The organism is Paracoccus sigandri, assembly GCF_003709565.1.
GTDB lineage: Bacteria > Pseudomonadota > Alphaproteobacteria > Rhodobacterales > Rhodobacteraceae > Paracoccus > Paracoccus siganidrum.
Map to the genome: position 1 here is coordinate 53,168 of NZ_QNRC01000013.1, position 55,486 is coordinate 108,653.

57 protein-coding genes (2 of these 57 cut by a window edge) are annotated in these 55,486 nt (G+C 66.4%); 35 read left to right on the forward strand and 22 right to left on the reverse strand.

The annotated features are described in order from the left end of the window. From C9E82_RS13280 to C9E82_RS13330, 11 genes are all read left to right on the forward strand, one after another. Positions 1-718: the 3' portion of a hypothetical protein gene (locus C9E82_RS13280; RefSeq protein WP_240643550.1), read on the forward strand. It extends 59 nt beyond the left edge of the window; the window shows 718 of its 777 coding nt (coding positions 60-777); its start codon lies beyond the left edge, outside the window; the stop codon is at positions 716-718. 117 nt (positions 719-835) lie between these two features. Further along, positions 836-1,510, forward strand: a complete 675-nt coding sequence (locus C9E82_RS13285) for a terminase small subunit (protein ID WP_119898380.1) — start codon at positions 836-838, stop codon at positions 1,508-1,510. A gap of 2 nt (positions 1,511-1,512) precedes the next feature. Beyond that, on the forward strand, positions 1,513-3,693 hold the full coding sequence (locus tag C9E82_RS13290) for a phage terminase large subunit family protein (RefSeq protein ID WP_119898379.1): 2,181 nt from the start codon (positions 1,513-1,515) through the stop codon (positions 3,691-3,693). After that, positions 3,693-3,887: a phage head-tail joining protein gene (locus C9E82_RS13295; protein ID WP_119898378.1), complete on the forward strand. Its 195-nt coding sequence runs from the start codon at positions 3,693-3,695 to the stop codon at positions 3,885-3,887. Before C9E82_RS13290 ends, C9E82_RS13295 begins: the two co-directional genes overlap by 1 nt. A 1-nt stretch (position 3,888) precedes the next feature. Then, a complete protein-coding gene (locus C9E82_RS13300) occupies positions 3,889-5,382 on the forward strand; it encodes a phage portal protein (RefSeq protein ID WP_119898377.1) in 1,494 nt (497 codons plus the stop codon). Next, positions 5,375-7,477, forward strand: coding sequence for a head maturation protease, ClpP-related (locus tag C9E82_RS13305; RefSeq protein ID WP_119898376.1), 2,103 nt, complete (start codon positions 5,375-5,377; stop codon positions 7,475-7,477). The genes C9E82_RS13300 and C9E82_RS13305 overlap by 8 nt, the downstream gene beginning before the upstream one ends. Positions 7,478-7,559: 82 nt before the next feature. Next, a complete protein-coding gene (locus tag C9E82_RS13310) occupies positions 7,560-7,910 on the forward strand; it encodes a DUF2190 family protein (protein WP_119898375.1) in 351 nt (116 codons plus the stop codon). Then, entirely contained in the window at positions 7,910-8,239 is a 330-nt protein-coding gene (locus C9E82_RS13315; protein WP_119898374.1) for a head-tail joining protein, read from the forward strand. The genes C9E82_RS13310 and C9E82_RS13315 overlap by 1 nt, the downstream gene beginning before the upstream one ends. Before the next feature lies 1 nt (position 8,240). Then, positions 8,241-8,663: a hypothetical protein gene (locus C9E82_RS13320; RefSeq protein WP_119898373.1), complete on the forward strand. Its 423-nt coding sequence runs from the start codon at positions 8,241-8,243 to the stop codon at positions 8,661-8,663. 24 nt (positions 8,664-8,687) lie between these two features. Continuing rightward, positions 8,688-9,101 (forward strand): phage tail tube protein, encoded by a 414-nt coding sequence (locus C9E82_RS13325; protein ID WP_147393093.1) that lies wholly within the window; start codon positions 8,688-8,690, stop codon positions 9,099-9,101. Positions 9,102-9,103: 2 nt separating this feature from the next. Next, positions 9,104-9,445, forward strand: coding sequence for a hypothetical protein (locus C9E82_RS13330; protein ID WP_119898371.1), 342 nt, complete (start codon positions 9,104-9,106; stop codon positions 9,443-9,445). Positions 9,446-9,718: 273 nt separating this feature from the next. Here the strand turns inward: C9E82_RS13330 and C9E82_RS24105 are convergent, their stop codons facing one another. Next, the gene (locus tag C9E82_RS24105; RefSeq protein ID WP_147393092.1) at positions 9,719-10,081 is read right to left on the reverse strand and encodes a hypothetical protein; all 363 of its coding nucleotides are present in this window, start codon (positions 10,079-10,081) and stop codon (positions 9,719-9,721) included. A 24-nt stretch (positions 10,082-10,105) separates the two neighbouring features. On the opposite strand from C9E82_RS24105, the gene C9E82_RS13335 reads away from it, so the two are divergent. The 8 genes from C9E82_RS13335 to C9E82_RS13370 all read left to right on the forward strand — a co-directional run bounded on the left by C9E82_RS13335 (position 10,106) and on the right by C9E82_RS13370 (position 20,635). Next, positions 10,106-12,412 (forward strand): hypothetical protein, encoded by a 2,307-nt coding sequence (locus C9E82_RS13335; protein WP_147393091.1) that lies wholly within the window; start codon positions 10,106-10,108, stop codon positions 12,410-12,412. Beyond that, positions 12,412-13,197 (forward strand): hypothetical protein, encoded by a 786-nt coding sequence (locus C9E82_RS13340; RefSeq protein WP_119898369.1) that lies wholly within the window; start codon positions 12,412-12,414, stop codon positions 13,195-13,197. The genes C9E82_RS13335 and C9E82_RS13340 overlap by 1 nt, the downstream gene beginning before the upstream one ends. Beyond that, the gene (locus C9E82_RS13345; RefSeq protein ID WP_119898368.1) at positions 13,188-13,781 is read left to right on the forward strand and encodes a hypothetical protein; all 594 of its coding nucleotides are present in this window, start codon (positions 13,188-13,190) and stop codon (positions 13,779-13,781) included. The genes C9E82_RS13340 and C9E82_RS13345 overlap by 10 nt, the downstream gene beginning before the upstream one ends. Next, positions 13,778-14,194 (forward strand): DUF6950 family protein, encoded by a 417-nt coding sequence (locus C9E82_RS13350; protein ID WP_147393090.1) that lies wholly within the window; start codon positions 13,778-13,780, stop codon positions 14,192-14,194. The genes C9E82_RS13345 and C9E82_RS13350 overlap by 4 nt, the downstream gene beginning before the upstream one ends. Then, positions 14,187-16,382 (forward strand): phage tail protein, encoded by a 2,196-nt coding sequence (locus C9E82_RS13355; RefSeq protein ID WP_119898366.1) that lies wholly within the window; start codon positions 14,187-14,189, stop codon positions 16,380-16,382. Before C9E82_RS13350 ends, C9E82_RS13355 begins: the two co-directional genes overlap by 8 nt. Positions 16,383-16,397: 15 nt before the next feature. Continuing rightward, positions 16,398-19,046, forward strand: coding sequence for a hypothetical protein (locus tag C9E82_RS13360; protein WP_119898365.1), 2,649 nt, complete (start codon positions 16,398-16,400; stop codon positions 19,044-19,046). A 16-nt stretch (positions 19,047-19,062) separates the two neighbouring features. Continuing rightward, entirely contained in the window at positions 19,063-19,965 is a 903-nt protein-coding gene (locus tag C9E82_RS13365) for a hypothetical protein (RefSeq protein WP_119898364.1), read from the forward strand. 298 nt (positions 19,966-20,263) lie between these two features. Continuing rightward, positions 20,264-20,635 carry a hypothetical protein gene (locus C9E82_RS13370; protein ID WP_119898363.1) on the forward strand — a complete coding sequence of 124 codons (372 nt, stop codon included), beginning with the start codon at positions 20,264-20,266 and terminating at the stop codon, positions 20,633-20,635. A gap of 87 nt (positions 20,636-20,722) precedes the next feature. Here C9E82_RS13370 and C9E82_RS13375 read toward each other — a convergent pair whose 3' ends face one another. Further along, positions 20,723-20,923, reverse strand: coding sequence for a hypothetical protein (locus tag C9E82_RS13375; protein ID WP_119898362.1), 201 nt, complete (start codon positions 20,921-20,923; stop codon positions 20,723-20,725). Between the two features lie 107 nt (positions 20,924-21,030). Here C9E82_RS13375 and C9E82_RS25030 point away from each other — a divergent pair, with 107 nt between their 5' ends. Both C9E82_RS25030 and C9E82_RS13385 read left to right on the forward strand, forming a co-directional pair. Then, positions 21,031-21,690, forward strand: a complete 660-nt coding sequence (locus C9E82_RS25030; protein ID WP_119898361.1) for a peptidoglycan recognition protein family protein — start codon at positions 21,031-21,033, stop codon at positions 21,688-21,690. Positions 21,691-21,715: 25 nt separating this feature from the next. Next, complete coding sequence (locus tag C9E82_RS13385; protein WP_119898360.1) at positions 21,716-22,069, forward strand: hypothetical protein; 354 nt, start codon at positions 21,716-21,718, stop codon at positions 22,067-22,069. A 229-nt stretch (positions 22,070-22,298) separates the two neighbouring features. Here the strand turns inward: C9E82_RS13385 and C9E82_RS24520 are convergent, their stop codons facing one another. Next, positions 22,299-22,586, reverse strand: a complete 288-nt coding sequence (locus C9E82_RS24520) for a hypothetical protein (RefSeq protein ID WP_170162085.1) — start codon at positions 22,584-22,586, stop codon at positions 22,299-22,301. Between C9E82_RS24520 and C9E82_RS13395 the strand changes: the two genes are divergently transcribed. The 3 genes from C9E82_RS13395 to C9E82_RS13405 all read left to right on the forward strand — a co-directional run bounded on the left by C9E82_RS13395 (position 22,572) and on the right by C9E82_RS13405 (position 25,296). Beyond that, positions 22,572-24,227 carry a BCCT family transporter gene (locus C9E82_RS13395; protein WP_240643553.1) on the forward strand — a complete coding sequence of 552 codons (1,656 nt, stop codon included), beginning with the start codon at positions 22,572-22,574 and terminating at the stop codon, positions 24,225-24,227. The genes C9E82_RS24520 and C9E82_RS13395 overlap by 15 nt on opposite strands. A 135-nt stretch (positions 24,228-24,362) precedes the next feature. After that, positions 24,363-24,665 carry a carbon starvation CstA family protein gene (locus C9E82_RS13400; RefSeq protein WP_119898357.1) on the forward strand — a complete coding sequence of 101 codons (303 nt, stop codon included), beginning with the start codon at positions 24,363-24,365 and terminating at the stop codon, positions 24,663-24,665. A gap of 391 nt (positions 24,666-25,056) precedes the next feature. Continuing rightward, entirely contained in the window at positions 25,057-25,296 is a 240-nt protein-coding gene (locus C9E82_RS13405; RefSeq protein WP_119898382.1) for a hypothetical protein, read from the forward strand. Positions 25,297-25,371: 75 nt separating this feature from the next. Here the strand turns inward: C9E82_RS13405 and C9E82_RS13410 are convergent, their stop codons facing one another. The 7 genes from C9E82_RS13410 to phhA form a co-directional block, all read right to left on the reverse strand. Continuing rightward, positions 25,372-26,598, reverse strand: coding sequence for a saccharopine dehydrogenase family protein (locus C9E82_RS13410; protein ID WP_119898356.1), 1,227 nt, complete (start codon positions 26,596-26,598; stop codon positions 25,372-25,374). A 36-nt stretch (positions 26,599-26,634) separates the two neighbouring features. Further along, on the reverse strand, positions 26,635-27,735 hold the full coding sequence (locus tag C9E82_RS13415; protein ID WP_119898355.1) for a carboxynorspermidine decarboxylase: 1,101 nt from the start codon (positions 27,733-27,735) through the stop codon (positions 26,635-26,637). A 100-nt stretch (positions 27,736-27,835) separates the two neighbouring features. Further along, positions 27,836-28,219 (reverse strand): hypothetical protein, encoded by a 384-nt coding sequence (locus C9E82_RS13420; RefSeq protein WP_119898354.1) that lies wholly within the window; start codon positions 28,217-28,219, stop codon positions 27,836-27,838. A 23-nt stretch (positions 28,220-28,242) separates the two neighbouring features. Further along, positions 28,243-29,019 (reverse strand): DUF6478 family protein, encoded by a 777-nt coding sequence (locus C9E82_RS13425; RefSeq protein ID WP_240643552.1) that lies wholly within the window; start codon positions 29,017-29,019, stop codon positions 28,243-28,245. A 16-nt stretch (positions 29,020-29,035) separates the two neighbouring features. Continuing rightward, positions 29,036-30,769: a dihydroxy-acid dehydratase gene (gene ilvD / locus C9E82_RS13430; RefSeq protein WP_119898352.1), complete on the reverse strand. Its 1,734-nt coding sequence runs from the start codon at positions 30,767-30,769 to the stop codon at positions 29,036-29,038. Positions 30,770-30,828: 59 nt separating this feature from the next. Next, the gene (locus C9E82_RS13435; RefSeq protein WP_119898351.1) at positions 30,829-31,164 is read right to left on the reverse strand and encodes a 4a-hydroxytetrahydrobiopterin dehydratase; all 336 of its coding nucleotides are present in this window, start codon (positions 31,162-31,164) and stop codon (positions 30,829-30,831) included. 10 nt (positions 31,165-31,174) lie between these two features. Beyond that, the gene (gene phhA / locus C9E82_RS13440) at positions 31,175-31,966 is read right to left on the reverse strand and encodes a phenylalanine 4-monooxygenase (protein WP_119898350.1); all 792 of its coding nucleotides are present in this window, start codon (positions 31,964-31,966) and stop codon (positions 31,175-31,177) included. A 126-nt stretch (positions 31,967-32,092) separates the two neighbouring features. On the opposite strand from phhA, the gene C9E82_RS13445 reads away from it, so the two are divergent. Further along, positions 32,093-32,554: an Lrp/AsnC family transcriptional regulator gene (locus C9E82_RS13445; RefSeq protein WP_119898349.1), complete on the forward strand. Its 462-nt coding sequence runs from the start codon at positions 32,093-32,095 to the stop codon at positions 32,552-32,554. An 18-nt stretch (positions 32,555-32,572) separates the two neighbouring features. On the opposite strand, the gene cls is transcribed toward C9E82_RS13445, so the two are convergent. Beyond that, on the reverse strand, positions 32,573-34,000 hold the full coding sequence (cls, locus tag C9E82_RS13450) for a cardiolipin synthase (protein ID WP_119898348.1): 1,428 nt from the start codon (positions 33,998-34,000) through the stop codon (positions 32,573-32,575). Between the two features lie 88 nt (positions 34,001-34,088). On the opposite strand from cls, the gene accD reads away from it, so the two are divergent. Then, positions 34,089-35,039, forward strand: a complete 951-nt coding sequence (accD, locus tag C9E82_RS13455; RefSeq protein ID WP_122449303.1) for an acetyl-CoA carboxylase, carboxyltransferase subunit beta — start codon at positions 34,089-34,091, stop codon at positions 35,037-35,039. A 100-nt stretch (positions 35,040-35,139) separates the two neighbouring features. Beyond that, a complete protein-coding gene (locus C9E82_RS13460; RefSeq protein WP_119898303.1) occupies positions 35,140-36,435 on the forward strand; it encodes a bifunctional folylpolyglutamate synthase/dihydrofolate synthase in 1,296 nt (431 codons plus the stop codon). Between the two features lie 150 nt (positions 36,436-36,585). Here the strand turns inward: C9E82_RS13460 and zapE are convergent, their stop codons facing one another. Beyond that, a complete protein-coding gene (gene zapE, locus C9E82_RS13465; protein WP_119898302.1) occupies positions 36,586-37,689 on the reverse strand; it encodes a cell division protein ZapE in 1,104 nt (367 codons plus the stop codon). Between the two features lie 126 nt (positions 37,690-37,815). Between zapE and C9E82_RS13470 the strand changes: the two genes are divergently transcribed. Together C9E82_RS13470 and C9E82_RS13475 are read left to right on the forward strand one after the other, a co-directional pair. Beyond that, a complete protein-coding gene (locus tag C9E82_RS13470; RefSeq protein ID WP_119898301.1) occupies positions 37,816-38,448 on the forward strand; it encodes a 5'-methylthioadenosine/S-adenosylhomocysteine nucleosidase in 633 nt (210 codons plus the stop codon). A gap of 81 nt (positions 38,449-38,529) precedes the next feature. Then, positions 38,530-40,335 (forward strand): ABC transporter transmembrane domain-containing protein, encoded by a 1,806-nt coding sequence (locus tag C9E82_RS13475; protein ID WP_119898300.1) that lies wholly within the window; start codon positions 38,530-38,532, stop codon positions 40,333-40,335. Between the two features lie 9 nt (positions 40,336-40,344). Here the strand turns inward: C9E82_RS13475 and C9E82_RS13480 are convergent, their stop codons facing one another. Next, positions 40,345-40,908, reverse strand: coding sequence for a CAP domain-containing protein (locus tag C9E82_RS13480; RefSeq protein ID WP_240643547.1), 564 nt, complete (start codon positions 40,906-40,908; stop codon positions 40,345-40,347). Positions 40,909-41,098: 190 nt separating this feature from the next. On the opposite strand from C9E82_RS13480, the gene lysM reads away from it, so the two are divergent. The 3 genes from lysM to C9E82_RS13495 all read left to right on the forward strand — a co-directional run bounded on the left by lysM (position 41,099) and on the right by C9E82_RS13495 (position 44,854). Next, positions 41,099-41,584, forward strand: a complete 486-nt coding sequence (lysM, locus tag C9E82_RS13485; RefSeq protein WP_119898299.1) for a peptidoglycan-binding protein LysM — start codon at positions 41,099-41,101, stop codon at positions 41,582-41,584. Between the two features lie 149 nt (positions 41,585-41,733). After that, positions 41,734-43,617 carry an acyl-CoA synthetase gene (locus C9E82_RS13490; RefSeq protein ID WP_119898298.1) on the forward strand — a complete coding sequence of 628 codons (1,884 nt, stop codon included), beginning with the start codon at positions 41,734-41,736 and terminating at the stop codon, positions 43,615-43,617. Positions 43,618-43,744: 127 nt separating this feature from the next. Then, on the forward strand, positions 43,745-44,854 hold the full coding sequence (locus C9E82_RS13495) for a glycosyltransferase family 61 protein (protein ID WP_183154078.1): 1,110 nt from the start codon (positions 43,745-43,747) through the stop codon (positions 44,852-44,854). Here the strand turns inward: C9E82_RS13495 and C9E82_RS13500 are convergent. Together C9E82_RS13500 and C9E82_RS13505 are read right to left on the reverse strand one after the other, a co-directional pair. Beyond that, positions 44,845-46,251, reverse strand: a complete 1,407-nt coding sequence (locus C9E82_RS13500; protein ID WP_119898296.1) for a glycosyltransferase family 61 protein — start codon at positions 46,249-46,251, stop codon at positions 44,845-44,847. The genes C9E82_RS13495 and C9E82_RS13500 overlap by 10 nt on opposite strands. An 84-nt stretch (positions 46,252-46,335) precedes the next feature. Continuing rightward, positions 46,336-46,965 carry a DsbA family protein gene (locus tag C9E82_RS13505; RefSeq protein ID WP_119898295.1) on the reverse strand — a complete coding sequence of 210 codons (630 nt, stop codon included), beginning with the start codon at positions 46,963-46,965 and terminating at the stop codon, positions 46,336-46,338. A 329-nt stretch (positions 46,966-47,294) separates the two neighbouring features. On the opposite strand from C9E82_RS13505, the gene C9E82_RS13510 reads away from it, so the two are divergent. After that, positions 47,295-47,483: a hypothetical protein gene (locus C9E82_RS13510; RefSeq protein WP_119898294.1), complete on the forward strand. Its 189-nt coding sequence runs from the start codon at positions 47,295-47,297 to the stop codon at positions 47,481-47,483. A gap of 112 nt (positions 47,484-47,595) precedes the next feature. Here C9E82_RS13510 and ettA read toward each other — a convergent pair whose 3' ends face one another. Both ettA and C9E82_RS13520 read right to left on the reverse strand, forming a co-directional pair. Next, the gene (gene ettA, locus C9E82_RS13515) at positions 47,596-49,251 is read right to left on the reverse strand and encodes an energy-dependent translational throttle protein EttA (protein WP_119898293.1); all 1,656 of its coding nucleotides are present in this window, start codon (positions 49,249-49,251) and stop codon (positions 47,596-47,598) included. Positions 49,252-49,308: 57 nt separating this feature from the next. Continuing rightward, positions 49,309-50,163: a sulfotransferase family protein gene (locus C9E82_RS13520; RefSeq protein ID WP_119898292.1), complete on the reverse strand. Its 855-nt coding sequence runs from the start codon at positions 50,161-50,163 to the stop codon at positions 49,309-49,311. 181 nt (positions 50,164-50,344) lie between these two features. Between C9E82_RS13520 and C9E82_RS13525 the strand changes: the two genes are divergently transcribed. Then, positions 50,345-51,214 (forward strand): hypothetical protein, encoded by an 870-nt coding sequence (locus C9E82_RS13525; RefSeq protein WP_119898291.1) that lies wholly within the window; start codon positions 50,345-50,347, stop codon positions 51,212-51,214. A 3-nt stretch (positions 51,215-51,217) separates the two neighbouring features. Here C9E82_RS13525 and rimO read toward each other — a convergent pair whose 3' ends face one another. Next, a complete protein-coding gene (gene rimO / locus C9E82_RS13530; protein WP_119898290.1) occupies positions 51,218-52,594 on the reverse strand; it encodes a 30S ribosomal protein S12 methylthiotransferase RimO in 1,377 nt (458 codons plus the stop codon). 133 nt (positions 52,595-52,727) lie between these two features. Here rimO and C9E82_RS13535 point away from each other — a divergent pair, with 133 nt between their 5' ends. Continuing rightward, positions 52,728-53,189 (forward strand): hypothetical protein, encoded by a 462-nt coding sequence (locus C9E82_RS13535; protein ID WP_119898289.1) that lies wholly within the window; start codon positions 52,728-52,730, stop codon positions 53,187-53,189. Positions 53,190-53,272: 83 nt separating this feature from the next. On the opposite strand, the gene C9E82_RS13540 is transcribed toward C9E82_RS13535, so the two are convergent. The 4 genes from C9E82_RS13540 to C9E82_RS13555 all read right to left on the reverse strand — a co-directional run. After that, positions 53,273-53,569 carry a putative quinol monooxygenase gene (locus C9E82_RS13540; RefSeq protein ID WP_119898288.1) on the reverse strand — a complete coding sequence of 99 codons (297 nt, stop codon included), beginning with the start codon at positions 53,567-53,569 and terminating at the stop codon, positions 53,273-53,275. A 141-nt stretch (positions 53,570-53,710) separates the two neighbouring features. Continuing rightward, positions 53,711-54,481, reverse strand: coding sequence for an ABC transporter permease (locus tag C9E82_RS13545; protein WP_119898287.1), 771 nt, complete (start codon positions 54,479-54,481; stop codon positions 53,711-53,713). Continuing rightward, complete coding sequence (locus C9E82_RS13550; protein ID WP_119898286.1) at positions 54,478-55,419, reverse strand: ABC transporter ATP-binding protein; 942 nt, start codon at positions 55,417-55,419, stop codon at positions 54,478-54,480. Before C9E82_RS13550 ends, C9E82_RS13545 begins: the two co-directional genes overlap by 4 nt. A gap of 31 nt (positions 55,420-55,450) precedes the next feature. Continuing rightward, on the reverse strand, positions 55,451-55,486 hold the end of the coding sequence (locus C9E82_RS13555) for an MFS transporter (RefSeq protein WP_221035987.1). Its footprint extends 1,167 nt past the window's final position; only the last 36 of its 1,203 coding nucleotides appear in the window; its start codon lies off the right edge, out of view; it ends in the stop codon at positions 55,451-55,453.

Here is a 55,486-nt window from a genome sequence, read left to right on the forward strand (position 1 = left end):
GAAGATCACGGTCGAGGATCAGGCGTTGCAGGACAGCCTGCGGCACCTTGCCGAACGCGATATCCGTGTGGCCGCGACCTGGGCGCTGAACGATACCGCCTCGGATGTGCTTCAGCATGTCCAGGATCGCATGGATGAGGTTTTCGACCGTCCGACGCGGTTTGCGAAGAACGCCTTCACCGTTCGCGGCGCGCGCCCGACCAAGCTGGAAGCCGAGGTGATCGAGCGGCCATCGGTCGGTCGGCGCCATTTCCTGAAGGTTCAGGAATTCGGCGGGCAGCGCGGCCAGACCGGGCTTGAAGGTCTTCTGTCTGCGCGCCTGGCTTATGATGGCCATATTCAGGCCGCCGTTCCGGCAGCCGGGGCCAAGCTCGACGCCTATGGCAACTGGTCCAGCGGGGAACGCAACCAGGCGCTGTCGGCGGTGCAGGCGCAACGGGACCGGACGGCGAACACCACGGATCGTTCGCGCCGCAGAAACCGCAAGCGGGCCGGGTTCTTCGTTCCGCGCGAGGGCTCGAAACTTTCGCCGGGCATCTGGAAGCGCAACCCGGACGGGTCGATCCAGAAGATCCTGCACTTCACCACCGTCGCGCCGGTTTACGAGGAACGGCTCGGCTTCTTCGATGGCGCGGCCGAGGTCTACGCGGACCGCCTGCCGTTCCACCTGAAACGGACCCTCGCCAAGATGGTCAGCCGCCGGGCGTCGGGGGCATAACGATTTGGCGCGGGTCCTTCCTCGATGAAACCTGTCGGGGGTCATTCGCGCCCCGACAATCGCAACTAACTTGGGAAATTTCTGCGCTGGGAGATGGGGTTGTTGTTGGGGTCTGGCATGACGGATCAGGATCAGCCGCCGCAGCTTCTGCCGGTCGAGGTTGACGACGAACTGGCGCAGCAGTTGCGCCGCTTCCCGCTGCCCGAGACGATTCTCGACGCCGACATGAACCAGGAGGAGATCGCGCGGGCCTTCGATACCACGGTCAACACCGTGTCGAAATGGATCCGCGACGGCATGCCGGTCGCGCAGATCGGCGGCAATGGCCGTGCCTATGTGCTGCGCCTGTCGCATTGCTGGGCATGGCGCATGGCGCGCGAGGCCGAGGCGGATCAGCGCAACCGCCACAACGAGAACCAGATCAGCCTGCTGCGGGCCGAGTTCCTGGGCGTCGAGGTCGGCGACCAGGCCGCGCAGCTGAGCGCCAAGGAACGGCGCGAGCTGGCCGAGGCGGACATGCGCTGGTCGGAAGCCCAGTTGCGCCGTCGCCGGTTGGTGCAGCGGACCGACATGGTCGATCTGCTGGAGAGCATCGGCAAGATCGTCCGGGACGGATTGGAGGGCATGCCCGATCGGCTGGAGCGCGAGCTTGACCTCACGCCCGCCCAGGTCGCCGTTGTCGACAGGATCGGCAAGGACATCCTGACCGCGATCGCCGACCGGATCGAGGAAGAAGAACTTACCGGCCGGGACATCGATGATTCCGACCTGGGCGCGCGCCTGCTGATCTGACCATGGGCGCACATCAACGGTTCGAACCGCTGCCGCCCTATGCTGATCCAAGGGCGGCGCTGAAACAGGCATTGCCGGCATGGCGGCCCGCGCAGCGGATCACCGTGACCGAGGCGGCCGAGCGGTATATGCGGGTCAACGTGTCGGGCCAGTGGCAGCCGTTCCGGCGGGACGTGACGCCCTACATGGTCGAGCCGACCGACATGATCGCATCGCGGTCCTATCGTGGCATGGCCTTCTGCGGGCCGTCGCAGTCGGGAAAGACCCAGATGCTGCAATCGGCCATCGCCTATATGATCACCTCGGACCCGGGCCGGGTCGCGCTGTTTCAGATGACGCGCGAAGCGGCGGCGGAATTCGAGCGCAACAAGATCGCGCCGATGGTGCGCAACAGCCCCGAGCTTCGGTCGCGCCAGGCGCATGGCCGTGGTTCGGACAACATCTACCACAAGCTCTTCACGGGCGGGACGCAGCTGACGCTGGACTGGCCGACGATCACCAAGCTGAGTTCGGCGACGATGCGGCTGGTGCTGGGGACGGATTACGATCACTTCCCCGACAGCATCGACGGGGAAGGCGATGCCTATTCGCTGATGCGCGCCCGCGCCCGGACTTACCTGTCCCGCGGCATGGTGGTTGTCGAAAGCAGCCCGGGCGCCCCCTTGAAGGACGAAAGCTGGCGTCCGGTCACGCCGCATGATTGCCCGCCCGTCGAGTATGGCGTGCTGTCGCTCTATCCGCACGGCACGCGCGGCCGCTGGTATTGGCCCTGCCCCCATTGCGAGGCGGAGCTGGAGCCGACCTTCAAGCGGTTGCGCTATCCGGACAGCGCCGATCCGATGGAGGCCGGCGAGGCCGCCGAAATGATCTGCCCGCATTGCGGGTTCGGGTTCGGTCACGACCTGAAGCGTGAACTGAACGCCGTGGGGCGCTGGCTGCATGAGAGCCGCGAACTGGATGACCGGGGGCTGCCGACGCTGGTCCCGATCGACAGCGGCATCGCCCGCAAGACCGACATGCTCAGCTACTGGCTGGACGGGGCCGCCGCGGCCTTCGCGTCCTGGCGGGAGCTGGTCACGTCCTACCGGCAGGCCGTCGAAACCTTCGAGGCCACCGGCGATGAGGAGAAGCTGAAAACCGCCATGAACACCGGTCAGGCCCAGCCCTATTTCCCGCGCTCGGCGGCGTCGGAACTGGAAGTCACCGTGCAGGGGCTGCGCGACAAGGCGCGCGGTCTCGACCTGCCCAAGGGCATCGCGCCGACATGGGCGCGCTATCTGACGATCTCGGTGGACGTGCAGGCCACCCGCTTCGATGTCGGCGTGACGGCGTGGGGCGAGAACGGCCAGCACCAGCCGATCGACCGGTTCGACATCTTCACGCTGCCGGGGGGCGATCCCGATCGGCTGCTGAAGCCATTCGAGGCCGCCGAGGATTGGGAAGCCCTCTCGCCCCTGGCGGAACGCAGCTGGCCGGTCGATCGCTCCGACGCTCGGCTGCGCGCGGTCGCCATCGGCGTGGATCTTCATGGCGGCGGCGCCACGACCGACAATGCCTATCGTTTCTATCGCGGCCGTCGCCGTGCGGGCCAGCGCGACCTGTGGCACCTGACGCGGGGCGAAGGCGGGTTGAAGCACAAGGATCGGGTCTGGAAGAAGGCGCCCGAAAGCGCCAGCCAGCGCAGCCGCCGCCGTCGCGTCGCCAAGGATGTCGAGATCCTGTTCATGGCGACGGATCGGTTGAAGGACGCCGTGATGGCCTCGCTTCGCGCCGAAGCAGGCATGGTGAACTCCTGCCTTATCCCGGAATGGATGGGCGACGATCACCTGACCGAGTTCACGGCGGAACGGCGCCAGCCGGGCGGATGGCAGAAGCGCCCGGGCATGGTGCGCAACGAAAGCCTTGATCACCTGGTCCAGGCGCGCGCCATGCACATCCAAAAGGGCGGCGAGAAGATAGATTGGTCCGATCCGGTCACCTGGGCCAGCTGGAGCAGCAAGAACCCATATCTGTCGCTGGCGCAGAAGGATGATCCCGCGCCCGATGATCTTGAAGCCGCCGAGGATGGGGTTGCCGATGCCCCAGCCGCGGCGCCCGCTCGCCCGCCGTCCGCGCCGGCACAAACCCCGCTATCGGCGCCTGGTCGGGGCGGATGGATCCAGAAACGAGGAAGGTGGCTCTGATGGCCTATACCGTTGAAGACCTTGCGGCGCTGAAGGCGAACATCGCCAAGGGCGTCACCTCGTTGGAGGTCAATGGCGAGAAGGTCACGTTTCGCAGCCTCGATGAGATGCGCCGTATCGTGTCGATGATCGAGGATGAACTCTCTCCGAAGCCCGCTTCCGGCTTCCACCTGCCGACCTTCTCGCGTGGCTGACATGAACCTTCTGGATCGGGTGATCCTGGCGCTGTCGCCGCAAAGGGCGGCGGCGAGGGAGAAGGCGCGCACCATCGCCATGCACTATCGGGCTGCCCGCCTCGGGCATCGCAACGATGGTATCCGCCCCAGCGGGTCCGACGCCGACCTGGCGAGTCGAGACCGACGCCGGATATCCTTCTATGTCCGCGACATGATCCGCAACGCGCCCTTCGCGTCGCGGGTGCAGCAGGTGATCTGCGGGCATGTCGTCGGCGACGGGATCATTCCCAAGGTCCAGGTATCGAAGGGGTTGCGGGATGAGGTCAGGGATCGGATCCGGGATCGCGGTCTGGAACTGATCGAGGATCACCTGGACACGACCGATATCGACCGCCATGGCTTGCTGAACTTCTACGGGCTCCAGGCGGTGGCGATGAACACGGTCGTAGAGGCGGGGGAGGTCCTGATCCGCCGCCACCGGCCCACGAATTCGGGTTTGGCGATCCCCCTGCAGATCGAGGTGCTGGAACCGGACTATATCGATGACAGCCGCTGGGGACGGTCGCCCGATGGCAACGAGATCCGCGAAGGCATCGAATACGATGCCGACAACAGCCGTGTCGCATATTGGCTCTTTACCCAGCATCCGGGCGGCGAGTGGCGGCCCGGCACGTCGCCCTACATTTCCGAGCGAGTCCCGGCCGATGAGATCATCCATATCTTCCGGGTGGATCGACCGGACCAGACGCGGGGCGTCAGCTGGTTCACGCCTATCGCGGAAAAGCTGCTGAACCTGGACGATTCCGAAGACGCCCACCTGATGCGGCAGAAGATCGCAGCCTGTTTCGCGGCCTTCCACCACACCGGCGCGGACGGCAAACCCCGCCCCGAGCTTGGCAAGATGCTTGAGCCGGGCGTCATCATGCAGATCGCCGACGATGAGGATCTGACGTTCTCCGACCCTCCCGAGGTCGGTGATTTCGATGTGTTCCAGAAGGGGGTGCTGCGTTCCGTGGCGATGGGGGCAGGCATCACCTATGAGGCGCTGACAGGCGACCTGTCCGGCGTCAACTTCAGTTCGGCCCGGATCGGTCGGCTCGAAATGGACCGGAACGTCTCGCGCTGGCAGTGGACGATGATGGTGCCGATGTTCCTGCAGCCCTTCGGCAAATGGTTCATCGAGGCCTGGGCCGAGGTCGAGCAGGACGAGGCCTTCCAGCTGATGGTCTGGGAGGATCGCAAGGCCGTCCGCCTGACCTGGGTTCCGCCGCATCGGATCCTCGTTGACCCGGCGCGGGAGTTCTCGGCGCTGCGCGAAGCGGTGCGCTCAGGCTTCCAGTCCCGGCAAGGCGTCGTGCGCCAGCTGGGCGTCGATCCCGAACGCCTTCTGCAGGAGCAGGTCCAGGACAAGGAAGAGGCCGACAAGCTGCAATTGCCCTTCGACAGCGATCCGCGCGCGGACGTGTCGAGGAAAAACGCGACCTTCGACGACAAGGACAGCAACGATGAATGAAATCTTCCTGACAGGCACGGTCGGTTCGTCCTTCTGGGAGGAGGAATGTTTCACGGCCAAAACCGTGCGCGAGGAGATTGCCGGCATGACGGGCCCGCTGACGGTCCGCATCAATTCCGGCGGCGGAATCGCGACCGAGGGACAGGCGATCTACACCGCCCTGAAGAACTATGCCGGGGAGGTCACCGTCATCATCGAGGGGATCGCCGCCTCGGCCGCCTCGCTGATCGCCATGGCCGGCGACAAGATCGTCATGCCGCTCGGTGCGATCATGATGGTGCACGATCCGGCACAGTGGTGGACGCAGGGGCGCGGGACCGAGGACGATCACCTGCACGCGGCCAAGGCGATATCCGTCCTGGCGAACGCATATGCCGCGATCTATGCCGCCCGCGCCGGCATCACCGTCGAAGAAGCGCGCGACATCATGAAGGCGGAAACCTATTTCGACGGCGCTGCCGCCGTCGAGGCGGGTTTCGCCACCGAAACCGATGAGAGCACCGATGCGGCCGCTGCGGCGCTCTTCGATTACCGGCTCTATCCGAAGGCCCCTGCGGCGCTTCGGAAGATCGGTGACGGACTGGAGCGGCGGGCCACCGGATCGATGATCGTGGCCATGATGGCCGGATCGGCTGACCTCAAGCAGAAGGAGAAGACCATGGGTAAGCGCACCAAGACGCAGCTTCGCGCGCAGATGGAAGACCAGGACAAGGATCTCATGGAAGAAGACGATCCCACCCTGGAGGAGGACGATCCCGATCTGGAGAACGACGATGATCCGGATGCCGAGATCGATGACGATCCCGACGCGGAGGATGATGACCCCGATGCCGAGGGGGAAGACGATCCCGACGCCGAGGAAGATGATGAGCCCAACGCCCATGCCACGGCCATCATGAACTTCGCCGCCTCGCGCAAGATCGGCGCGGATATCGCGATGAACTGGATCAACCGCGGGCTGACCATCAAGCAGGCGACCAAGGAGTACAAGATGAAGCACGCTCAGCGCCCGGCCAAGGCGCGCGCCGGCCTGACCCGCGGCACCATCCTGCGCGATGAGCGCAGCACCCGCCGCGCGGCCATGGCCAGCGCCCTGCATGCGCAGATCACCGGCCGCGATCCGGCCAACGGCGCCGCCCGCCAGTACATGGAAATGTCCATTGTCGATATGGCGGCGGCGTCGATCGGCCATCGCGGCAAGATCAGGACCTCGGGAGACAAGATCGATGTCCTGATGGCGGCGTCTCACTCGACCAGCGATTTTCCGGCGATCTTCGAGAACGCCCTGAACAAGGTGCTGCTGGAGCGCTACAGCGAGTTCCAGCCGACCTATCGGCTCATCGCGAAGAAGCGGAATTTCCGGGACTTCCGGCCGATGCCACTGGTCCGTTCGGGTGACTTCCCGACGCTGTTGCCTGTCGGTGAGACGGGTGAGATCAAATGGGGCACCTTCGGGGAAAGCGGGGAGAACGCTATCATCGTGCCCTATGCCCGCGGCCTCACGATCAGCCGCACGATGATGATCAACGACGAGCTTGGCGCCATCAACGACATGCTGTCGAGCTATGGCGAGACCATCGTGCATTTCGAGGAGCAGACCTTCTATGCTGCGGCCCTGAACGCGACCCTGTCGGACGGCAATCCGATCTTCCATGCCAGCCGCAACAACGTCGCGGCAGTCGGGACGGGGATCACGGCCGCCGCCCTGTCGGGAGGCCGCGCCGCGATGCGGCTGCAGACCTCGATCGACGGGTTGAAGCTGAACCTGTCGCCGTCGATCCTGCTGGTCGGTCCCGCCATGGAAACTCAGGCGGAAATGATCGTCGCGCAGATCACGCCGACCGATGCCGGGGCGGTGAACCCGTTCTCGGGCAGGCTGAAGCCGGTGGTCACGACCGAGATCGAGGACGAATCCTGGTATCTGCTGTCCGAGCGGGCGCCCTGCTGGGTCTATGGCTTCCTCGAAGGCCAGGAAGCCCCGCGCGTGCGCACCGAGGAACCCTTCGGGACCCAAGGCTTCTCGATGACGGTCGAGCATGACTTTGGTCAAGGGGCGGCCGATTTCCGCGGCGGGTTCTTCAATCCGGGCGAGTAAGCCGCCTGCACCCGCATAACCGTCGACAAAGAGCCGCCTTCTGGGCGGCTCTTGTCATTCACGATCACCTCAGGAGCTGAGCATGAAGAACTATATCCAGAAGGGCGCAGCGGTATCGATCCCCGCCCCCCATGCCGTCAATTCGGGCGGAATGGTCGTTGCCGGCGTCCTGGCCGGCGTCGCCGGTCATGATGCCGAGGTCGGCGAGGATGTCGAGGTCCACGTCGAAGGGGTCTACGATCTCGCCAAGGTCTCGGCGCAGGCCTGGACGGTCGGCCAGGCCATCCACGTCAACACGACCAGCCGGCTGTGCACCAACGTCCCGGCGGCGGGCACGCTGTTCGTGGGCGTGGCCGTCGCGGCGGCCGCGAACCCCTCGGGCCTCGGCAGGGTCCGGCTGAACGGGGCCGCCCCGGCCGCCACGGGCGAGTAATGACGGATCTGTATCTCGGCCTGACCGGGCTTCTGGCCGGGGTCTTCGGATCCCGGCCCCGGTATTTCCCGCAATCCGGCCCGGATCGCGAGATCCAGTCGATTTTCCGGGAGGCGCCCATCGAGGTCACGGCGGCCGATGGCCAGATCCTGCGCATCGACGCCCCTACCTGGCGTGTCGCGCGCAATCTCGCGCCCGAATTGCGCCGGGGCGACATGATCACGGTGCCCGATGGGCGCTCCTATCGGGTGACCGTGGTCCACAGCACCGGTTCGCCGAGCGCGGATGCGTTCCTGGTCGCCGAACTGCATCTGATCACGGGGGGCTGACGTGCCGCATTACCGTTCCGGATACCGCGCCGCCGTCCGGGCCGCCCTCGGCGCGGATCCCGGCTTCGCCGATGTCACCGTCATGAAGGTCTGGCCGGGCTCGGTCGATGTCCACACGCTTCCGGTTCTGGGCGTGGTGACGCCCAACGAGCCGACCTCGCGCGACAGCCAGAAATCCACCACCCGCCGCACGCTGTTGCAGGTGGTCTTGCGCCGGGTCGGCGGCGACGATGTCGAGGATCGCCTCGATGACGACAGCGCTGTGATCGAGGCGCTGGTCTACGGCGCCCTTCGGGGCCCAGAACTGAAATGCCAGCTGGAGGATACCAGTGTCGTTGCCCACACGCAGGCCGAAAGCATCGTCGGCACGCTGATCATGAGCTTCCGGGTGCAGTCCTGGCAGCCTGAACCCACCCTTCCCTGATATTTTTCGCGAGGAGAACAGATCATGCCTGCTGGAATGATCGGCTACGGCTCGACCGTGCGCATTGGCCGGGGCACCACCCCCACATTCGTTGAAATCGAGCTGGTCGGTGACCTCGAACTGCCCGATGAGCAGATCGATGAGGTCGAGGTGACGCATATGAAGTCGCCCGGCCGGCGCCGGCAGTTCATCGCCGGACTGATCGACAGCGGCGAGTTGTCGATCCCGATGAACTACATCCCCGGTTCGCCCACCGATACCCTGCTGCTGGAGATCAAGGCCAGCGGCGAAGAGGTAATCCTGGAGATCACCGTGGGCACGGGCGGGACGCCGGAACAGTATTCCGCATTCCTGAAGGGCTATTCGCGCACCGCTCCGATCGATGACAAGATGACCGCCGAGGCGACGTTCCGCATCTCGGCCCAGATCGAGGGCTGATCATGACGGCACAGATCACCGGCGAGATCACTGCCAGCTTCGAGGGCCGGGAATACCGGCTCATGCTCGGCCTGCGCGGCATCGCCAGGCTGCAGGAAGAATATGGCAAGGAACTCACCCCGCTGATGGAGATGAGCGAGGGCAACAGTATACCGGACATGAACGTCCTGCTGCGCGTGGTCGATATCGCCCTGATGCGCCACCATGACGATGTGGGCGAGGATGTCGCGGAAGGCCTGCTCATGCAGGACATGGACCTGCCCGGCAAGCTGCTGGCGGCGGCCTTCCCCACGGTCGAGGATGCCGGGGGAAACGGCAAGGGAAAGCGGAGGGCGGGGCGCTAGACCTCGCCCGCCTGCATACGGTCTGGCTGCGTCTCGGCCTTTGCCCGGATCGGTTCTGGCTGATCACGCCGCGACTGCTGCTTGCCGAGATCGACGCGGCGCAGGAAAGGGCGCGCGATCGCGATGATCTGGCGATCACCGCCGCCTGGATCACCGCGGCCCTGACCCGCGCGAAAAAGCTGCCGAAGCTGAAGAAGCTCCTGGAGCGTCCAGGCGACGGGAAGAAGGACCTGCGCGCCTATCTGGACGGCCTGAAGGTCGTTCTCCCGACTATTACGTTGGCGGAGTGGTCTCGGCGTCGAGGCGAGTGATTTCGTATATCAGGAGATCAACATGCGATCCCGATACCTTCACTTCGGCTTTTATGCTGACCTCGCAATCGTCTTCCCTTCGGAAAAGCTCGAACTTGCATTCGGAGATAGAGGCGAGCGTCGATCTGTCTACGGCCAATTCCACGGCATAAGCCGCACCTCCTGACCGAAGTTGCCATCCAGTTATGGTTTGCCCAATGGTCCCAGAAGCTTGGACTTCAACCCCGTCAATCGAAGACACCGTTTGTTGAAGTTCCGGCAGATTGTCATTGGCCAGGGCAACGGCGGGAAAGATCGCGATTGCCACGTTGAGAACTGTCCGCATTTTAATCCTGCTATGGAGCGTTGAATGACCAGTCGCGCGATGGTTGGCCGACTCAGGGTCGGTTTGCAACTGGACAAGGCCGAATTCCAGAAGGGAATCGACCAGGCTAAGTCCGGCATCCAGCGCTTCAGCGCCGATGTGGACAAGCGCCTGGGCGCGCTTGGCAACCTGCCCGGCGTTCGATCCCTGCAATCGGCCATGGCCTCGATCGGCAAGAATGCCGCGGCAGCCCTGGCGAAGGGAACGGCCGCCGCGACGGTGGCGCTGGCAGGCCTGTCGGTCTCGGCGATCAACACGGCCGGCGAGATCCGCAACCTGTCGCGCGTCGCCAATGCCACGCCCGAGGAGTTCCAGGGCTGGGCGGCCGGCGCGCGCTCGGTCGGCATCGAGCAGGAAAAGCTGGCGGACATCCTGAAGGACGTGAACGACCGGGTCGGCGACTTCATCTCGACCGGCGGCGGGCCGATGAAGGATTTCTTCGAGGTGGTCGCGCCGAAGGTCGGGGTCACGGCGGATCAGTTCCGCAAGCTGTCGGGCCCCCAGGCGCTGCAGCTCTATGTGGATACCCTGGAAAAGGCCAACCTGAACCAGCAGGACTTCACCTTCTACCTGGAGGCGATGGCCTCGGATACGACCGCCCTGCTGCCGCTGCTGCGCAACGGCGGCAAGCAGATGCAGGAATATGCCGATCGCGCCGCCGCCCTGGGTGGCGTGATGAGCAATCAGACCGTGAAGTCCCTGGCCTCGATGAAGACCGCGCTGTCAGAGGTCGGCACCGTCATGCGCGGGGTTCGGAACGATCTGGGCGCGGCCTTCGCGCCGATGATCGAGGCCCTGGCCAAGGCGTTCGTCTCGCTGATGACACGGGGCAGCGGCCTGCGGATGATGTTCGACGGCATTGCCGCCGCGGTTCGGGTGGTTGCCAACTTCCTGTCCTCGCTGATCACCATCATTTCCTCGGCGGTCTCAGGGATCTGGAACCTGGTCCGGTCGGCCGCGCAGGCGGTCAACGAGTTCACCGGGCTGGGAGAGACGTTCAGGACGGTGATCGCCAACTCCCCGATCGGGATGATGTACCGGATGGTGACCGGGTTTGCAGCGCTGATCAGGGCGACCGGCAGTTTCGGCGGGGCCCTGTCCGCCCTGAAAGGCGTGGCGCTTGAGGTCTGGGACCGAATGAAGATGGGCGCGGCGCTAATGTCGGAAAGCATCGGCCTTGCGGCGCTTGCCATCGAGACGGCCTTCACCAAGGCCTTCGCCTGGATCCTGCGGAAGTTCGCGGATCTGACTTCGGCCATCGCCGATGGCATCAATTCGCTCTTCGAGAAGGTGGGGATGACCTCGCCTGGCCTGACCGGGATCGGCGCTGAACTGGCCGACAGCATGGAGGAACACGCCTCCTATAGCGCGACGGTGGTCAAGGAGAATACGAAATCGATCCGTCGCAGCTGGTCAAGCGTCACGGCGCCCCTGGCCTCGGTCGCGGCGCTGAACGAACTTGTCGCCGCCAGCGCAGAGGGCGCGGCTGCCGAGTTCGGCGGCGGCTCGGGCGCTTCCGGCGAAGGTCTTTCCGGCGCCGCCGACAAGGCGGGCTCCAGCGCCTCGAAGGCCGGCGGCAAGATGTCCGAGCTGCAGAAGGTCCTGAAAAGCCTGCGCGAGGAAGCCGCGAAGCTGAAGGCCACGCTGTGGATGAATGCCACCGATGCGGCGATCTGGGAGAACCTGCAGAAGGCGGGCGTATCGGCCGGGTCCGTCGCCGGCCGGGAAATCTCGGAACTCACGCGGCAGATCGAGGGCATGAAGGAGCTGAAAAGCGCCACCGATGAGTGGAAGACCAGCCTCAGCGACGGCTTCCGGGAGTTGTCGCGCCGCGGCAGTTCGTTCCGGGATGTGCTGTCCAGCCTGATCGACAAGTTCGCGGACATGATCTGGACGCAGGGATTCGACATGGTCTGGAACGGTGGCGGCCTGGGCAGCGTGGTCGGCGGCGCCTTGTCCTGGCTCGGCATCGGGTCGAATGCCAACGGCACGAAAAGCTGGCAGGGCGGGCTGACGCGCGTCCATGAGCGCGGCGGCGAGATCCTGAACCTGCCGCGCGGGACGCAGATCATCCCGCATGAGATCTCGAAACGCATGGCCGATGAAGCGTCGGAGCGCGGCCCGGACCACATGTCGATCGGCTTTGACAAATCGGTCGGCGAGCTGACCGCGACCATGTACGACATCGCCGGCAATGTCGTCTCCTCCGCCCGCCAGTCGATCGTCGGCGATGCCGTATCCGCGACAGGCCGCGCCATGGGCAAGACCAAGACCTTCGGAAGGCAGTTCTGATGCCGATACAGGTCTTCCCCTGGCCCCCGGTCGGCGCGCTCGGCGGGGAATGGACGCAGATCGCCCCGACTGCCCGGCTGCGCTCCGGGCTCACCGGGCGCGACCAGATGCAGGCCTCCCAGCCCCGTCGCCGGATCGCGACCGTGGTGGTCTCGGCCCTGGCCGCCGGCCGCATGGGCGCCGGCTATTGCGAGACGCTGAAACAGATCCTCGACGGCGGCATCCACGCTGTTCGCCTCCAGTCCTCGCCCATCAACTGGTGGCTGGATGAGCTGCAGCGGCAAGGCGAGACGATGAACGCCAATCCGCTGGCGTGGCGGGCAGGCAGCGGCCCCAATCCGCTGGCCTATCAAGCTGGTTCAGGACCGAACCCGCTGAACTGGTATAGCGGCCTCGTGGTGCGTGGCGGGGTGCCGGTCGCCGCCGGGGCGTGGGTGCATCTGCCCGCCTGGGGCCTGCCGGGCAACGCCATCGTCGGCAGGCCGGGGGACTTCATCCGGATATACGACCTGGCCGACAGCGCGGTCAGCGAGATTGCCCGGCTGATGCGGCCTGCGGCCACGAATTCGGCCGGCGAGGTGACGCTGAAGCTCGACCGCATGCCGTCGATCAGCAACGGCCGGATCAGCATGGCGGGCCAGGATGAGGCGGTGTTCCGGGTCGAGGGTGCGCTTCCCCGCGCGGTCCAGCCGGTCAGCGGCGACTGGTCCTATACGTGGAACTTCCGCGAGGTCTTCGCCGAAGAGGTCGGCGGGTTTCAGGAAAGGCCGAACACATGGACCTGACGCGGGGCGTTCCTTCAGCGCTGCTGACGGCCATTTCCGGGCCATTCTTCTTCCCGGTGGTGCTGGCGCATATCGACTGGCCCGGCGCGCCGCTCTGGGCGCATAGCGGGCGCGGCAACATCACCTGGAACGGCCAGACCTGGCTGGGCGTCGGCAAGTTCGGCTCGGTCGATATCCCCGAGGAAGTCGCCGCCGGCATCCCGACCGAGTTCAGCATGATGCTGGTCTCTGATTTCCCGGATCTGGAGGCCTATACCAACACGGCCATCAAGGGCGCGACCGCAGCGGTCTACATGGGCGCGGTGACCGAACGGGGCGGCAACAGCCTGATCGGCGCCGTCGAAGTGTCGTCGGGCACCGCCGATGGCATGGGGATGACCGTCGAGATCGTCAGCGATGACGGCCGGGTCGAGACGATGTTCGGTCTGCGCGTGACCATCGCGACCGGCCCGTCCTATCGCTCGCTGGCCTCGATCGCGCACAGCCATGAGGACCAGTCGCGGCAGTATCCGGGCGACACGGCCGGGCGGCACCTGATGTTCTCGCAGTCGCTGGCCGAAAAGACCTGGTGGCCCGAGCCGTGACGCCGGAGACAGTGCTGGCCGAGGTCGAACGGGTGATGTCCCGCCCGTTCGAATGGGGTCCCTGTGACTGCTGCAGCGCCGCCTGCGACGTGTTTGCCGCCCTGTGGGGCTTCGATCCGATGGCCGCCCTGCGCGGCTATCACGGGCTGATGGGCGCGGTGCGCCTGCTGGATCACGGCGGCGGCCTGGAGGAGATGGCGGACCGCCATGCGCGCCGCGCCGGCCTTCGGGCGGGTCACGCGACCGGCGGTCTGGCCTTCGTCCACTTCGCCCCGGAACTGGGCCTGCTGCATGGCCCACGCCGGGTCCTGCTGGCGTCACTTCTGATCTGCATCCAACCCGGCCAGTGGGCCGGAAAATCACGAAACGGCTTCGCCATCCTGCGGAGCGCGGACAAGGGCTGGCATGCGTAAACTGCTATTGGTCACCACAGCGCTGGTCGGCTTCGCGCATGCCGAGCCGGCCGAGGCGGCGCCGGTCGGCGCATGGGTTGCGGGAACAGTGTTTGGCCTGTCTGCCGGGACGGCTGCCTTCGCGGTTGTGTCGGGAGTGGTCACCATGGCCATCTCGGTCGGCTTGAACTTGATCGCTCAGAAGCTGCGCGGCAATCCGAAACAGGAGGCTGTCCGAACCGAGCTGACACGGCCCACCTCGTTGCCTGCCTATCGTTTCGTCTATGGCAAGACATGGGCGCCCGGAACCCCGGTTGCCTGGACAGTGAAAGGCCGCGTCCTCTACATCTGCTACCTGCTCAACAGCAGGCCATCCGCCGGACCGTTTACGCCCTTGTTCGACAAGCGCGTGGTCGAGAAATCCGGCAACGAATTCGATTTCGGGGGCGGGGGTGGTGCCGTCGCCACCAACGATCCCTTCTCGGGCCATGTGCGATACTGGATCGGCAACGGCAGCCAGATCGTCTGCCCGGCCCAGATCGTCAGCGAGACGGATGGGTATTTCACCGCGTCAGACGCCTGGCAGGGACGCACGGTGCTGTGGGCGCGGCTGAATTGCGGTGATGACGAAGGACGCCAGGAGCGCTGGCCCGCAACCCCGCCGGAATTGAATGTGGATGGTAACTGGTCATTGGTCCGCGATCCGCGCACCGGAGGCACGCTGGCATTCTCGCGCAACCAGGCGTTGATCGTTCTCGATGCTCTGCGCAACAATCCGGTGCGTGCTTATAGCGACCAGTATCTGCGCCTCGATACGTTCCGGTGGGCGGCGGATGTGGCCGATGAGGCAGTGGCGGTCAAGGGCGGCGGGACGATCCCGCGCTATTGCTGCGACGGGGTCCTGGTCTTCGGCGACGGGGCGGAGCTGGAGGACCAGTTGCAGCCGCTGCTGGCGGCCGGCGCGTCGCGCTTGACGCGCATCGGCGGGCGGCTCGGGATCATCCCGGCCACGCCGCGGCCGAGCGTCAAGACGATCACCGATTATACGGATGGCCAGCCGCTGGACCTGATCCGCTGGCGGTCCTCGGATGACCTCTATACCGAGGCGGTGGCACGCTATCCGGCACCCGACCGGGCCTATGAAAGCGCGGAGACGCCCGTCTATGTGGTGCCCGGCGCCCAGGAGGCCGATGGCGGCGTGGCCAAGCGCCTCTGGCTCGATCTGGATTTCGTAACCGATTACCGGCAGGCCGAGCGGCTGGCCAAGATTGCGGCCGAGCGCAGCCGCATGCAGCGCGGGATCTCTTTCGAGCTGTTTCCCGATAGCTTCGACCTGGTCGCGGGCTCGATGTGCGATGTCGATCTGGGTTCGCCCTTCGGGGCGTGGCAGGGCAAGTACGAGGTGGACAGCATCTCCCCTTTCGCGGGGGTCAACGATGATGAGTCGATCACCATCCGCCTGCCGACCGTGCTGACCGAGAGTTCGGACGCGATCTATGCCTGGAACGCGGCGACCGAGGAACAGGACGTGCTGGCCGGGGCCTTCGACGGCAGCGTCGGGCGCGTCCAGCCGCCGCCCTCGATCGTGATGACCACCGGCACCGCCGCCGCCGAGCAGAGCGGCGACACGGTGATACCGGGCGTGATCGCCGCCTGGAACGGCTCGCCCTCGGCATCCGTCACGGGCTACGAATATGAATGGATCGTCTATGCCGGGAGCAGCGGCACGCCCGCCGTTCGGCCCGGCGGCAAGCTGTCGCTGGATGCGGCCGACGAATTCGGGGTGTTTTCCGTCACCCTGCAGTTCCCGCAGATCGGCACAGACTATCAGATCCGGGTGCGCTCCATCGGGACCTATGGTGAGTCGGAATGGCGGACCTCGGCTCCGATCACGGCGGCAGGCCCGTCCGGATCTCTGCCGGTCCCGCAGGGGATCACCGCCGTTGCCCAGGGCGCCAACCGTATCAATGTCACCGCGACGCAGGCGGCCGACCCCAATGCCCGCACGCTGCTGATCTACGGCAATGACGTGGACAGCAGCCTGACTGCCGAACTGCTCTGGACGGTTCCCGCCGGGGCGTCCGTCTCCGTCGCCCGGTCCGAGACAGGCCTGGGCAGCGGCACCACACGCTACTACTTCGCGCGCGCACGCGACCAGTGGTCGAACCTGTCCGGGTTCACCGACAGCGCCAGCGCCACCACTTCCTGACATCGAGAGGGACAGATGCCCGTACCTGTTTTTGATCTGCAGACCTTCGGGTCGGCACCGAACCAGTATACGACCGAGCAGGCGCTGGAGGCCGGGATCAACGCGGGCTTCGTGGCCCTCTGGAATGAGATCGTCGCAAAAGCCTCCCTCACCGCCCTCAACCGCCTCGGCGTCATCCCCTTGACCGATATCGGCGGCACGGCAAATGCGATCACCGCCAGCATCTCGGCATCGGTGGTTGCCGACGGCGTGACGCTCAACAACACGTCCACCATCTCCTTCACACCCTCGGCCAGCAACACCGGCAGCCCGGTCACGCTGTTCGTCGCGGGCGACCAGGCGCGGCTCCTGCGCGGCGAGGACGGCGGCGACATCCCGGTCGGCTATCTCAAGGCGAGCCGGTTCTACATCGCGCAGCGCTTCGGTGCGAACTGGAAGATCATTTCTGGCGGGGCGACGTTTGATGATCTGGTGGCGATTGGGTCGGACCTCGCAGCCCTCGGGCTGATTGTCGGCGGGAAGGCGGACCAGAACGCCCTGACCGCGGCGATCACCCAACAGCAGCAGGCCGACAACCTCGGCGACACGATCCGCCTGAACGTGGCGGAAGGGGGAACCGCGCAGGCCATCACCGCCACCATCCCGGCCGCACAATCGCATATCGCGCTCAGCGCAGGCCAACCCGTCCAGTTCCGCTGGCCGGTGACCAATACCGGGGCCGATCCGACGATCACCATCGGCGGCGTCGCCTATGCCATCAAGCGCAAGAACGGCGGGGCACTGGAGGCCGCCGACCTGATCGGGGGCAACCGCTACCGCGCCTTCGTCTTCCTCAACGATCCGGCAACTCTGCGTCTGGAAGGGGCGGCAGGCATGGGCGATATCAACGGGCTGGTCCAGGACCTGACCGCCAAACAGCTGCAGGCCGACCTGACGGAACGGGTCGCGCAGCGCGCGGACGATCGATCCCTGCCGCTCCTGTCGGATGGCGAGCCGGGCGAACTGGACTATCTCTTCTCGATCGGCGACGGCGCCGGTGGTCAGATGCTCGGCTTTCACCTCCTGCGCCGCATGATCGACCTGGGCTTCCCGCTCGCCTTCGGGCCGGGATCATCCTTTGTGGCCGGCGATAATGCACAATACCTGCTCTCGATCGAGGATGAAGGCGGCAACCCGATATTCGCCATCGGTCGTGACGGAACGGTCCATGGCGGCGCCATGTCGGGTGGCGGTTCGACCGCCGGCGTCGATGTCGAGGGTTTCGCTGCCAAGCGCGCGGCAGACGAGGTTCCCATCCTCGACGACGACGAACAGACCTCGATCAAGACCTTCACCACCGATCGCGAGATGTATGTCGGGACACCCTTCCGGGGTCAGAACTTTGCCAGCGGCGAGGCCGGGGCCGGCGTCGATGTCGGATGGCTGCCCCCGAATGGCGAGGTCAACATCGAGCTCAACCACGACGCCGCCTATATCTACTCGCGCATCGGCTTCGGCGGCACCGCACACAACACGCTGGTCCGGACGCCCGGCGTCTACACCGTGGTCCGCGTGTTCCGCATCGTCGGGCGCATCATCTATCACGTGATGACCGGCTCGGTCGTGGAATCGAGCACTGCGCCGATCCGCGCCCGCTCCATCGCCTTCGGCGGGCAGTCCCATATCGCGGGCGGTTTCGCCCAGGGCCTGGTTGCCGGGCTGCTGGACGGGATGGCCAACATGCAGTGGCGGCCGGGCGGCAACTGGATGCCCACACCGGTGCACTGGACGCCGCATTGCATCAACGGGGCGACCGGGGCCACCGCGATCACCAGCATCAGCCAGCCGTCCTGCTGGTGGATTAACGATACCCAGTCGGACGGCCCGGCCCTGACGACCTGGAAGAACCGCATCACGACCGCCGTCACCGACGGCCAGCCGGTGCCCGAGGACGTGATCTGGGCGCAGGGCGAGGGGGACACGCAGGCGCTGACCAACGGCACGCTGTCGCTCGCCGTCCACTGGGCCGACATGCAGGCCGTGTTCAACGAGATGCGGAACTTCCTCATCGGTCTCGGCGCGACCGATCCCCAGTTCTATATCGGCATGCTGGGCTGCGGCGAATCCAGCGGCCTGCGGGCCAGATCGCGCGGCTACACGGCCGTGCGCCAGAACTACCTGCGGCTGATCGCCGAGACGGCATGGGTCCACTATGCCTGCGAGCTCTACGACCTGCCGAGGGTCTACAACGACATCCACTACAATTTCCTCGGGCATTACACCCACGGTTATCGCTACAGCCGCGCGGTCAACAATGTGCGGGCCGGCCAGAACAACCGCCTCGGGCCGCAGGTCACATCGGCCACGCTGGAGGATGGCGGCCGCACCGTCCGGCTGACCATCTCCGGGGGCGATATTCGGATGCCCAGCAATCCAGCCGCGCCCTGGATCATCCCGGCAGGCGGCGACGCGCAGTCGCCGGGCGTTCCGGTCACGCGGGTGCGCACCGATGGCAACGACCTGCTGGTGACCGCGGCGCAGGACCTGACCGGCTGCCGGGTCATCTATCCCGACGGCGCCGTGCCCAACCCTCGCGGCGACAGCATCATCTACGATGTCTCGGACGTGCATGTGAAAATGCCCGGCCTGCCGCTCAGAACCTTCATCACCGACCCGCTCAGCTAAAGCCAAGGAGGCCCAGATGGCCGGATTGCAGATCATCATTCCCGGAGCCGACTTCTCGGACAGCGGCATTCCCCGCAACACCCGCTACATCCGGGGAACCGAATTGCCGGCAGCCGGCGCGCTTGGCCTGTTCCTGCTGGAGGAGGGCACGCCCGGCAGTGTCTGGTCCGGGGCGTTCGAGAACCTGGTGCCGGGAACGGCTCCTGGCCGCGTATTCCCCGGCTGGGCGGCCCCGAGGATGCGCAATTTCGGCAGCGCCCGCGGCGGCTTCGAGGTCCCGAACATCAACGGTACCCTGATCGATACCCGCATCCCGGCGCAGCGCAGCCAGTTCACCATGGCCATGGTCGTCCGGACACATGCCAGGCGCAGCAGCGTGTCGCCCTACAACCTCATCCACATGACGACCAGCGACACCGCAAACAATCTGCCTGCCAGCAACGAGGGCAACCTCAACCTGATCAACAGCGGCTCGATCTGGGGCATGGGGGCGGCATTGTCCAACCCGCCGGGCCCCTTCATCCGCTTCGGCCCGCCAATCTCCAACAGCGGCAGTTTCACCGCCATGACCAATACCCTCGGCGTTCAGGACCAATGGAACGCGATCGCGATTTCGGTCGATGGTCCTGCTGGTTCAGCCCGCTTCCAGAGCCTGACCGATTTCCGCACCATCACCGATGCGGAGCGCGGCAACACGCTGATCCAAGACGCCTTCGTGACCAATCTCAGCCAGCGCAACGGCACCTTCCTGTTCGGGGGCGCCGTCAATGGCCCGAACCGCGACAGCGAGGGACCTCTGGTCGATGTGATGTGCGCGGCCGTCTACGGCATCCCGCACGGCGCGGCGGGAATCGAGACTATCCTGCGGGGGTTGGCGCAGATTGCTGCCGGCCGGGGCGTGGCGGTGGCGGGGTATTGACGATCCGGCCCCGCCTCGCGCGAGGCCTCTCTAAGCGCGAGCAGATAGGCCCCTCGCCCGGGTAATCTGGGGTGTGGGCGAGGGGGTCGCCCCGAACTGCCAATGCCCGGAGCGGGAAGACCATAACATGGCATCCGCGCAGCATCATGACGCCTCGCCGTTTCGTGATGGGAAAACGCCCCCGGCCGGACTGATGGCGGCGACCGGGGGCTGCCCCTCGCACCAATCCCCAGGGCGATTCCCGCCATAGCACAAATCGCACCGAACGGTGCGGAAATCTTCATGCGCAGGAGGCGTGATGACTGACAACGAGCCCGGCCTGTTCCAGCAGGTCCTTTTCTATATCGCCATGATCGGGGCATGGATCGCTGGCGAAGCTGGGCGGGCGGCACTGGCCGGCGCGGCGGGCGGCTTCGTTCGCTGGCTGACCTCGGAGCGGCGCCGGATCCGCGATGGCGTCGTTTCGGTTGTCGCGGGTGCGCTGATGGCGCGCTATGCCAGCCCCGTCATGCTGGCGCTGCTGGAGCGATGGCTGGGCGAGATGAGCGGCGACGTGGCGGGCGCGGCAGGCTTCGCGGCCGGGCTGGCCGGGATGTCGCTGGCCAAGCTGATCCTCGGCGCGATCGATGCCAATGTGCGCCGGATCAGCGGAGGGAGCCCTGATGCCTGACTGGCTGCGCGCCTGGCTGCGCGAGGAGGCGCGGGCCTGGGCCTTCGCGCTGGCGCTGTTCATCACATTGGCGGTGGTGCGGGTGGTCTAGCGCATCGCTGCCAGTTCCGCCTCCAGCTTCTCCAGCGCGGCAATCGTCTCGTCATAGGCGCTGCCGGACTTGGGAAACTCCCGCTTCATCTTGCGGTAGAAGGCCAGCCATTTCGGCAGGTCCTCCAGCGGATAGGTCCCATGCCATTCCCGCTTGCGCAGCGTGAACGTGGATTCGTCATGTGTCGTCGTCGCCATGGCGGCGTGATGGACCGCGCCGCCAGGTGAGGCAAGCCCCTGGATCGCCGGCCAGCGGAATAGCCGCCAGCCGCGACCCGTTTTCCAACCACACCGAGGATACAGCCATGAGAAACGCACCCGTGCGCTATATCGTGCTGCACTACAGCGCGACCTATGCCGATCAGGATCTCGGCGTCGCCGACATACGCAAGATGCACCTCGCCCGCGGCTTCAGGGACGTGGGCTACCACTATGTCATCAAGCGCGACGGCACCGTCGAGAAGGGCCGGCCTGACAGCGTCACCGGCGCCCATGTCGCGAGCCACAACACCGGGACCATCGGCATCTGCTGCATCGGCGGGCTGGAGCGCGCCACCGGGCCCAATGTCGGCGTGGACAATCGCACCGACGCGCAGAAGGCCGCGACGATCCGGCTGGTGCGCGATCTGCTGGCCAGACATCCCGGCGCCCAGGTGGTCGGTCATCGCGACCTCGGCCCGACGCAATGCCCCGGCTTCGACGTGCGCAGCTGGTGGGCTTCGGTCGATCCCGGCAGCGCCTCGACCGTCACCACACCCGAGATCCCGCCGACCATCCGCCGTGGTTCCAGTGGCCAGCACGTCGCCAATGCCCAGCACCGCCTTCTGGCGCGCGGTTATGCCATCGCCTCTGACGGGCTGTTCGGCCCGCAGACCGAGGCGGCAGTTCGCCAATTCCAGCGCGCCAACGGCCTCGTGGCTGACGGGATCATCGGCCCCCGCAGCTGGGCCGTGCTGCTGGACTGACCATCATCATTGGAAAGGACACAACATGTTCCGCATCATCCGTGAAATCTCGGCCACGGTCCGCATGGCCAACCAGATCGCCGCTCAGGCCGGTGATGGCCCGCGCTGGTCGCTGTTCATCACCAACCGCAGCTTCATCGCCCAGGCGGTGGCCACAGGCTTCGCGCTGCTGGCAATCTTCGGGATCTTCCTGCCGGTCGGCGCCGAGGAGGTGGCCGAGATCATCGGCCTGGTCGGCTACCTGATCGCACAGGGCTGGGCACTGGCTGAACGCTTGATGGGCCGGACCCGCGTTGTCTGGTCGCGCCCGCAGGCCGTCGAGGCGGTTCAGGAAGCCGACGCCCTGTCGAAAGCCCTGCGCGATGCCGGCGCGCTGTGAGGGGCCGCAGGATCTGGCCGAGGTGGCGCAGCCTCTGGCGACGCCTGCGACGCTCGGCATCACCAAGGATGGTCTGACCATTTGGCGGGCGGGACAGCCGATCCTGCATGTCCCGTGTGAGGCGCCGCCGGGGATCGCGCTGCGGTGTCTGGTGGCGTGGCATGAGGGGTCGTGAGATTGAGCCCAAAGCCGTCATTCTTGGTGCTTTTTCAGGCTGCAGCTTATACGTTTAGTGGGCGGTGAAAATGCCGTAGGACAATATCCACTCGATGGTTGCTACTACACCCATTCGATCCATGGGGATCTCGCCGGGGTGGAGATTTTCAAGAAAATGTGAAACCTTGAAGGTATAGCCACACTCAATTGCCGCGCCGAAGCCTTCGGCGGCCGATCGATCAGCAGACTGAGAAAGGGACGCATGACACAGACACCCCCGCCCGGAAAGCCGTTTCGCAAGGATCACAAGGGCCGACCCGGCGACCCTCGGCACGAACGGAACGCGCTGACCGGTCAGCATGCTCCTGAAACCGATGCCGACGTTGAGGCCCTGCCGGTGCCCGAAGGTCCAACCGAAATCATCTCGACCGATTACGAGATTGGACAGGACAATATCGAGGGCCGCCGGCTGGTCGCCTTCGACATCCACAACCCGGTCTTCATGATCTCGGCCGTGGCGGTGGTGGTCTTCACCGTGGCCACGCTGCTGTTTCCCGCCACGCTCGGGCCGTTCTTCGCCGGGCTGCGCGATGTCGTGACCAGCCGCTTCGACTGGTTCTTCCTGATCGCCGGCAATGTCTTCGTGCTGCTGAGCCTGGGGCTGATCTTCTCGCCCCTGGGCTCGGTGCGGCTGGGCGGCCCCGAGGCCACGCCGGATTTCAGCCTGACCGGCTGGTTTTCCATGCTGTTCGCCGCCGGGATGGGCATCGGGCTGATGTTCTATGGCGTCAGCGAACCTCTGGGCCACTTCACCGCCTCGCTTGGCGGGCCGGTGGTCGAGAACGGCGTGCGCACCGACTGGGCGCCGCTGGACGGCGCGGTCGGGGACGAACTGGCCGCCCGCCGTCTGGCGATGGCCGCGACGATCTTCCACTGGGGGCTGCACCCTTGGGCGATCTATGCGGTGGTGGCGCTTGCTCTGGCGCTGTTCGCCTATAACAAGGGGTTGCCGCTGACGCTGCGTTCAGTCTTTTATCCGATCTTTGGCGAAAGGATCTGGGGCTGGCCGGGCCATGTCATCGACGTGATGGCAGTGCTGGCGACATTGTTCGGGCTGGCCACATCGCTGGGGATCGGGGCCGAGCAGGCCACAGCCGGCTTCGGCTTCCTGTTCGGCTGGACCGCAACCGATACCTCGAAGACCGTGCTAATCATCCTTATCACCGCCGTGGCCACTGGCTCTGTAGTCATGGGCGTCGAGAAGGGCGTCAAGCGGCTATCCGAGATCAATATGGTCATGGCGATCATCCTGCTGCTGTTCGTGATCCTAGTTGGGCCGACATGGCAGATCATCACCGGTTTCTTCGGCAATCTGGGCGCCTATGCGACGAATATCCTGCCGCTGTCGAACCCGTTCGGACGCGACGACGACAATTTTCGTCAGGGCTGGACGGCCTTTTACTGGGCCTGGTGGATCAGCTGGTCGCCCTTCGTCGGCATGTTCATCGCCCGCGTCAGCCGTGGCCGCACTGTGCGGCAGTTCCTGATCGCGGTGCTGATCGTGCCTTCGCTGATCTCGGTGCTGTGGATGACGACATTCGGCGGCACGGCGATCTCGCTCACGCTGGCGGGCTTTTCCGGCGTGACCGATGCGGCGCTGGAGTTGCAGTTGTTCCAGATGCTGTCGCAGCTGCCACTGACTGCGATCACCAGCTTCGTGGGCATCGTGCTGGTCATCGTCTTCTTCGTGACCTCGTCGGATTCGGGCTCGCTGGTGATCGACACCATCGCGGCAGGCGGCAAGATCAACGCGCCGGTGCCGCAGCGCATCTTCTGGTGCAGCTTCGAGGGGCTGGTCGCCATCGCGCTGCTGCTGGGCGGCGGGCTGGCCGCCTTGCAGGCGATGGCGGTGTCGACCGGGCTGCCGTTTACCATCGTGCTGCTGGGGGCATGCTTCGCGATCGTGAAGGGCCTCATCGCCGAAAAGCGCGAACTCACCTGACTGGCGCTGGCGGGCATTCGTGACGGGCGGACCGGATCCCGCCCGTTTCCGGGCACCATCTATCCGTGCGCTTCACGCTTCCGCACACCAAAAACTTTGCTAGCCTACCTCCGGTGATACAGGGAGAAGCCCGGGATGAACTCATTGGTTCTGATAGCAATCGGCTTGCTGGGGATCATGGCTGGCTGGGCGTTTCATTCACGTTTCATCGCCAACAGGATCTACCGACTCGATCCGGACTTCGTGACACCTGCGCATCAGTTCAGGGACGGGGTCGATTACGTGCCTACCAACCGATATGTGCTGTGGGGGCATCATTTCACTTCGGTCGCGGACACGGCAGCGATACGAGGCGGGCGAGAGGAAGAAGGTGAAAGAGGTGTGGCCGGATCGGTGACGACCGCCCTGCCCTATGGGGTTTGCTCTTTGGTTCACTGAACCTGCGCAGGCGCGTTCTGGCTGCACAAACCGGGAACGCGCCTGCTTTAGGGGCTGCTTATTTGCACAGATTCTCAGTATCTGCGCGGGGTGCCAGTCCCTCCTAAGGGGCAGGTTACAGGTTCGAATCCTGTCGGGGTCACCATGCCAGCCCGCACCGCCCCTGCCCCCGCGACATGCCGGCCGCAGGTATACCGAACCGGATATTGCAGCCTGCCGGCGCCGGGTCCAGAAATCCCCTGCCCGGACAATCGCTTGCCAATTCGGCCCCGCCCCCCTGTTCCGGGAAATGGACCGAAGGTCAGGATGGACTGGATAAATACAACTTTAACTTGACTCGTCTATCCTGCCGGAAAAGATCGCTGTACATATTTCCCGGAGAATCAATATGATGAGAACATGTCTTGCGCTCGCAGCACTCGCCATGGTTGCGGCCTGCTCGATCAACCCCAGGAATTACGAAACCGAGCCGGTCACGGTCGAAACCGCCGAGGGGGCCGTAACCTGCCAGCTCTACACCAAGCGGATGCTGGACTGGGACCGCGCGGTCAGCCGCCCCGCCACGATGAGCGTCGAGGCCGCCGACGAGGTCTGCCGGGAAGAGGGCAGGCGCCAGCAGGCCGAGGGCTGAGCCCGCCATCCGGCCATGAAAAAGGCGGGCCCGGTCGCAGCCGGCCCGCCTGATCCTGCCTACCCGTCGCCGGGCTCAGATCGGATGATCGCCGGTCGCGTCGATGACGCGGGTGGGCAGGCCCATCTCGCCCAGCAGTTCCAGGAAGGGCCGGGCGGGCAGTTCCTCGACATTGACCATCTTCTTCACGTCCCAGACCCCGCGCGCGATCAGGATCGCGGCGGCGACGGGCGGCACCCCGGCGGTATAGCTGATGCCCTGCGAGCCGACCTCGGTGAAGGCTTCCTTGTGGTCGGCGACGTTATAGACGAAGACCTCGCCCGGCTTGCCGTCCAGGCTGCCCTTGACCAGATCGCCGATGCAGGTCTTGCCCTCGTAGTCGGGCGCCAGGCTGGCCGGGTCGGGCAGCACCGCCTTGACCAGTTTCAGCGGCACGACCTCCAGCCCCTCGGCGGTGGTCACCGGCTGTTCGGACAAGAGGCCCAGGTTCTTCAGCACGGTGAAGACGTTGATGTAGTGATCGCCGAAGCCCATCCAGAAGCGCACATCGGCGTCGGGATAGCGCGCGGCCAGGCTGTGGACCTCGTCATGGCCGGACAGATAGGCGGTGCGCTTGCCGACCACGGGCAGGTCCCATTCGCGGCCGATCTCGAACATCGCGTTCTCTTTCCACGCGCCGCCCTGCCAGCTGTAGACCGTGCCGGTGAATTCGCGGAAATTGATCTCGGGGTCGAAATTCGTCGCGAACCAGCGGCCATGCGAGCCGGCATTGATGTCCACGATGTCGATGCTGTCGATCCTGTCGAAATACTCGTCCTCGGCGAAGCGGGCATAGGCGTTCACCACACCCGGATCGAAACCCGCGCCCAGGATCGCGGTGATGCCGGCCTTCTCGACATCCTCGCGCCGCTTCCATTCATAGTTCGCATACCAGGGCGGCGTCTCGCAGATCTTGGCCGGATCCTCGTGGATCGCGGTGTCGATATAGGCCGCGCCGGCGCGGATGCAGCCTTCCAGCACCGTCATGTTGATGAAGGCAGAGCCCACATTGACCACGATCCCGGCCTCGAGCTTGCGGATCAGCGCCTCGACCGCATCGGAATCCATCGCGTCCAGCGCATGGCTGGTGAAGGGCATCTGGTGCCCCTTCTCGCGCAGCGAGTCGATGATCGCGTCGGCCTTGGCGACGGTGCGGCTGGCGATGTGCAGATCGCCGAATTCGGCCGCCCATTGGGCAAGCTTGTGGGCCGAAACCTGCGCGACACCGCCCGCGCCGATGATCAGGACGTTCTTCTTGGCCAATTCTGTCTCCTTCAGGTGGCAGAGGTTGGGGCGCCTTCAGCCAAGGCTGCCTTTGTAGTCGTCATAGGAAAAGCTGCGCGCGATGCGGATCGTTCCATCCTCTTCGCGAATCGCGATGGACGGCATGGCGACGCCGTTGAACCAGTTCTTCTTGACCATCGTATAGCCCGCCGCGTCGGCGATGCTGATCCGGTCGCCGATGGCCAGGGGCTGCGGAAAGCGCGCCTCGCCGAAGATGTCGCCCGCCAGGCAGGTCTTGCCGGCGATCTGGTATTCGTGGGTGCCGTCCCGCGGCAGCTTGGCGGTCTCGCGATAGATCAGCAGGTCCAGCATATGCGCCTCGATGCTGCTGTCGACGATGGCCACGTCCTTGCCGTTGTTGATGATGTCCAGGACCGAGACCTCCAGCGTGGTCGAGCGGGTGATGCTGGCCTCGCCCGGTTCAAGGAACGCCTGCACGCCGAAACGGTCCTGGAAGGCGCGCAGCCGGTCGGCCAGCCTTTCCAGCGGATAACCCTCGCCGGTGAAATGGATACCGCCGCCCAAGGATACCCAGTCCAGCCGCTGCAGGATGTCGCCGAATTCGGTCTCGATCCGGGTCAGCTGGTGGTCGAACAGGTCGAAATCCGCGTTTTCGCAATTGTAGTGGATCATCACCCCGCTGATGCGGTCCATCGCCGACTCCAGCCGCGAGATGTCCCATTCGCCTAGGCGACTGAACGGCCGCGCCGGGTCGGCCAGGTCGAAGCCGCTGGTGGAAAAGCGCGGGTTCAGCCGCAACCCGCGGGTGATGCCGGCGGCCTTGTCGCCGAAGCGGTCCAGCTGCGACAGGCTGTTGAAGATGATCTTGTCGGCATAGGAAATCGCCTCGTCGATCTCGTGATCGGCCCAGGCGACGGAATAGGCATGGGTCTCCTTGCCGAATTCCTCGTGCCCCAGCCGCAGCTCGAACAGCGAGGACGAGGTGGTGCCGTCCATGTAGTCGCGCATGAAGCCGAAGACCGGCCAGGTGGCGAAGCATTTCAGCGCCAGCAGCGCCTTCGCGCCGCTGCGGTCGCGCAGAAACGCCACCTTTTCCATGTTCCGGCGCAGCGCGGCCTTGTCGATCAGGTAATAGGGCGTCTGCGGCTCGGTCATGAGGCAACCTTCGAGGGGCAAAAGCGGAAGGGCCGATATAGTCCCCTGCCCCGGTTTTCGCAAGGAAGGCTGACAGCCGCGTGACAGTCCGGCGACGGTGCTATGCGTTGCCGGCGAAGCGGCGGAATTCGCGCTTCAGCAATTCCAGCTCGGCGCGCAGATGCTCGACCTCGGCGACCAGGTCGTCGGCCAGGACCGAGCCCGCCAGCAGCGGCAGCCGCGCCAGCAGCGCCGCGCCGGGGCCGGGCGGCTCGTCGCCCTGGCCGTCATCGGCGATCAGCACCAGGCTGTGGATGCCGTCGGACAGGAACCGGGCGGGCAGGTCGGCCTCGATGCGCCAGGCGCCGTCGCCCGCCGGGGTGACGCTGGCCGTCGCCACCACCTGCGACAGATGGGTGACGACGACGCGGCCGGGCGCCTGCGGGCTTGCCAGGACGCCACTCCATCTGCCCGCCTTCAGGCCGTGATCGTCGAATTCGCTCATCTCCGGCTCCTTGCTGCGGCGGTTCAGATATCGGCGCGACTGTGGCGCGACATGACCAGGTCGGTCAGGGTCACGGCATTCATGTGCGGCGCCTCGAAGATCAGGTCCAGCCACAGCTTGTCCACCGCGCGCCGGCTCAGCTCGGCATAGCCCAGGTCGAATTCCACCACCCGTTCGGTGGTGCGGCCGGTCACGGGCTCGCCCAGCTGGCGCAGGATCACCTCGGTATTCGGCCCCTGAGAGATGTTCAGCCGCCCATAGACGGTGATCGGCCGTTCCGATTGCAGCGCCGTTCCCAGGCGCAGGATGTGATGGGCCGACAGCGCCTCGCGGGCGTCGGGGGGCAGGTCCAGCGACAGCGACAGATAGCTGCCGGCAAAGCCCATCACCTCCAGCCGCAGCCCGTAGGGCGCAAGGTCCGTCGCCCGGCGGTTGACCTGCTGGCGCAGGATCAGCGAGCGGTGCGGGCAGTCGTGCCACAGCGCGACCTCCTCGCCCAGCCGCTGGCCGTTTTCCGGGGCGGCCATGCCGGCGGGCTGCATCGGGCCGCTGAACATCATCGGCCGCCAGCGCCAGTCGGTGCCCGGCGGGAAATGCAGCGCCTCGACCGGAGTGCCGGACTGGGCGGCGGCCTCGCTGGCCTGCAGGAACAGCGACAGGTCGCGGCGCAGGTCCTGCGCCTCTTCGCGCAGGCGGCGGCCGGGGCGCTTGCTTCCCGCGCGGACCGCCGCGCCAAGGCGCCGCCATTGCTCGGCCGCGCGGCGCCTGATCCGCCTGCCAAGCCAGCTGGAAGGATCCATCGCCACCCCGCGCGTCCTATTGATCCATGTAGACATGGGTCTCGGCCGTCGCGCCGGGATGGGTCACCGCCCCCCAGCGCGCCCCGCCGACAAGCTGCGCGTATTTCCACAGCGCGCCCGAGGCATAGTCGGTCCTGCGCGGCCCGGCCCAGTCCGCCTTGCGCGCGGCCAGTTCCTCATCGCTCAGCGCCACGCTGATTTCGCCCTTCACGGCGTCCAGCGTGATCATGTCGCCGTCGCGGATCAGCGCGATGGGACCGCCATGCGCCGCCTCGGGGCCGACATGGCCGACGCAGAAGCCGCGCGTCGCGCCCGAGAACCGGCCGTCGGTGATCAGCGCCACCTTCTTGCCCATGCCCTGCCCCGACAGCGCGGCGGTGGTGGCCAGCATCTCGCGCATTCCCGGCCCGCCCGCGGGACCCTCGTTGCGGATCACGATCACCTCGCCCTCGCGATAGTCGCGGTTCTGGACGGCGGCGAAGGCGTCCTCCTCGGATTCGAAGACGCGGGCGGGGCCGGTGAAGACCTGCTCCTGGGGCGCCATGCCGGCGACCTTCACGATGGCCCCGTCGGGCGCCAGGTTGCCGCGCAGGCCCACCACGCCGCCGGTCGGGCTGAGCGGCGCGTCGACCGGATGGATCACCTTGCCGTCGATGGCGCGGTCGACCAGGTCCAGCTCCTCGCCGATGGTCCGGCCGGTGGCGGTGATGCAATCCTCGTGGATCAGTCCGGCGCGGCGCAATTCGCGCATCACGACCGGCACGCCGCCCGCCTCGAACAGGTCCTTGGCGACGTAATCCCCGCCCGGCCGCAGGTTCACGAAATAGGGCGTGTCGCGGAAGATGTCGCAGACGTCGAACAGGTCGAAGGCGATCCCGGCCTCATGCGCGATGGCCGGCAGGTGCAGCCCGCCATTCGTGGACCCGCCGGTGCAGGCCACCACCCTTGCGGCGTTTTCCAGCGACTTGCGGGTCACGATGTCGCGGGCGCGGATGTTTTGCTCGATCAGCCGCATCACCGCCTCGCCCGAGGCCAGCCCATACTGGTCGCGGCTTTCATAAGGTGCGGGGGCCCCCGAGGAATTCGGCAGCGCCAGCCCGATCGCCTCGGAGACGCAGGCCATGGTATTCGCGGTATATTGCCCGCCGCAGGCCCCGGCCGAGGGGCAGGCGACGCGCTCCAGGATCTCCAGTTCCGCATCCGACATGTTGCCGGCCTGGTGCTGGCCCACGGCCTCGAACACGTCCTGGACCACCACGTCGCGGCCGTTCAGCCGCCCCGGCAGGATCGAGCCGCCATAGATGAAGACCGAGGGCACGTTCAGCCGCACCATCGCCATCATCATGCCGGGCAGCGACTTGTCGCAGCCCGCAAGCCCGACCAGCGCGTCATAGCAATGGCCGCGCATGGTCAGCTCCACCGTGTCGGCGATGGCGTCGCGGCTGGCCAGGCTTGACCGCATCCCCTCATGCCCCATGGCGATGCCGTCGGTGACGGTGATCGTGGTGAATTCGCGCGGGCAGCCGCCGGCCTTCTTGACGCCCTGCTTGACCGACTGCGCCTGCCGGTTCAGCGCGATATTGCAGGGCGCGGCCTCGTTCCAGCAGGTGGCGACGCCGACCCAGGGGGAATGGATCTCCTCCTCGGAGATGCCCATCGCATAGAAATAGCTGCGATGGGGCGCGCGGGCCGGCCCTTCGGTGACATGGCGGCTGGGCAGCCGCGACTTGTCGAAACGCAGATTCTTCATCGTCACCCCCTGTCCACACCCTATACGGGAATAGACCGGGGCAGGCGGCGGGACAAGCCTCAGGCGACCAGAGCGTCCAGCCTTGCCGCGCAAATGAAGTCGTTCTGCGTCAGCCCCTTGGCCTCGTGCGTGGTGAAGGCCACCTCGCAATAGCCCCAGCCGAAGGCGATGTCGGGATGGTGGCCCTGCTTGTTGCCCAGCCAGGCGGCCAGGTTGGCCATCTCGACCGCCTTGGCGAAACCCTTGAATTCGAATCGGCGGCGGATCGTCGTGCCGTCATCGGACAGCACCCAGCCCTGCAGCTGCTCCATCAGCGCCTGCGCCTCGTCGCGGCTCATCGGGTCCACGCCGCCCTTGCAGGGCTCGCAGCTCTGGCTGGCTAGGTCGGTGGTCATCGCATCCTCCTTACGCGGCATCCTTGGGCGGGTATTTCGGCGCGTGCAGCCCCAGGCGGCGCGCCTCGGCAATGTCGGCCAGCAGGTCGCGCCGTGCCGCCGCGAACAATTCGTCCAGATCCTCTATCACGAAATAGACCGGCTGGTGAATGTCGATGCGATAGGGCGTGCGCAGCATGTCGATCACGTCGAAGGGCCGATGCTCGGGACCATCCGACAGCGACCAGGGCAGTTCCGTCACCGAGCTGGCCAGCCCCGATCCCAGCGCCTTCAGCGCCCCATCCTCGCGCAGCAGCCCGAATTCGATCGAGAACCAGTAGAGCCGGATCAGCCAGCTGTAATCGGCCTTGTCGCAGCGCGTCCCCGCCTCGCCGATGGCCTGGGAAAAGGCGGCGAAGGCCGGATCGGTCAGCAGCGGCGTATGGCCGAAGATCTCGTGGAAGATGTCCGGCTCCTCGATATAGTCGAAATGCTTGCGCTTGCGGATGAAGCTGGCGGCGGGGAAGGTGCGTTCGGACAGCATCCCGAAGAACCGCCCGAAGCCGATCAGCGCGGGCACCGGCTGCACCCGCCAGCCGGTCAGCGCGCCCAGCTTCGCCGAGACGTCGGGGCATTGCGGCACCCGGTCGGCGGGCAGGTCCAGAAGCTTCAGCCCGTTCAGATAGGGCCGCGCCATATGCGCGCGCACGGCCGGCAGCTGCCGGGCGACCAGATCGCGCCAGACGGCGTTTTCCTGGTCGTCATAGGCGATGAACCCCTGCGCATCGGGGGTCTTGGCTTCGTATTCGGTCGATTTGGGCATCCCGGATCCTCCTTTCCGCAGATCTTTCGATCATACCAGATTCAGCGGAAATTTCTTGCCCATCGCGGCAGGGATGCGATGATAAGGGGCAGATTTCACCTGAATTTGTCCATATGCGGGAATGCGATGCCCGAGCTTGACGATACCGACCGCCGGCTTCTGCGACTGTTGCAGCAGGACGCCACCCTGTCCACCCAGGCGCTGGCCGAGGCCGCGGGCCTGTCCAGTTCCCCGGCATGGCGGCGGGTGCGCCGGCTGATGGACGAGGGCGTGATCGCGCGGCAGGTGGCGCTGGTGCCGCCCGCCAAGGCCGGGATGCACGCGATGGCCTATGTGCAGGTCTCGCTTCTGCAACATACCGAGGACACGCTGGCCCGCTTCGACCGCTTCGTGCAGACCGAGGACCAGGTCGTCGAATGCGCGACGATCACCGGCAGCTCGGACTATCTGCTGAAGATCGTCGCCCCCGACCCCGAGGGGCTGGAGCATTTCATCATGCGCCGGCTGCTGGCGCTGGGGATCGTGCGCGGCACGCAGACGAATTTCGTGCTGCGGCAGACGAAATACTCGACCGCCATGCCGGTCTGAGCGCGCGCGCCCGCGCCGTCACAGCAGCGGCGAGGCCAGCGCCAGCAGGTTGTTGCGCAGCCGCCGAAGGAAGCTCCATTCGCGGACCTCCTGCAATGTGATCTCGCGCGAGCGGGCGATATAGCTTTCCTGCCGCCGGTCCAGGTCGGCGACCAGGTCGCCGTCGAAGACGGCCATGTTGATCTCGTAGTTCAGCTCGAAGCTGCGGCGGTCCAGGTTGGAGCTGCCGATCATCGCCATATGCCCGTCCACGGTCATGATCTTGGAATGCGGCAGTCCCGGCTGGAACAGCATCAGCCGCACCCCGGCGCTGAGCAGCCCGTAATAGAACCCCTGGCTGGTCGAGCCGACGACCAGGGAATCGTTGCGCGCGGGCAGGATCATCGTCACCTTCACCCCGCGCCGCGCCGCCGCCCGGATCGCCGCGTCCAGCGCGTTGTCGGGCACGTAATAGGGCGTGGTGATGGTCACGCTCTCGCGCGCGGCATGCAGCATTCCCGACAGGCAGTCCGACATCGTGCCGGCCCGTAGATCCGGCCCGGTCGCCACCACCTGCGCCACCATGCCGGGCGCGCCCGCGGCCCCGACCGGCACCAGCATGTCGCCCAGGTCGCGGCCGGTATAGCTCATCCAGTCGGCCAGGAAGACCGCCTGCAGCTGGCGCACCGCGGGCCCCTCGACCGAGACGAGGATGTCGATCCAGGGCGCGAAGCGCGGCTTGATCGCGAAGGCCATGTCGGCGCAGTTGCGGCTGCCGGTGATCGCCAGCCGGTTGTCCACGACCACCACCTTGCGGTGATTGCGCAGGTCCAGCCGCCGAAACAGGATGCTGATGAAGGGCAGCCCCCAGGGAAAGGCGGTCACGCATTCGGCGCCGGCCTCCTGCATCTGGCTCCACAGATGCGAACGGACCAGCGCCCGCGATCCCAGCGCATCCACGATCAACCGGCAGGCGACGCCGCGATGGGCGGCGCGCATGATCGCATCGGCCACCTTCGTGCCGCTCTCGTCGGGCAGCCAGATGTAGAACAGCAGATGGACATGATCCTGCGCGGCATTGATGGCGTCGACCATCCGCTCGATGGCCGCGTCGCTTTCCTCCAGCAGGCGGATGCGGTTGCCGCCGACCGCGTTCATGCCGCCCACGGCGAAATTGGCGGCGATCACCTGGCTGGCATGGGCGGGCGGATCGGTCAAGACATGCGGGCTGGGCTGGCGCAGCCCGGTCAGCCGGTCGCGCGCATCGGCCATGCGCTGCACCTCGGCCTGGTTCATCCGAACCTCTCCGAACAGCAGATAGGCGATCATGCCGGCCATCGGCACGGCCTCGATCACCATGATCCAGGCAAGCCGCACCGAGGGCTCCATGCGCGGGCGCAGCAGGACGCGGGCGATCAGCGCAAGCGTCGCGACGGTATGAAACAGAACGAAGCTGGATGGCCACATCCGGGCATCATTCCCGCCCGCCGCGACAATTGCAATTCCCCCCCGCCCGGCCTATCTGGGGGGCTGACACAGCAGAGGCCGCCCGCGAATGAACTGGATCACCAACTACGTCCGCCCGCGCATCAACTCGCTGTTCTCGCGCCGCGAGGTGCCCGAGAACCTGTGGACGAAATGCCCCGAATGCGGAACCATGCTGTTCCACCGCGAGCTTTCGGACAACCTGAATGTCTGCACCAGCTGCGACCACCACCTGCCGATCAGCCCCCGCGCGCGCTTCGCCGCGCTGTTCGACGGCGGCGCCTTCGTCGAGGTGAAGGTGCCCGAGCCCCTGGCCGACCCGCTGCAGTTCCGCGACCAGAAGAAATATCCCGAGCGGATGAAGGCCGCGCAGAAATCCACCGCCGAGAAGGAGGCGATGCTGGTCGCCGAGGGCGAGATGGGCCGCACCCCCGTCGTGGCGGCGGCGCAGGACTTCAGCTTCATGGGCGGCTCCATGGGCATGTATGTCGGCAATGCCATCGTCGCGGCGGCCGAACGCGCCGTGGCGCTGAAGCGCCCGCTGGTGCTGTTTTCCGCCGCCGGCGGCGCGCGGATGCAGGAAGGCATCCTGTCGCTGATGCAGATGCCCCGGTCCACCGTCGCGGTCGAGATGCTGAAGGAAGCCGGCCTGCCCTATGTGGTCGTGCTGACCCACCCGACCACCGGCGGCGTCACCGCCTCCTATGCCATGCTGGGCGACATCCATATCGCCGAACCGAACGCGCTGATCTGCTTCGCCGGGCCGCGGGTGATCGAGCAGACCATCCGCGAGAAACTGCCCGAGGGCTTCCAGCGCGCCGAATACCTGCTGGAACACGGGATGCTGGACCGGGTGACGCACCGCACCAGGCTGCGCGACGAGCTGGTCTCGATCCTGCGGATGCTGACGCTGCAACCCGCCCCGGTGGCGGGCGACCTGCCGGCCCCGCCCGCCGCCGAAGCGGCGCCCGAAGCCGAACCCGCGCCCGCCGAGGAACCCGCCCCGCAAAAGGCGGACTGACCCGCTTTCCACCCATCGGGGGGCGAAGCCCTGAAGACCCCGTCGAGGGGTCGTCAGGGCTGGGGGACAGGCCCCCGGCCCCCACCGCCATGGTGCCCTCATGACCGCCCCCACCCCTGTTCCCGCCAGCCATTCCGACGCCATCCTCGACCGGCTGATGGCGCTGCATCCCAAGATCATCGACCTGTCGCTGGACCGGATGTTTCGGCTGCTGGCGGCGCTTGGCCATCCCGAGCGCGACCTACCGCCGGTGATCCATGTCGCCGGCACCAACGGCAAGGGCAGCACGCAGGCGATGATCCGCGCCGGGCTGGAGGCCGGGGGCGCGCGCGTCCACGCCTATACCTCGCCGCATCTGGCGCGCTTCCACGAACGCATCCGGCTGGCCGGCCAGCTGATCGCCGAGCCGCATCTGGCCGCGCTGCTTCAGGAATGCGAGGCCGCGAATGCCGGCCAGCCGATCACCTTCTTCGAGATCACCACGGCCGCCGCCCTGCTGGCCTTCGCCCGCACGCCGGCGGATTACACGCTGCTCGAGGTGGGCCTCGGCGGCCGGCTGGACGCCACCAATGTCGTGGACCGGCCGCGCCTGACCGTCATCACCCCGGTCAGCATCGACCATACCCAGTATCTGGGCGAGACCCTGCCCCGGATCGCGGGTGAAAAGGCCGGGATCATCAAGCCGCGCATCCCCTGCGTGGTCGGCCCGCAGCAGGACGAGGCGCTGCGGGTGATCGAGGCCCGCGCCTCGGGGCTGACCGCGCCGCTTCTCGTGCATGGCCAGCACTGGATGGCCGCGCCCGACCGCCAGGGCATGGTCTACCAGGACGATCACGGGCTGTGGGACCTGCCGCTGCCGAACCTGGTCGGCCCGCACCAGGTCCAGAATGCCGGAACCGCGCTGGCCGCCCTGCGCCAGCTGGGCGCGACCGAGGCGCAGGCGCTGGCCGCCGTCACCCGCGCCGAATGGCCCGCCAGGATGCAGCGCCTGACCCGCGGCCCGCTGGTCGCCGCCGCCGGTGCGCAGGCGGAACTGTGGCTGGATGGCGGCCACAACCCGGCGGGCGGCGAGGCGCTGGCCGGAACACTGGCCGGCCTGCCCGACCGGCCGACGCATCTGGTCTGCGGGATGCTGAACACCAAGGATGTCGCCGGCTACATGCGGCCCCTGGCCCCCCATGCCGCCAGCCTGACCGCGATCGACATCCCCGGCGAGCCGAACACCCTGCCCGCCAGCGACACCGCCGCCTTCGCCGCGGCCGAGGGCATGACCGCGACCACCGCCGCCAGCGCCCGGGAAGCCGTCACCCGCATCGCCCAGGCCGAACCCCGCGCCCGCATCCTGATCTGCGGCTCGCTCTACCTTGCCGGCCGCGTGCTGCGCGACAACGGCTGACCCCCGCCGCCCCTTCATCTTGGCAAAAATATCCCGGGGGGTGAGGAGCGCCCGGAAAAAGGTCCGCTGGACCTTTTTCAGCGACGAACGGGGCGGAGCCCCCAAAGCGGGACGGGGGGCAGCGCCCCCCTTCTTCCCGCCTGAGCCCGCTCAGCCTCCCTGCCGACCCCAGCCGGCATCCTGCATCTCGCGCAGCCGGCTGGCGGTGCGCTCGAATTCGAAACTGCCCTCGCCCTCGTTATACAGCTGCTCGGGCTCGTCGGCGGCGCTGGCGACCAGCCGCACCCTGGCCTCGTAAAGCGCGTCGATCAGGGTGACGAAACGCTTGGCCTCGTTATAGTTCGAGATCCCCAGCCGCGGCACCGCGTCGATCAGCAGCATGTCGACCCGGCTCGCCAGCTCCAGGTAGTCCGCCGGGCCAAGCGGCTGGCCGCACAGTTCCCAGAACCCGGCCCGCGCCACCCGCCCGGCCATCGCCGCCAGCGAGAAGCTGCGCCCCTTCATGGCGATCTCGGCCGGCGCGGGGGCGGCGCCGCCGGTCGCCTCGTCCCAGATCGCGTCCAGCGCCTGATGCGCGACGGCGTCGGCGGGCACGAACCAGACCTGGCCGCCCTGCGCGCGGCCCTGCCGGTGGTCGGTCTGGCTGTCCAGGCAGACCACCGCCATCCGCTGCCGGATCAGATCGATGAAGGGCAGGAAAAGCTGGCGGTTCAGGCCGTTCTTGTACAGTTCCTCGGGCGCGCGGTTCGAGGTCGTGACCACCGTCACCCCCCGGTCGAACAGCACCTGGAACAGCCGCCCGACGATCATCGCATCGGCGATGTCGGTGATCTGCATCTCGTCGAAACACAGCAGCCGGACCTGCGCGGCCACCTCCAGCGCGACCGGGCGGACGGTATCCTGCTCGCCGCGCCTGCGCGCCGCCTCCAGCCCGGCCTGGATCTCCTGCATGAATTCATGGAAATGCACCCGGCGCGCCGGCACCGGCGCGGCCTCGGCCATCAGGTCCATCAGCATCGACTTGCCGCGCCCGACGCCGCCCCACAGATAGAGGCCCTTCGCCCCCTCGACCGGCGCCGCCTGGCCGCGCCCAAGCAGCCCGCGCCAGCCGGAACGCGGGCGCGCCGGCGCGGGCAGGACCGCCAGATCGCCGATCACGCGGTCCAGCTGCGGCAGCACGGCCTGCTGCGCGGCATCCGCGCGGATCCGCCCCTCTGCGACGCGCTGCCGATAGAGTTCTGACACCTTGCCCATGAAACGCCACCTGCCACAGGCCGAAAGCCGACCGCAAGGGGGATTGTCTGGACCGCCCGGCCATGCAAGATCTTCCCGGGCAAGATCTTCCCGGGCCAGTCGCGGCCCGTCCCAGCAGGAAATCCCATGCCCTCTGCCCGTCCCGACCTGATCGCCCGCGTCCCGGTCCTGTTCGTCATGGCGGCCGAGGCCGAATACGGCCCGCATCTGCGCGCCCGCATCAACCCGCTGATGACCGGCGTCGGCCCGGTCGAGGCGGCGGTGCAGCTGACCGCGGCGCTGGCCGGCATGACTGACCGGCCGCGACTGATCGTGTCGCTGGGATCGGCGGGCTCGGCGCGGCTGGAACAGGCCGAGGTCTACCAGGCCAGCGCGGTCGCCTATCGCGACATGGACGCCTCGGCGCTCGGCTTCGAGAAGGGCCGGACGCCGTTCCTGAACCTGCCCGCGCGGATCGAGATGGGCCATGCCATTCCCGGCGTGGCGCGGGCCAGCCTGTCCACCGGCGCCAATATCGTCAGCGGCAACGCCTATTGGTCGATCGACGAGGACATGGTCGACATGGAAACATTTTCCCACCTGCGCGTGGCCCAGCATTTCGGCATTCCGCTGATCGGGCTGCGCGGGATCTCGGACGGGGTCGAGGAATTGCAGCGCATCTCAGACTGGACGCAATATCTGCACGTGATCGACGAAAGGCTGGCCGGGGCGCTGGACCGGCTGGAAACGGCGCTGACCGATGGCGCCCTGACCCTCTGATAGCGTCGGACAGCCGGCCGCGCGCTTGTCCTTGCGGGTCCCCGCGCCTAAACCGGGGACGCAAGCAATCGGGGCAGACAGATGGCACGCCGCACGACGATCCTGGAAGACCGGCCCACCAGCAGGCGCGTCGGCGCGCTGCGGGCGCTGTGGCCCTTCGTGCGGCCCTATCGCCGGCAGGTCCTGCTGGCCTTCCTGGCGCTGGCGCTGACCTCGGGGATCAGCCTGATCCTGCCGCTGGCCGCGCGCCGGGTGGTGGACAATTTCGACGACGGCGCCGGGCTGCTGGACGAATATTTCGCCGCCGCGCTGGGGATCGTCGCGCTTCTGGCGCTGGGAACGGCGCTGCGCTACTACTTCGTCACCCGGCTGGGCGAGCGCGTCGTCGCCGACATCCGCAAGGCCGTCTTCGGCCGCGTCATCCGCCTGTCGCCCGGCTTCTTCGAGCGCATCATGACCGGCGAGATCCTGTCGCGCATCACCACCGACACGACGCTGATCCAGTCGGTGATCGGCTCCTCGCTGTCGCTGGCGCTGCGCAACGCGATGATCCTGGCGGGCGGGCTGGCGATGCTGGCCGTCACCTCGGTCAAGCTGATGGGCTTCGTGCTGCTGATCGTGCCGGTCATGCTGCTGCCGATCATCATCTTCGGGCGCAGGCTGCGGCGGCTGTCGCGGGCCAACCAGGACTGGATCGCGGCGTCCTCGGGGGCGGCCTCGGAAAGCCTGCTGGCCGCGCAGACCGTGCAGGCCTATACGCACGAGGCCCGCAGCGCCGCCCGTTTCGACGGCGTGACCGAACAGTCCTACGACGTCGCGCTGGCCCGCATCCGCACCCGCGCCATGATGACCGCCATCGTGATCTTCCTGATCTTCGCGGGGGTGATCGGCGTGCTGTGGGTGGGCGCGCGCGACGTGCAAGAAGGGGCGATGACCGCCGGCCAGCTGGTGCAGTTCGTGATCTATTCGATCCTCGTCGCCAGTTCCGCGGGCGCGCTGTCCGAGATCTGGGGAGAGTTGCAGCGCGCCGCCGGCGCGACCGAGCGGCTGGCCGAGCTGCTGACCGCCGAGGACGCGCTGAGCGATCCCGCCCAGCCCGTTGCCCTGCCCCGCCCGGCCAAGGGGCGCATCGCGCTGGAAGGCGTCACCTTCCATTATCCGACGCGACCCGATGTCTCGGCGCTGGAGGGCGTGGACCTGCTGATCCAGCCGGGCGAGACGGTGGCGCTGGTCGGGCCCTCGGGGGCGGGCAAGACCACGGTGATCCAGCTGATCCAGCGCTTCTGGGACCCGCTTTCGGGCCGCATCACCCTGGACGGGATCGACCTGCGCGACATGCGCCGCGACGATTTCCGCCAGGAACTGGCGCTGGTGCCGCAGGATCCGATGATCTTCGCCGCCTCGGCGCGGGAAAACATCCGGCTGGGCGCGCCCGAGGCCAGCGACGTGCAGATCGAGGCCGCCGCCCGCGCCGCCCATGCCCATGACTTCATCTCGGCCCTGCCGCAGGGCTATGACACGCCGCTTGGGGAACGCGGGGTGATGCTGTCGGGCGGCCAGCGCCAGCGCATCGCCATCGCCCGCGCCATCCTGCGCGACGCCCCGGTGCTGCTGCTGGACGAGGCGACCAGCGCGCTGGACGCCGAATCCGAGGCGCTGGTGCAGGCCGCCGTCAGCCGCCTGGCCGAGGGCCGCACCACCATCGTCATCGCCCACCGGCTGGCGACGGTGAAGAAGGCCGACCGGATCGTGGTCTTCGAACATGGCCGCATCGTGGCGCAGGGCACGCATCGGCAGCTGGTGGAGCAGGACGGCCTCTATGCCCGGCTGGCGCGGATGCAGTTCATGGACGGCGCGCAGCTGGACGCAGAGGCCGAGCCCGCCTGACGGGGCGCCTCAGCCGCGCGGGGCGGCATAGACGGCGGCCCAGAAGCGGGTCTTGCCATCCGCCCCGATCGCCTGGCCGATGCCATAGTCGCGGACCTGCGGGATCAGCATGTTGGCGCGATGCCCCTGCGAGCCGTTCCACTCGGCCAGCACCCGCTCGATCCCGTAGGGGCCGGCGGCGATGTTCTCGGCCGTGACCGAGGGCTGGTAGCCAAGCGCCTTCACCCGGTCCGAGGGCCCCTTCGTGCCGCTGCCGTGATGGGCCATGCGGCCGCGTTCGGCCATGTCGCAGGCGTGGCGCGCGGCGGCCCGTGCCAGGGCCGGGTTGGGCTGGACCGGCGGCAGCCCGGCGCCGCGCCGCACGGCATTGGTGGCCTGCGCCCCGGCGGCGTTCTGGGCCGCGCTGGTCGCGGTGCAGGTCGGCTTGCCCGCCGCCGTCGCCTGGATGTCGTTGTCGCTGAACCGCGTCCCCGGCTTGACCATCTCCCCCTGGGTTTCCGGCTGGGCGCAGGCGGTGACAAGCACCGCGCAGCCTAGCGCGGCAAGGGTCTTGAGCGGGGTCGGCAAAGGCATGGCTGCTCCTGAGAGGGTGACGGTCTGGTGTTGGGGGGAAGCTAGAAGCCCTTCCCGGACGATACAATCACAGGTTGCTGAAACTCTTAGTGATCGGCGGGGTTTCGCGGACCATCTTGCCGCTTGCGGAACGGAACCCGCTTCCCTTAGCCTGCATTTCAACAGCATTGGCCAGCCGAAAGGACATCACATGGCAATCTGGGATTTCGTTAAAGATGCAGGCAAATCAGTATTCGGCAAGGCGGAAGCCGCCCAGCCCGCGGCCCCGGCGGCCACCCCCGCTGATGCGCCCAAGCCCGCCGCGCAGGACGACACCCAGCGCAAGGTCGATGCGCTGAAGGCCGAATTGCGGGCGCTGGGACTGGGCGGCAAGGACGTGCATCTCACGCTGCGTGGCGATACCGTGAAGATCGAATCCCGCGGCGCCGACCGCGAGACGATGGAGAAGCTGGTCCTTGCGGTCGGCAATATCGAGGGCATCGCCAAGGTCGAGGCCGAGCTGCCCGAGGAGCCGGTCTTCCATACCGTCCAGAAGGGCGAGACGCTGTCGGCCATCGCCAAGAAGCATCTGGGCGACGCGAACAAGTACAACGCGATCTTCGAGGCGAATCGGCCGATGCTGACCCATCCCGACAAGATCTATCCCGGCCAGGTGCTGCGCATCCCCGCCGGCTGAACCGGCGCGTAAGTGACGCTGCGGGCGCGACGATCTGACGCCGCGTTTCGATCCGGGGCAAGTGCTTGGCTCTTGCCCCGTTTCCGACCTTTGTCCCATTGTGTCGAAACAGGGAGCGGGGCCGGCCAAGGCTCTGAAGGGAGAAGATCATGGCTCGATTCAACAACAGCGAAGACCTCAAGCGCGTCGAGGCCGAAATGGCCTACGAAGCGCGCGACCTGCCGAAGACGATCTACGGCTTTCTGTCTCGCACGGCGGAACGGTTTCCCGACCGCCCGGCCCTGACCTTCCAGCTGCTGTCCGGCCCGCGCGACCACGCCACCACGCTGAGCTGGCGCGAGCTGCGCGAGCGCGTGACCGAGACCGCGAACCTGCTGCGCAGCCTCGGCATCGGGCCGAAGGACACGGTGGCCTACATGCTGCCCAACAGCGTCGAGACGCCGGTGGTGCTGCTGGCCGGGGCGACGGCGGGCGTGGTCAGCCCGATCAACCCGCTGCTGGATCCCCAGCAGATCGCCGGCATCCTGCGCGAGACGAAGGCCAAGGTGCTGGTGACGCTGAAGGCCTTCCCCAAGACCGACGTCGCGCAGAAGGCCGCGCAGGCCGTCGCCATGTGCCCCGACATCACCCATGTGCTGGAGATCGACCTGAACCGCCACCTGCGCGGGCTGAAGCACTACATCGTGCCGCTGGTCCGGCCCAAGGTGACGATCGCCCATCAGGCCAAGGTGCTGGATTTCGAGGCCGCCTCCAGCGCGATGAACCACGACCGGCTGGATTTCGAGGATGTCCAGGAAGACCGCATCGCCGCCTATTTCCACACCGGCGGCACCACCGGCACGCCCAAGGTGGCGCAGCACAAGTATTCCGGCATGATCTATAACGGCTGGCTTGGGGGAACGCTGCTGTTTGACGAGACCGACGTGCTGATGTGCCCCTTGCCGATGTTCCACGTCTTCGCCGCCTATCCGATCCTGATGTCCTGCATCGCCTCGGGCGCGCGGGTGGTCATGCCGACGCCTGCCGGCTATCGCGGCGAGGGCGTGTTCGACAATTTCTGGAAGCTGATCGAACGCTGGCAATGCACCTTCCTGATCACCGTGCCGACGGCGATCTCGGCGCTGATGCAGCGGCCGGTGAACGGCGACGTCTCGACCCTGCGCACGGCGATCTCGGGCTCGGCGCCGCTGCCGATCGAGCTTTACAACCGCTTCAAGCAGGCCACCGGGGTCGAGATCGCCGAGGGCTACGGCCTGACCGAGGCGACCTGCCTGGTCAGCTGCAACCCGCCCGACGGGATGAAGAAGGTCGGCTCGGTCGGCCTGCCGCTGCCCTATACCCATGTCCGCATCCTGCGCCATGACGAGGCGGGCAATGTCCATGAATGCGCCACCGACGAGGTCGGAGAGATCTGCGTGGCCAATCCCGGCGTCTTTCCCGGCAGTACCTATACCGAGGCCGACAAGAACCACCGCCTGTTCGCCGAGGACCGCTATCTGCGCACCGGCGACCTGGGCCGGATCGACCCGGACGGCTATCTGTGGATCACCGGCCGCGCCAAGGACCTGATCATCCGCGGCGGCCACAATATCGACCCGGCCGAGATCGAGGACGGGATGCTGTCCCATCCCGCCGTCGCCTTCGCCGGCGCCATCGGCCAGCCCGACAGTTTCGCGGGCGAGCTGCCCTGCGTCTATGTGGAGCTTGTCGCCGGCGCCGAGGTCTCGGTCGAGGACCTGGCCGAACATGCCCGCAGCCATATCCACGAACGCGCGGCGATCCCGAAACATATCGAGATCCTTGCGGAACTGCCCAAGACCGCGGTCGGCAAGATCTTCAAGCCCGACCTGCGCCGGCTGGCGATCAGGCGCGTCTATGACGAGGCGCTGGAGGGCACCGGCGCCCGCGTCGCCGAGGTCTACGAGGACAAGAAACGCGGCCTCGTCGCCCGCCTCTCGCGCCAGGGCGAGGTCGACGAGGCCGCAGTCCAGCAGCGCCTGGGCGAGTTCACGCGACCGTGGGAGTGGTCGTGATTGCGGCATTTCCACCGCTTCGGTGATACCCCAGCGTGCTAATTGCCTTGCGACCGGCACGGGCAGCGATTACGAGTTCTTAAGCTTTCAAGTGTACTAGATTGCCCATATTATCCGAGGCACCATGTTGAACCTGAACGACGACACGGACGATCTTGTCCTGCTGGAAAATGCTCTCGTGGTGCCGCCGGGTCCGGAAACCAAAAGCAAATGGCAACCGTCCGGCGTTCTCGACGGCTCCGGCGCCCTCGTCGAGAATTCAATCAGCTGGTCGACCAGCCAGAGCAAGGTTAACAACCCGCCCGAGATGCCCGCGCCGAAAACCGTCAAGGATATCTCGGGAACATATATGTTCGCGGGCATTTCCTATGGGCATTTCGGGCATTTCATTACCGAAAGCCTGTCGCGTGTCTGGGCGCTTGATGAATTGCGCGACAAGATCGACGGGCTGATCTTCACCCCGAAATTCCAGATGAGGGACAATCTTCGGCCTTTCGAAGTCTATCGGGAAATCCTGGATGCGATGGGTGTCGATCTTCCGATCATCTGCCCTGACGGGCCGGTTCGCGTCTCGAAGCTCTATGTCCCGAAACAGGGTTTCGGCCTGGGCGACCTGATCGGCGGCAGCGAGAAATTCCGCAGCTATATCCAGAAATATGCCGGCAGCAGCATCCCTTCGAAAGGTGCCGAGAAGATCTACATCTCGCGCTCTCGCCTTCCCAGCGGGCGGGGCGGCCTGCTTGGGGAAAGCAAGCTGGAGGAATATCTGACGGCCGAAGGATACGAGATCTTCCACCCGCAATATGAGACGAAACAGGACCAGCTGAGCCAATACAAGGCGGCAAGGAACATCATTGCGGTGGACTGCTCGCCCCTGCATCTGGTGGGCTATGTCGGCAATTCCGATCAGCGGGTCGGGATCCTGACCCGGCGCAGCATGGATTTCGGCAAGATGTTCACCCAGCAGCTCAGCCTGTTTCGTGGCATCGATTGTCATGTCATCGACGCATTGGTGAATGACTGGCTTCCGGCCAATTCCAATCGTCCCAGCCGCAGCTCTTTCGGCGAGGTGCGGTTCAGCGAAATGTATCGGCAGTTGAAAGCCGCTGGCCTGATCGAAGGCACGACGCCATGGGAAGACCTGACACAAGAAGAACGCGACGCCGATCTGGCGCGGATCGCCGAAGCGCACAAGCTGGCATTCAAGCCGTTCAAGCCGGATGAGAGCTATGCCTGACCACCACCGGGCCTGACGACCTGGCCCGACCCCGATGAGGGGCGCCCTCGGGCGTCCTGTCTATCCTCGGCCAATCCGCAGATCAGGTCGATCGCCGCATCGCCCACCTTCACGCCGACATGACCCTCGGTGATCAACGGAACCCTGGTCGGGTCTGCGGTCGCGATATCCGCAAAGACCTTGCTGTATCGGCAGCCGGATGCATGGGCATTGCCCAGGAAATCGCCCCAGCGATGCAGTTGCGTCTGCACCGAGCCAACCTCGATCACATGGGCGTCCGGCCTTGCGAACATCATGTTGGCGAAGAATGCGCCATGCACCGATCCGATCACATCGGCAGCGTGAACGGCGGCGATCTGTTCATAAGGGCTCATGTGTTCAAAGAACATCTGCACGAAGCCCAGTTCGCGCAGCCGGGCAATCAGCCGATCCTCGCCCACCATAAGCCGCTTCTTCTGCACCACATCACTGCTGTTGTCGCGGCTGACCCAGATGCGCCTGGGCATCCGGGCAAGGTCCTCGGGGCGGATCATCGACAGCGCCCGTTCTCTCATCCGGCGCAGGGAAATATCGAAACTGTTCTTGAAGACGAATTTTCGCCGCTTGATATGCGCGCCCAAACGCTGCCAGCCGTCATCCTTGCCGGTATCGCTCAGCGGCAGGGTCAGGCGCGGATCGCCATTCGAATAGATGCAATGGCGGAAATTGAAGGGAATGATCGCACGATCATAAGAGGCGCGGCGCGACGTGAAGCTGATGCGATCCACCAGTTCGGGAAAGAAGGTGCGGATGAAACGGTCCGAAAAGCCCGATGGATCGTCGTTGCGGCAATGGATGACGATATCGGAACCTGCATCGGGATCGGCATAGGTCAGCTGCGGCAGGGTCTCGGTCATGAAGTGATAGTAATTGGTCCGGTTCCGGCACTCGATGCCAAGCGGGACCCGCGACGGATCGGCCGGGTCTACCGGCAGATCCAGCCGAACCTTTTCCTGCGCCGCGAAAAAGAACCTGTTCGTCCGCCGAAATGCCACGCCGCTTTCGTTATGCTTGAAATAGCGCGCCAGGACCCGATCCCCGGCGGCGCCGTTCAGCAGGCATTTCCCGGACAACTCGGCGACGCCGTTACGGAAAACGACATTCTCGGCCACCATGGGAACGGTGTTGATCTCGAATATGACCGGCTCGATATCCGTCCAGCGGGTTTCGATATTCTTCTGGATCACCTTCTGGATACGGGGAAACTCGCTGCAGGCATATTGCCGCACGCGGGCGCCCGGAACGCGGCGGAGAAACCAATCCGGAGCCTCCTGGAAAGCCAGCCCGTCGTCCTGGCCGGGGATGAAGAAATAGTCCTCTGGCAGGGTCTGCCATTTCTTGGGCGCAGCTTGGTTCATCTTGGCTGGGATCCAGATTGCCGGTTCGTCACCGTGATAGCATCACAGGACCGGCAGCTACAGACCAGTCGGCAAAACGCCCCCTCAGCCCGCCAGCACCGCCCGGCCGCGCGCAACCAGCCCCTGCAGGTCGGCCAGGCTCTGTTCGCCGAACAGCGCCTCGTCCCCGGCGATGAAGGTCGGCGTGCCCGCCAGCCCCATATGGTCGGCCAGCTCCAGCGAGGTGCCGATATGGCGGGTCACGCTGTCGGCCTCCATGTCGCGGCGCAGCTTCGCCTCGTCCAGCCCGACCCGGCGCGCGATGCGCATGACCGAGGCTTCCTGCGCGCGGTCCTTCATCCCCATCAATGCCGCGTGGAACTGCCAGTACTTGCCCTGCTGCAACGAGGCCAACGAGGCGCGCGCGGCAAAATCCGACCCCTCGCCGAAGACCGGCACCTCGCGATAGACCACGCGCAGCTGCGGGTCCGAGCCGATCAGCCGCTGCACCACCGGCATCATCGTCCGGCAGAAGGGGCAGTTGTAGTCGAAGAACTCGGTCAGGGTGATGTCGCCCTCGGGATTGCCCAGGACCGGTGCGGTGGGGTCGCGCTCCAGCGCCTCGCGCAGCTCTTCCGGCATCGGGTTGGGACGGTCCACGCCCTGGGCGAAAGCCGGCAAGGCGGGAACCCCCAGCGCGGCGCCGCTGGCAAGGAAAAGACGGCGGGTGGGCATGGCAGGTCCTTTCGGATGGGAGACGTCCGCCAGAGTTAACGCACCGAGAACACATGCGCCAACCGAGATATATGCGCCGCAGGGTCACGATGCCGTCAGCCCGGCCCTGCCCGCCGATCGGACCCGGCAGAGGCAGGCGGCGGAAATGCCCCGCCGTTTCAAGGCGCTTGCCATCTGGCCGCTGCATTCCGAAGCGGCAGCGGGGTCGCACATGGCCCGCGACGACCGGCAGCTTCGCGCCCGCCGTGCCGGTTTCCTTTGGTTTTCGGGCGATTCGGGCGCATCTTGGGGTGGTGAATCCGCGACCCAGACAGCCGAAAGGAGCCCCCATGCCCCGTCGCGCCTATGCCCCCCTCGCCCTTGCCGCGGCCCTGGCGCTGGCCGTGCCGGCCTTCGCCCAGCAATCCGGCGGCAGCACCGCGCCCAGCGCCGAACCCGCCGTCCAGACCACCCCCGCCACCGTCAAGCCCGCCGGCGGCTCGGGCTGCCTGCGCGGCGCGAAACAGGCGATGTCCTGAGGACAACGGATCTGCAAAGCGCTAGCCGCATGGCAGATCTGCCTGCCAACCCGGTCATCGAACCGGGTTGCGCGTTTTTATCCCTGGCGGATCGCGCCGGGCGTCCGTCGCGTTACCGCGTGAACTTCTTGTATTTCACCCGCTTCGGCTCGATGCTGTCGGGGCCCAGGCGGCGGACCTTGTCGGCCTCGTAGGCCTCGAAGTTGCCTTCGAACCATTCGACATGCGCGTCGCCCTCGAAGGCCAGGATATGCGTGCAGAGCCGGTCGAGGAAGAAGCGGTCGTGGCTGATGATCACCGCGCAGCCGGCGAAATCCTCCAGCGCGGCTTCCAGCGCCTGCAGGGTTTCCACGTCCAGGTCGTTGGTCGGTTCGTCCAGCAGCAGCACGTTGCCGCCGGATTTCAGCAGTTTCGCCATGTGGACGCGGTTGCGCTCGCCGCCCGACAGCTGGCCGACCTTCTTCTGCTGGTCGCCGCCCTTGAAGTTGAAGGCGGACGCATAGGCGCGGCTGTTCATCTGCGCGTCGCCCAGCACGATCTGCTCGGCCCCGCCGCTGATTTCCTCCCAGACGGTCTTGTTCGCGTCCAGCGCGTCGCGCGACTGGTCGACATAGGACAGATGCACGGTCTCGCCCAGGGCGATGCTGCCCGCGTCGGGCTGTTCCTGGCCGGTCAGCATCCGGAACAGCGTCGACTTGCCGGCGCCGTTCGGGCCGATCACGCCGACGATGCCGCCGGGGGGCAGGGCGAAATCCAGGTTCTCGATCAGAAGCTTGTCGCCCATGGCCTTCTTCAGCCCCTCGACCTCGATCACCCGGTTGCCCAGGCGCTCGCCATTGGGGATGATGATCTGCGCGCGCGACAGCTTCTCGCGCTCGGACTGGCCGGCAAGCTCGTTATAGGCGTTGATCCGGGCCTTCTGCTTGGCCTGGCGGGCCTTGGCGCCGGCGCGGATCCATTCCAGCTCGCGCTCCAGCGTCTTCTGCTTGGCCTTGTCCTCGCGGGCCTCCTGCTCCAGCCGCTTGGCCTTCTGTTCCAGCCAGGCGGAATAGTTGCCCTCGTAGGGGATGCCCCGGCCGCGATCCAGTTCGAGGATCCAGCCGGTGATGTCGTCCAGGAAATAGCGGTCATGGGTGACGATCAGGATCGTGCCCTTGTATTCGATCAGGTGCTTTTGCAGCCAGGCGATGGTTTCCGCATCGAGGTGGTTGGTCGGTTCGTCCAGCAGCAGCATATCGGGCGCTTCCAGCAGCAGCTTGCACAGCGCGACCCGGCGGCGTTCGCCGCCCGACAGGCTTTCGACATCCGCATCGTCGGGCGGGCAGCGCAGGGCCTCCATCGCCACGTCGATCTGGCTGTCCAGGTCCCACAGGTTCTCGGCGTCGATCTGGTCCTGCAGCGCGGCCATCTCCTCGGCGGTCTCGTCCGAGTAGTTCATCGCCAGCTCGTTATAGCGGTCCAGCTTGGCCTGCTTGGCCTTCACGCCCTCCATCACGTTGCCGCGCACGTTCAGCTGCGGGTCCAGCTGCGGTTCCTGCGGCAGATAGCCGACGGTCGCGCCCTTGGCGGCCCAGGCCTCGCCGGTGAAATCCTTGTCGAGGCCGGCCATCACGCGCAGCAGCGTCGACTTGCCGGCGCCGTTGACGCCGACCACGCCGATCTTCACGCCGGGCAGGAAGTTCAGCCGGATGTTCTCGAACACCTTCTTGCCGCCGGGATAGGTCTTGGACACGCCGTCCATGTGGTAGACGAACTGATAGGACGCCATCGGAAATCTCCTGCAGGTTTTGCGGCTATGTAGGCGAAAGCGGGCCGGCTGAAAAGGTCAGCGGATCTCGGCGGCGAATTCCTCGCCCAGATGGGCGGCCAGGAAATCGATCTGCGGCTGCATCCGCGCGGCCAGCGCCCGGATGGCCTCGGGCGGCGGGCGCAGCCCCTCGGGCGAGGCGAAGACCTTCTGGTGCAGGTTCAGATAGGGGAAGGGGCCGATCCCCAGGTAATCCTCGACCGCCTCCATCACCGCCTCGGGGTCGCGGGCGATGCGGCCGAAGGGCAGCACCAGCATGTCGGGATAGCGCGCCTGCCAGCGCGGCAGATAGGCGGCGTAATCGCCCCGGTCGTCCAGCACCGGGTTCTCGATCTCGGCCAGCCAGTCGGCCAGCGTCGCGGGCTGGCGCTTCTCGCGCCGCAGGTTCATGCGCAGCTGCGACACCGCGCGGTCGACCGGATGGCGGATCAGGTAGATGATCTTCGCCTTCGGCAGGAAATTCGCGACGTAATCCACCCCCTCCTCGGGCAGGGTCGAATATTCGGGGGTGAAGTCCATCGGCTGCGCGATTTCCGGCGCGGGGGCGAAGATGCGCTTGTACCAGTGGTTGTGGAACATCTTGCCCGAGGTCACGGCCTCCAGATAGGCGTCCAGTTCGGGCGGCATGGGGATGTCGCGGCGCTTGTGGCGCTCGCGGATCTCCTGCGGCTTGTTGCGGTAGTGCCAGCCGATCCAACGGCGATGCTCGGGGATGAACAGGTGGTTGAAATACTGGACCTCCTTGAAGGGCGGGATCCAGATCTGCGGGTGCTGGCCCAGCATCTGCGCCAGCCACGAGGTCCCGGCCTTCTGCGCGCCGATGCCCAGGATCGCGGGCTTGCGCGGCTTGCCCTGAACGTCGAAAGCGGTCATCGGCGGTCCCCGTTCGTGAATGCGGCACCCCTCGCGGCCCGCCTGACCCGCCAGATGCCACAAAGCCGCCGCCAGCAGAACCCCCGGCCGGCAAAACTCTGGATCCCCACCGCCCTGCATCCGGGCAATCGACATGGGCGCGCAGGGCGGCTAGGATCGCCCCCGCAACGGAGGTTCCGACATGTCCAACATCCTCGGCTCGACCGCCCCCGCGCCCCGGCATTCGCCGGTGCCGCGCAAGACGGTGCTCAGCGTCTCGGACGCGATGCGCCGCAACCGGATCATGCCGCCGCAGCAATGCGTGGACAACCGCGCCAAGCTGGACAACCTGCGCCGCCTGATCGCCGCGGCCGATCGCGAATACCGCGAAACCATCGCCGAGCTGGACCGGCTGAACAACGAGGGCCGCGTCTGGCTGGTCATCGACCTGATCCACAAGACCGCGCTGGCCAGCCTGGACCTGGGCGCCAGCATCATGTCGATCACCGGCCATCGCGGCGCCGATGCGATCCGGGGCCTTGCCGACGGCACCCAGACCTTCAGCGATGTCTGGACCGGCGCGGCCGGCGTCGCCAGCGGCGAGACCTCGGCCAGCGAATTCACCCGCACCCTTGCCGGGCGCGCCCTTGCCCATACGCCCGCGCGCGGCGGGGGCGCCGCCCATATGAAGGGCATGGCCGAGATGGGGCTGTCGGGCTGGGGCAACCTGGAAAACATCGCCGATGCGCAGGGCACGCCCTCGGCCGGGGCACGCACGGCGGAAGGCGCGGTGGACCTGCTGGGCGGGCTGGTCCAGCGCAGCGCCGAGGCGGTCGATACCGGCACCACGGGCGGCAGCGCAACGGCGAAGAAGGTCAGCGCCGTGGCCCAGATCGCCCGCGCCATGGCCAGCTATAACCGAGAGCTGGAGGGCGCCTTCAACCGGCGGCTGGAGATCTCGGGCGGGCTGATGGCGACCAAGGCCACCTTCCGTTCGCAGATGGAGCGGACCATGAGCCGCTATCGCCGCGACGCCGCCGAGCTGGAGCGCCTGCTGGCAAGCTGCGAATAGCGGTCAGAGCCGGCCCCACAGGTCGTATTCCCCGGCCTCGTCCACCGTCACGGTGACGATGTCGCCGGGGGCAAGCTGCTGGAACCCCTCGTCGATGAACAGGTTGCCGTCGATTTCCGGCGCGTCGGCCCTGGTCCGGCAGGTGGCGCCCTCGTCATCGACCGAATCCACGATCACCTCGATGCGGTGGCCGACCTTCGCCGCCAGCTTCGCCTGCGAGATCGCCTGCGCCTTCTGCATGAAGCGCTCGAACCGGTCCTGCTTGACCTCGGGCGCGACATGATCGGGCAGGTCGTTGGCGCGCGCGCCCTTGACGTTTTCGTATTGGAACGCGCCGACGCGATCCAGCTGCGCCTCGTCCAGCCAGTCCAGCAGGGTCTGGAACTCGGCCTCGGTCTCGCCCGGATAGCCGACGATGAAGGTGGATCGCAGGGTGATCTCGGGGCAGATCGCCCGCCACGCCGCGATCTCGTCCAGGGTCTTCGCGGCGACGGCGGGCCGGGCCATGCGTTTCAGCACATCCGGGTGCGCGTGCTGGAAGGGGATGTCCAGATAGGGCAGCACCAGACCGTCGGCCATCAGCGGGATCAGGTCGCGCACATGCGGATAGGGATAGACGTAATGCAGCCGCACCCAGGCCCCCAATGATCCCAGGTCGCGGGCCAGGTCGGTGATATGGGCGCGATGCCCGCGCTCCTCGGCGAACTTGCGGTCCACCCCATAGGCCGAGGTATCCTGCGAGATCACCAGCAATTCCCTGACCCCGGCGGCGACCAGCTTCTCGGCCTCGCGCATCACCGCATGGGCGGGGCGGCTGACCAGACGCCCGCGCATGTCGGGGATGATGCAGAACTTGCACTTGTGGTTGCAGCCTTCCGAGATCTTCAGATAGCTGTAATGGCGCGGCGTCAGGCTGACGCCCGAGGCGGGCAGCAGGTCGATGAAGGGATCGGGCGCGGGCGGCACCGCCAGATGCACGGCGTCCAGCACCGATTCATATTGATGCGGGCCGGTGACGGCCAGCACCTTCGGATGCGCGCCGGTGATGTATTCCGGTTCCGCCCCCAGGCAGCCGGTCACGATCACCCGGCCGTTTTCCTGCAGCGCCTCGCCGATCGCCTCCAGCGATTCCGCCTTGGCGCTGTCCAGGAAGCCGCAGGTATTGACGATCACCGCATCGGCGCCGGCATAGTCGGGGCTGATCGCATAGCCCTCGGCCCGCAGCCGGGTCAGGATGCGTTCGCTGTCCACCAGCGCCTTGGGGCAACCCAAGCTGACCATGCCGATGGTCGGCTGGCCGTCGCGGCGGTCGCCCGGATGGTCGGCGGGGATGCGGGCGCGCGCGAGGTCCGGGCGCAGGTCTGGCGGATTGGCTTGCATCCGCGCCACATAAGTGATTCGCCCGCCCCGGAAAAGAGACAGCACAGCCTGCGCCCGCGTTTTTGTCGCGGCCCGTGGCCGGATCGCCGTAACGTGATTTTCCCAGCCCTGCCGCTTCGGATGATATGCCGCCATGAAAAACGCGCTTCGCCTGATCGCCCCGCTTGTCGCCCTCATCATCGCCCTGGCCCCCGACAGCGGCGAGGCGCAGAATCGCGGCCGTTTCATCGACGTGACCAACAATCGCGGGGGCAACGTGATCCAGATGGTCCGCTATCGCGAACAGCTGGCGCGCTCGGGCAAGACGGTGCGGATCCGCGGCTATTGCCGTTCCGCCTGCACGATCCTGATCACCCTGCCCAATGCCTGCCTCGGCCCCGGCGCGCGCGTGGGTTTCCACGCCCCGCGCCTGCCCGGCACGCAGATTATCCCGCCCTATGTGGACCAGATCATGGGGCAGTATTACCGCAACGGCATCCGCGACCGCTGGTTTTCAGGCTGGAACCGCTCTCACCAGATGAACGTGATCTCGGCGCAGGAATATGTGCGGCTGGACCCGCAGACGAAGATCTGCGACAGCTTGCGGCGGCGGTAGGATTTTCGCGATGAGCGGGATGACGGCGCGCTGAACGATGGCGGTCATGCGGGACCGAGCGGCGGCAGCGCGGCTCTGGAGGTTCAGGTGTTCGAGCCGAAATCATCCATCAGAATGAAAGTGCCCGCCTGCCGCTGATATGCATTGATCTGTGGCACAAGACGCCGAAAATGCTCGGTTGCACAATGTTCATCGAGAGCAGGGCGGTCTGGCCATGTCTCGATGAAGATGAAATGGCCAGCATCCTTCTGGTCGACAAACAGCTCGTAGCTGATGCATAGCGGCTCCTGCCGCGTCAGCCTGACAAGTTCCTCATAGAGCGGACGAACAATGCTGACAGCATCGGGGCGAATAAAGTCCTGTGCTATGACCTTGAGCATATCCTATCCCGTATTGCCGCCATGTTGGTGAAACAACTCGGACAACGATGATCGGCCACGATCAGATAGGGATCACATGGCCGGCCTGGATTCAACCCGTCACGGGCGCGGCCGCGGCAGGGGGGCGAGCCTCGCCGCCCCTCACTCCCTCAACCGCCAGCCCGTCGCGAAGATCCAGCGGATGATGCCGAAGCAGACGCCGATCATCAGCATCACCGCGAACAGCGACACGCCGACCGGCACGTCGGCCAGGCCGAAGAACGACCAGCGAAACCCCGAGATCAGGTAGAGTACCGGGTTCAGCTTGGCCACGCCTTCCCAGAAGGGCGGCAGCATCGAGGCCGAATAGAAGGCGCCGCCCAGGAAGACCAGCGGCGTGATCACCATCATCGGCACGATCTGCAGCTGCTCGAAGCTTTTCGCCCACAGCCCGATGATGAAGCCCAGCAGGCTGAAGGCCAGCGCGGTCAGGAACAGGAAGCCCAGCATCCAGAAGGGATGCGCGATCTGGACTCCCACGAAGCCGAAGCTGGTCAGCAGGATCACCAGCGCGATCAGGATCGCCTTGGCCGCCGCCGCGCCGACGAAGCCCGCCGTCACCTCGATCCAGCCCACGGGTGAGACCAGGTATTCGTAGATCGTGCCGCTGAACTTGGGGAAATAGATCCCGAAGCTGGCATTGCTGACTGATTGCTGCAGCACCGTCAGCATCATCAGCCCCGGCACGATGAAGGCGCCGTAGGGCACGCCGTCGACCGACTGGATGCGCCCGCCGATGGCCGCGCCGAAGACCACGAAATACAGCACCGTCGAGACGACCGGCGACAGCAGCGACTGCATGATGGTGCGGAAGAAGCGCATCATCTCGTGGTGGAAGATCGCCCAGACTCCGGGCCAGTTGATCGCGCTCATGCCGTCACCTCCTGACGCGTCTCGGAAACCAGCGTCATGAAAATCTCTTCCAGGTTGGACTGCCGGGTCGAGACGTCCCGCACCGTCACCCCCTCGGCCGCCAGGTCGCCCAGCAGTCGGGCGATGCCGGTGCGCTCGGCCCGCGTGTCATAGTCATAGGCCAGCGCGCGGCCATCCGCGGCCAGGCGCAGCCCGCGCCCGTCCAGCCGGTCGGGAATGCGGGTCAGCGGGGCGTCCAGCTCGATGGTCAGGGTCTTGCGGCCGAATTCGCCCATCAGCTCGGCCGTGGGCTTGACCAGCACCAGCCGGCCCCTGTCGATGACGCCGACGCGGTCGGCCATTTCCTCGGCCTCCTCCAGGTAATGCGTGGTCAGGATGATGGTCACGCCGTCGCGGCGCAGTTGTTCCACCACCTGCCACATCTCGCGGCGCAGGGCGACATCGACGCCCGCCGTCGGCTCGTCCAGGAACAGCACCTTGGGCTTGTGCGACAGCGCCTTGGCGATCAGCACCCGCCGCTTCATGCCGCCCGACAGCTCCTTCGTGGCGGCGTCGCGCTTGCCCCACAGGGCCAGGCTGCGCAGCACCTGCTCGATCCAGGCATCGTCGCGCCCCTCGCCGTAAAGGCCGCGGGTGAATCGGACGCTGTTCATCACGGTTTCAAACGGTTCCAGCGCGATCTCCTGCGGCACCAGCCCGATCAGCCGGCGCGCCGCGCGCCAGTCGGTGGCGATGTCGTGGCCGCCGACGCGGACCGACCCGCCGGTGGGCACCACCAGCCCGCAGATGATCGAGATCAGCGTCGTCTTGCCGGCCCCGTTCGGGCCAAGCAGCGCGATGATCTCGCCCTCCTCGATCGACAGGCTGACATCGCTCAGCGCCTTCGTGCCGCTGCCATATTGCTTCGAGAGATTCTCGATCTCGATGATTCCGGCCATGAGAGGCTCCTTTTTCGGGAAACGCCCGGCCCTATTCGGGGCTGGCGGGTCGGATGACGGCGGGCGG

Bases quoted from the DNA above. Each gene is read 5' to 3' on its own strand.
- C9E82_RS13285 (WP_119898380.1), top strand. From the start codon at position 836: ATGACGGATCAGGATCAGCCGCCGCAGCTTCTGCCGGTCGAGGTTGAC.
- C9E82_RS13290 (WP_119898379.1), top strand. From the start codon at position 1,513: ATGGGCGCACATCAACGGTTCGAACCGCTGCCGCCCTATGCTGATCCA.
- C9E82_RS13295 (WP_119898378.1), top strand. From the start codon at position 3,693: ATGGCCTATACCGTTGAAGACCTTGCGGCGCTGAAGGCGAACATCGCC.
- C9E82_RS13300 (WP_119898377.1), top strand. From the start codon at position 3,889: ATGAACCTTCTGGATCGGGTGATCCTGGCGCTGTCGCCGCAAAGGGCG.
- C9E82_RS13305 (WP_119898376.1), top strand. From the start codon at position 5,375: ATGAATGAAATCTTCCTGACAGGCACGGTCGGTTCGTCCTTCTGGGAG.
- C9E82_RS13310 (WP_119898375.1), top strand. From the start codon at position 7,560: ATGAAGAACTATATCCAGAAGGGCGCAGCGGTATCGATCCCCGCCCCC.
- C9E82_RS13315 (WP_119898374.1), top strand. From the start codon at position 7,910: ATGACGGATCTGTATCTCGGCCTGACCGGGCTTCTGGCCGGGGTCTTC.
- C9E82_RS13325 (WP_147393093.1), top strand. From the start codon at position 8,688: ATGCCTGCTGGAATGATCGGCTACGGCTCGACCGTGCGCATTGGCCGG.
- C9E82_RS13330 (WP_119898371.1), top strand. From the start codon at position 9,104: ATGACGGCACAGATCACCGGCGAGATCACTGCCAGCTTCGAGGGCCGG.
- C9E82_RS24105 (WP_147393092.1), bottom strand. From the start codon at position 10,081: ATGCGGACAGTTCTCAACGTGGCAATCGCGATCTTTCCCGCCGTTGCC.
- C9E82_RS13335 (WP_147393091.1), top strand. From the start codon at position 10,106: ATGACCAGTCGCGCGATGGTTGGCCGACTCAGGGTCGGTTTGCAACTG.
- C9E82_RS13340 (WP_119898369.1), top strand. From the start codon at position 12,412: ATGCCGATACAGGTCTTCCCCTGGCCCCCGGTCGGCGCGCTCGGCGGG.
- C9E82_RS13345 (WP_119898368.1), top strand. From the start codon at position 13,188: ATGGACCTGACGCGGGGCGTTCCTTCAGCGCTGCTGACGGCCATTTCC.
- C9E82_RS13355 (WP_119898366.1), top strand. From the start codon at position 14,187: ATGCGTAAACTGCTATTGGTCACCACAGCGCTGGTCGGCTTCGCGCAT.
- C9E82_RS13360 (WP_119898365.1), top strand. From the start codon at position 16,398: ATGCCCGTACCTGTTTTTGATCTGCAGACCTTCGGGTCGGCACCGAAC.
- C9E82_RS13365 (WP_119898364.1), top strand. From the start codon at position 19,063: ATGGCCGGATTGCAGATCATCATTCCCGGAGCCGACTTCTCGGACAGC.
- C9E82_RS13370 (WP_119898363.1), top strand. From the start codon at position 20,264: ATGACTGACAACGAGCCCGGCCTGTTCCAGCAGGTCCTTTTCTATATC.
- C9E82_RS13375 (WP_119898362.1), bottom strand. From the start codon at position 20,923: ATGGCGACGACGACACATGACGAATCCACGTTCACGCTGCGCAAGCGG.
- C9E82_RS25030 (WP_119898361.1), top strand. From the start codon at position 21,031: ATGAGAAACGCACCCGTGCGCTATATCGTGCTGCACTACAGCGCGACC.
- C9E82_RS13385 (WP_119898360.1), top strand. From the start codon at position 21,716: ATGTTCCGCATCATCCGTGAAATCTCGGCCACGGTCCGCATGGCCAAC.
- C9E82_RS24520 (WP_170162085.1), bottom strand. From the start codon at position 22,586: ATGCTGACCGGTCAGCGCGTTCCGTTCGTGCCGAGGGTCGCCGGGTCG.
- C9E82_RS13400 (WP_119898357.1), top strand. From the start codon at position 24,363: ATGAACTCATTGGTTCTGATAGCAATCGGCTTGCTGGGGATCATGGCT.
- C9E82_RS13405 (WP_119898382.1), top strand. From the start codon at position 25,057: ATGAGAACATGTCTTGCGCTCGCAGCACTCGCCATGGTTGCGGCCTGC.
- C9E82_RS13415 (WP_119898355.1), bottom strand. From the start codon at position 27,735: ATGACCGAGCCGCAGACGCCCTATTACCTGATCGACAAGGCCGCGCTG.
- C9E82_RS13420 (WP_119898354.1), bottom strand. From the start codon at position 28,219: ATGAGCGAATTCGACGATCACGGCCTGAAGGCGGGCAGATGGAGTGGC.
- C9E82_RS13425 (WP_240643552.1), bottom strand. From the start codon at position 29,019: ATGGATCCTTCCAGCTGGCTTGGCAGGCGGATCAGGCGCCGCGCGGCC.
- ilvD (WP_119898352.1), bottom strand. From the start codon at position 30,769: ATGAAGAATCTGCGTTTCGACAAGTCGCGGCTGCCCAGCCGCCATGTC.
- C9E82_RS13435 (WP_119898351.1), bottom strand. From the start codon at position 31,164: ATGACCACCGACCTAGCCAGCCAGAGCTGCGAGCCCTGCAAGGGCGGC.
- phhA (WP_119898350.1), bottom strand. From the start codon at position 31,966: ATGCCCAAATCGACCGAATACGAAGCCAAGACCCCCGATGCGCAGGGG.
- C9E82_RS13445 (WP_119898349.1), top strand. From the start codon at position 32,093: ATGCCCGAGCTTGACGATACCGACCGCCGGCTTCTGCGACTGTTGCAG.
- cls (WP_119898348.1), bottom strand. From the start codon at position 34,000: ATGTGGCCATCCAGCTTCGTTCTGTTTCATACCGTCGCGACGCTTGCG.
- accD (WP_122449303.1), top strand. From the start codon at position 34,089: ATGAACTGGATCACCAACTACGTCCGCCCGCGCATCAACTCGCTGTTC.
- C9E82_RS13460 (WP_119898303.1), top strand. From the start codon at position 35,140: ATGACCGCCCCCACCCCTGTTCCCGCCAGCCATTCCGACGCCATCCTC.
- zapE (WP_119898302.1), bottom strand. From the start codon at position 37,689: ATGGGCAAGGTGTCAGAACTCTATCGGCAGCGCGTCGCAGAGGGGCGG.
- C9E82_RS13470 (WP_119898301.1), top strand. From the start codon at position 37,816: ATGCCCTCTGCCCGTCCCGACCTGATCGCCCGCGTCCCGGTCCTGTTC.
- C9E82_RS13475 (WP_119898300.1), top strand. From the start codon at position 38,530: ATGGCACGCCGCACGACGATCCTGGAAGACCGGCCCACCAGCAGGCGC.
- C9E82_RS13480 (WP_240643547.1), bottom strand. From the start codon at position 40,908: ATGCCTTTGCCGACCCCGCTCAAGACCCTTGCCGCGCTAGGCTGCGCG.
- lysM (WP_119898299.1), top strand. From the start codon at position 41,099: ATGGCAATCTGGGATTTCGTTAAAGATGCAGGCAAATCAGTATTCGGC.
- C9E82_RS13490 (WP_119898298.1), top strand. From the start codon at position 41,734: ATGGCTCGATTCAACAACAGCGAAGACCTCAAGCGCGTCGAGGCCGAA.
- C9E82_RS13500 (WP_119898296.1), bottom strand. From the start codon at position 46,251: ATGAACCAAGCTGCGCCCAAGAAATGGCAGACCCTGCCAGAGGACTAT.
- C9E82_RS13505 (WP_119898295.1), bottom strand. From the start codon at position 46,965: ATGCCCACCCGCCGTCTTTTCCTTGCCAGCGGCGCCGCGCTGGGGGTT.
- C9E82_RS13510 (WP_119898294.1), top strand. From the start codon at position 47,295: ATGCCCCGTCGCGCCTATGCCCCCCTCGCCCTTGCCGCGGCCCTGGCG.
- ettA (WP_119898293.1), bottom strand. From the start codon at position 49,251: ATGGCGTCCTATCAGTTCGTCTACCACATGGACGGCGTGTCCAAGACC.
- C9E82_RS13520 (WP_119898292.1), bottom strand. From the start codon at position 50,163: ATGACCGCTTTCGACGTTCAGGGCAAGCCGCGCAAGCCCGCGATCCTG.
- C9E82_RS13525 (WP_119898291.1), top strand. From the start codon at position 50,345: ATGTCCAACATCCTCGGCTCGACCGCCCCCGCGCCCCGGCATTCGCCG.
- rimO (WP_119898290.1), bottom strand. From the start codon at position 52,594: ATGCAAGCCAATCCGCCAGACCTGCGCCCGGACCTCGCGCGCGCCCGC.
- C9E82_RS13535 (WP_119898289.1), top strand. From the start codon at position 52,728: ATGAAAAACGCGCTTCGCCTGATCGCCCCGCTTGTCGCCCTCATCATC.
- C9E82_RS13540 (WP_119898288.1), bottom strand. From the start codon at position 53,569: ATGCTCAAGGTCATAGCACAGGACTTTATTCGCCCCGATGCTGTCAGC.
- C9E82_RS13545 (WP_119898287.1), bottom strand. From the start codon at position 54,481: ATGAGCGCGATCAACTGGCCCGGAGTCTGGGCGATCTTCCACCACGAG.
- C9E82_RS13550 (WP_119898286.1), bottom strand. From the start codon at position 55,419: ATGGCCGGAATCATCGAGATCGAGAATCTCTCGAAGCAATATGGCAGC.